The sequence below is a fragment of the Butyrivibrio sp. AE2015 genome, from assembly GCF_000420825.1.
Lineage (GTDB): Bacteria > Bacillota > Clostridia > Lachnospirales > Lachnospiraceae > Butyrivibrio.
Genome location: NZ_ATVR01000008.1, coordinates 57,672 through 115,342, shown reverse-complemented (window position 1 = coordinate 115,342; position 57,671 = coordinate 57,672). Strand labels below are relative to the sequence as shown.

At 39.0% G+C, this 57,671-nt stretch carries 47 protein-coding genes and 1 tRNA gene (1 of these 48 only partly in view); 4 read left to right on the top strand and 44 right to left on the bottom strand.

The genetic code is table 11. The features are described 5' to 3' along the window. Positions 1-46 precede the first annotated feature (46 nt). The 11 genes from G585_RS0106205 to G585_RS17375 all read right to left on the bottom strand — a co-directional run bounded on the left by G585_RS0106205 (position 47) and on the right by G585_RS17375 (position 10,769). Positions 47-1,081, bottom strand: a complete 1,035-nt coding sequence (locus G585_RS0106205; RefSeq protein WP_022773745.1) for an aldo/keto reductase — start codon at positions 1,079-1,081, stop codon at positions 47-49. Positions 1,082-1,170: 89 nt separating this feature from the next. Beyond that, positions 1,171-3,543 carry an alpha-galactosidase gene (locus tag G585_RS0106200; protein ID WP_022773744.1) on the bottom strand — a complete coding sequence of 791 codons (2,373 nt, stop codon included), beginning with the start codon at positions 3,541-3,543 and terminating at the stop codon, positions 1,171-1,173. After that, on the bottom strand, positions 3,540-4,118 hold the full coding sequence (locus G585_RS0106195) for a TetR/AcrR family transcriptional regulator (RefSeq protein ID WP_022773742.1): 579 nt from the start codon (positions 4,116-4,118) through the stop codon (positions 3,540-3,542). The genes G585_RS0106200 and G585_RS0106195 overlap by 4 nt, the downstream gene beginning before the upstream one ends. Before the next feature lie 25 nt (positions 4,119-4,143). Continuing rightward, the gene (locus G585_RS0106190) at positions 4,144-5,583 is read right to left on the bottom strand and encodes an aminoacyl-histidine dipeptidase (protein WP_026663819.1); all 1,440 of its coding nucleotides are present in this window, start codon (positions 5,581-5,583) and stop codon (positions 4,144-4,146) included. Between the two features lie 138 nt (positions 5,584-5,721). Continuing rightward, entirely contained in the window at positions 5,722-6,078 is a 357-nt protein-coding gene (rplT, locus tag G585_RS0106185) for a 50S ribosomal protein L20 (protein WP_022773739.1), read from the bottom strand. A 59-nt stretch (positions 6,079-6,137) separates the two neighbouring features. Further along, on the bottom strand, positions 6,138-6,338 hold the full coding sequence (gene rpmI, locus G585_RS0106180; RefSeq protein WP_013280183.1) for a 50S ribosomal protein L35: 201 nt from the start codon (positions 6,336-6,338) through the stop codon (positions 6,138-6,140). Between the two features lie 68 nt (positions 6,339-6,406). After that, on the bottom strand, positions 6,407-6,931 hold the full coding sequence (infC, locus tag G585_RS0106175) for a translation initiation factor IF-3 (protein ID WP_022773738.1): 525 nt from the start codon (positions 6,929-6,931) through the stop codon (positions 6,407-6,409). Positions 6,932-7,103: 172 nt separating this feature from the next. Continuing rightward, positions 7,104-7,649: a VanZ family protein gene (locus G585_RS0106165; protein ID WP_022773735.1), complete on the bottom strand. Its 546-nt coding sequence runs from the start codon at positions 7,647-7,649 to the stop codon at positions 7,104-7,106. Next, positions 7,646-8,239, bottom strand: coding sequence for a flavin reductase family protein (locus tag G585_RS0106160; protein ID WP_022773734.1), 594 nt, complete (start codon positions 8,237-8,239; stop codon positions 7,646-7,648). Before G585_RS0106160 ends, G585_RS0106165 begins: the two co-directional genes overlap by 4 nt. Before the next feature lie 46 nt (positions 8,240-8,285). Beyond that, entirely contained in the window at positions 8,286-10,082 is a 1,797-nt protein-coding gene (gene pepF, locus G585_RS0106155) for an oligoendopeptidase F (protein WP_022773733.1), read from the bottom strand. A gap of 21 nt (positions 10,083-10,103) precedes the next feature. Then, entirely contained in the window at positions 10,104-10,769 is a 666-nt protein-coding gene (locus tag G585_RS17375) for an HAD family hydrolase (RefSeq protein WP_022773731.1), read from the bottom strand. A 131-nt stretch (positions 10,770-10,900) separates the two neighbouring features. On the opposite strand from G585_RS17375, the gene G585_RS0106145 reads away from it, so the two are divergent. Beyond that, positions 10,901-10,972: transfer RNA gene (locus G585_RS0106145), tRNA-Trp, on the top strand. 140 nt (positions 10,973-11,112) lie between these two features. On the opposite strand, the gene G585_RS0106135 is transcribed toward G585_RS0106145, so the two are convergent. Beyond that, positions 11,113-12,372, bottom strand: coding sequence for an ATP-binding protein (locus G585_RS0106135; RefSeq protein WP_022773728.1), 1,260 nt, complete (start codon positions 12,370-12,372; stop codon positions 11,113-11,115). A gap of 187 nt (positions 12,373-12,559) precedes the next feature. Next, positions 12,560-14,161 (bottom strand): alpha-amylase family glycosyl hydrolase, encoded by a 1,602-nt coding sequence (locus G585_RS0106130; protein WP_022773727.1) that lies wholly within the window; start codon positions 14,159-14,161, stop codon positions 12,560-12,562. 99 nt (positions 14,162-14,260) lie between these two features. Between G585_RS0106130 and G585_RS0106125 the strand changes: the two genes are divergently transcribed. Next, on the top strand, positions 14,261-14,782 hold the full coding sequence (locus tag G585_RS0106125; protein WP_022773725.1) for a peptidylprolyl isomerase: 522 nt from the start codon (positions 14,261-14,263) through the stop codon (positions 14,780-14,782). Positions 14,783-14,845: 63 nt separating this feature from the next. Here the strand turns inward: G585_RS0106125 and G585_RS0106120 are convergent, their stop codons facing one another. The 14 genes from G585_RS0106120 to G585_RS0106055 all read right to left on the bottom strand — a co-directional run bounded on the left by G585_RS0106120 (position 14,846) and on the right by G585_RS0106055 (position 40,650). After that, positions 14,846-15,457: a GTP pyrophosphokinase gene (locus G585_RS0106120; RefSeq protein ID WP_034481470.1), complete on the bottom strand. Its 612-nt coding sequence runs from the start codon at positions 15,455-15,457 to the stop codon at positions 14,846-14,848. 285 nt (positions 15,458-15,742) lie between these two features. Further along, entirely contained in the window at positions 15,743-16,978 is a 1,236-nt protein-coding gene (locus tag G585_RS0106115) for a bacterial transcriptional activator domain-containing protein (RefSeq protein ID WP_022773723.1), read from the bottom strand. A 9-nt stretch (positions 16,979-16,987) separates the two neighbouring features. Then, positions 16,988-17,203, bottom strand: a complete 216-nt coding sequence (locus tag G585_RS0106110) for a hypothetical protein (RefSeq protein ID WP_022773721.1) — start codon at positions 17,201-17,203, stop codon at positions 16,988-16,990. Positions 17,204-17,382: 179 nt separating this feature from the next. Next, on the bottom strand, positions 17,383-18,420 hold the full coding sequence (locus tag G585_RS0106105) for an acyltransferase (RefSeq protein ID WP_022773720.1): 1,038 nt from the start codon (positions 18,418-18,420) through the stop codon (positions 17,383-17,385). Between the two features lie 119 nt (positions 18,421-18,539). Then, positions 18,540-29,972 carry an InlB B-repeat-containing protein gene (locus G585_RS0106100; RefSeq protein ID WP_022773719.1) on the bottom strand — a complete coding sequence of 3,811 codons (11,433 nt, stop codon included), beginning with the start codon at positions 29,970-29,972 and terminating at the stop codon, positions 18,540-18,542. A 61-nt stretch (positions 29,973-30,033) separates the two neighbouring features. Then, positions 30,034-30,267, bottom strand: coding sequence for a hypothetical protein (locus tag G585_RS17370; protein WP_022773717.1), 234 nt, complete (start codon positions 30,265-30,267; stop codon positions 30,034-30,036). Positions 30,268-30,599: 332 nt separating this feature from the next. Further along, the gene (locus G585_RS17365) at positions 30,600-30,791 is read right to left on the bottom strand and encodes a hypothetical protein (RefSeq protein WP_022773716.1); all 192 of its coding nucleotides are present in this window, start codon (positions 30,789-30,791) and stop codon (positions 30,600-30,602) included. 241 nt (positions 30,792-31,032) lie between these two features. After that, positions 31,033-33,024, bottom strand: coding sequence for a thiamine pyrophosphate-binding protein (locus G585_RS0106085; RefSeq protein ID WP_022773714.1), 1,992 nt, complete (start codon positions 33,022-33,024; stop codon positions 31,033-31,035). 6 nt (positions 33,025-33,030) lie between these two features. Continuing rightward, a complete protein-coding gene (rfbF, locus tag G585_RS0106080; protein ID WP_022773713.1) occupies positions 33,031-33,810 on the bottom strand; it encodes a glucose-1-phosphate cytidylyltransferase in 780 nt (259 codons plus the stop codon). Positions 33,811-33,890: 80 nt separating this feature from the next. After that, positions 33,891-34,691, bottom strand: a complete 801-nt coding sequence (locus G585_RS0106075; RefSeq protein WP_022773712.1) for a glycerophosphodiester phosphodiesterase family protein — start codon at positions 34,689-34,691, stop codon at positions 33,891-33,893. A gap of 37 nt (positions 34,692-34,728) precedes the next feature. After that, positions 34,729-37,008 (bottom strand): glycosyltransferase family 2 protein, encoded by a 2,280-nt coding sequence (locus tag G585_RS0106070; RefSeq protein WP_022773710.1) that lies wholly within the window; start codon positions 37,006-37,008, stop codon positions 34,729-34,731. Between the two features lie 19 nt (positions 37,009-37,027). Continuing rightward, entirely contained in the window at positions 37,028-38,113 is a 1,086-nt protein-coding gene (locus G585_RS0106065; protein ID WP_022773709.1) for a galactitol-1-phosphate 5-dehydrogenase, read from the bottom strand. After that, positions 38,110-38,820 carry an IspD/TarI family cytidylyltransferase gene (locus G585_RS0106060; RefSeq protein ID WP_022773707.1) on the bottom strand — a complete coding sequence of 237 codons (711 nt, stop codon included), beginning with the start codon at positions 38,818-38,820 and terminating at the stop codon, positions 38,110-38,112. The genes G585_RS0106065 and G585_RS0106060 overlap by 4 nt, the downstream gene beginning before the upstream one ends. 84 nt (positions 38,821-38,904) lie before the next feature. Further along, positions 38,905-40,650 carry an AAA family ATPase gene (locus G585_RS0106055; protein WP_022773706.1) on the bottom strand — a complete coding sequence of 582 codons (1,746 nt, stop codon included), beginning with the start codon at positions 40,648-40,650 and terminating at the stop codon, positions 38,905-38,907. A gap of 315 nt (positions 40,651-40,965) precedes the next feature. Here G585_RS0106055 and G585_RS0106050 point away from each other — a divergent pair, with 315 nt between their 5' ends. After that, complete coding sequence (locus G585_RS0106050; protein ID WP_330361374.1) at positions 40,966-41,778, top strand: Uma2 family endonuclease; 813 nt, start codon at positions 40,966-40,968, stop codon at positions 41,776-41,778. Between the two features lie 213 nt (positions 41,779-41,991). Here G585_RS0106050 and G585_RS0106040 read toward each other — a convergent pair whose 3' ends face one another. The 17 genes from G585_RS0106040 to G585_RS0105960 form a co-directional block, all read right to left on the bottom strand. Then, entirely contained in the window at positions 41,992-43,083 is a 1,092-nt protein-coding gene (locus G585_RS0106040; protein WP_022773702.1) for a DUF4422 domain-containing protein, read from the bottom strand. Between the two features lie 14 nt (positions 43,084-43,097). After that, positions 43,098-44,189 (bottom strand): FkbM family methyltransferase, encoded by a 1,092-nt coding sequence (locus tag G585_RS19865; RefSeq protein WP_022773701.1) that lies wholly within the window; start codon positions 44,187-44,189, stop codon positions 43,098-43,100. Between the two features lie 4 nt (positions 44,190-44,193). After that, complete coding sequence (locus G585_RS0106030; protein ID WP_022773699.1) at positions 44,194-44,883, bottom strand: glycosyltransferase domain-containing protein; 690 nt, start codon at positions 44,881-44,883, stop codon at positions 44,194-44,196. A 23-nt stretch (positions 44,884-44,906) separates the two neighbouring features. Next, positions 44,907-45,293: a hypothetical protein gene (locus G585_RS0106025; RefSeq protein ID WP_022773698.1), complete on the bottom strand. Its 387-nt coding sequence runs from the start codon at positions 45,291-45,293 to the stop codon at positions 44,907-44,909. Positions 45,294-45,296: 3 nt separating this feature from the next. Then, the gene (locus G585_RS0106020) at positions 45,297-45,683 is read right to left on the bottom strand and encodes a hypothetical protein (RefSeq protein ID WP_022773696.1); all 387 of its coding nucleotides are present in this window, start codon (positions 45,681-45,683) and stop codon (positions 45,297-45,299) included. A gap of 10 nt (positions 45,684-45,693) precedes the next feature. Beyond that, entirely contained in the window at positions 45,694-46,710 is a 1,017-nt protein-coding gene (locus G585_RS17355; RefSeq protein ID WP_022773695.1) for a deacetylase, read from the bottom strand. 4 nt (positions 46,711-46,714) lie between these two features. Continuing rightward, complete coding sequence (locus tag G585_RS0106010; protein WP_022773694.1) at positions 46,715-47,893, bottom strand: glycosyltransferase; 1,179 nt, start codon at positions 47,891-47,893, stop codon at positions 46,715-46,717. Positions 47,894-47,911: 18 nt separating this feature from the next. Next, on the bottom strand, positions 47,912-48,472 hold the full coding sequence (locus G585_RS0106005) for a class I SAM-dependent methyltransferase (protein WP_022773692.1): 561 nt from the start codon (positions 48,470-48,472) through the stop codon (positions 47,912-47,914). Between the two features lie 52 nt (positions 48,473-48,524). After that, positions 48,525-48,992, bottom strand: coding sequence for a hypothetical protein (locus G585_RS17350; RefSeq protein ID WP_022773691.1), 468 nt, complete (start codon positions 48,990-48,992; stop codon positions 48,525-48,527). Then, positions 48,989-49,783 carry a methyltransferase domain-containing protein gene (locus G585_RS0105995; RefSeq protein WP_022773689.1) on the bottom strand — a complete coding sequence of 265 codons (795 nt, stop codon included), beginning with the start codon at positions 49,781-49,783 and terminating at the stop codon, positions 48,989-48,991. Before G585_RS0105995 ends, G585_RS17350 begins: the two co-directional genes overlap by 4 nt. Further along, the gene (locus G585_RS0105990) at positions 49,770-50,882 is read right to left on the bottom strand and encodes a hypothetical protein (protein ID WP_022773688.1); all 1,113 of its coding nucleotides are present in this window, start codon (positions 50,880-50,882) and stop codon (positions 49,770-49,772) included. The genes G585_RS0105995 and G585_RS0105990 overlap by 14 nt, the downstream gene beginning before the upstream one ends. A gap of 34 nt (positions 50,883-50,916) precedes the next feature. Next, positions 50,917-51,930, bottom strand: a complete 1,014-nt coding sequence (locus G585_RS0105985; RefSeq protein WP_022773687.1) for a glycosyltransferase — start codon at positions 51,928-51,930, stop codon at positions 50,917-50,919. Between the two features lie 2 nt (positions 51,931-51,932). Next, the gene (locus G585_RS0105980) at positions 51,933-53,033 is read right to left on the bottom strand and encodes an FkbM family methyltransferase (protein WP_022773685.1); all 1,101 of its coding nucleotides are present in this window, start codon (positions 53,031-53,033) and stop codon (positions 51,933-51,935) included. Then, positions 53,030-54,178, bottom strand: a complete 1,149-nt coding sequence (locus G585_RS0105975; protein ID WP_034481449.1) for a DegT/DnrJ/EryC1/StrS family aminotransferase — start codon at positions 54,176-54,178, stop codon at positions 53,030-53,032. The genes G585_RS0105980 and G585_RS0105975 overlap by 4 nt, the downstream gene beginning before the upstream one ends. Positions 54,179-54,189: 11 nt before the next feature. Then, entirely contained in the window at positions 54,190-54,924 is a 735-nt protein-coding gene (locus tag G585_RS17345) for an NAD-dependent epimerase/dehydratase family protein (protein ID WP_330361375.1), read from the bottom strand. Between the two features lie 233 nt (positions 54,925-55,157). Then, the gene (locus tag G585_RS18840; protein WP_022773681.1) at positions 55,158-56,147 is read right to left on the bottom strand and encodes a hypothetical protein; all 990 of its coding nucleotides are present in this window, start codon (positions 56,145-56,147) and stop codon (positions 55,158-55,160) included. Between the two features lie 442 nt (positions 56,148-56,589). Then, positions 56,590-57,159, bottom strand: coding sequence for a hypothetical protein (locus tag G585_RS0105960; RefSeq protein WP_103868386.1), 570 nt, complete (start codon positions 57,157-57,159; stop codon positions 56,590-56,592). Positions 57,160-57,403: 244 nt separating this feature from the next. Between G585_RS0105960 and G585_RS0105955 the strand changes: the two genes are divergently transcribed. Continuing rightward, on the top strand, positions 57,404-57,671 hold the beginning of the coding sequence (locus tag G585_RS0105955) for a LicD family protein (protein WP_022773678.1). It continues 1,577 nt past the right edge of the window; 268 of the gene's 1,845 nt are visible here — the first part of the coding sequence; the start codon lies at positions 57,404-57,406; the stop codon falls past the right edge of the window.

Genomic DNA, 57,671 nt, shown 5'->3' with positions numbered 1-57,671 from the left:
ATTATGACCTCCTTATGATTTTTAAATTAAATTGTGTAAAATGATTTTACCGCACACTCACTTTACCTGCAAGTACATTTTTGTAATCTTCATAATTCTTTTTAAGAAGTTCAGGTGTATTAAGCTCATATGGGCATTTCTTTGTACAGGCTCTGCAGTTTATGCAGTCATCAATCTTAGCCATTTCCTTCTGCCAATGCTCGTCAAGCCAACTGTCTGATGGAGCTCTTCTGATCATAAGTGACATTCTGGCACAGTTATTTATCAAAATGCCCTTAGGGCAAGGCATACAATAACCGCATCCTCTGCAGAAATCACCGGACAATTCCTCTTTTTCCCGAGCAATAAACTCTTTGATGGAATCTGTTAATTCCGGCGATTCATCCATATATGAAAGCCATTCATCAAGCTCTTTTTCTCTCTGAATGCCCCAAATAGGCATAACATTATCAAACTGGCTCATGAAGGCAAATGCAGCGTCTGACTTATTTATAAGTCCGCCAGCAAGGCCTTTCATAGCTATGAAGCCCATATTGTGCTCTTTGCACTTATGGACAAGCTCTATTTCTTTTTCAGTAGAAAGATAGCTAAATGGATACTGTAAAGTCTCATAAAGCCCGCTTTCAATAATCTCTTCAGCAACCATGAGCTTGTGAGTTGTGATTCCAATATGCTTTATAAGTCCTTTTTCTTTGGCCTCCACCATGCACTCATACATACCCGTGCCATCTCCGGGTCTGTAGCACTGTGAGACCATATGGAACTGATAAATATCTACATGATCAGTCTGAAGAAGTTTAAGAGAAGTTTCCAAATCCTTCCAAAAATTCTCAGGATCTTTGGCAGCTGTCTTAGTTGCAATATAGATGTTATCCCTTACTCCATATTCCATAAGGCCCCTGCCAAGCTTTTCCTCAGAATCGCTATAAGCTCTGGCAGTGTCAAAAAACCTCATACCACCATCGTAAGCCTTCCTTAAAATATGGATTGTAGTTTCCATATCATCTCGCTGAATAGGAAGTGCTCCAAAACCATTTTGAGGTGCAGTAATGCCGGTACTGCCCAAAGTAATATTCTTCATATTAAATCCTCCTACCAGAAAGCAGCCTCTTCACATACCAATGCGCCACAGATCAACCACACATAAAACTATATGTCCGGTCGCCTGTTTTAAGCTTGTGTAAACACATAAAGCCTTGTGTCGCCGGTGCGCATTATACGTGTTCCATCATTGTTGCCAGTGCCGCAAAATGCAGAGTTGAGTGCTACGCCATGTCCATTAAATGCAGCTCCAAGAGCAGTAGCCTTCTGCTCCTCACCATTAATGTCCATAAACTTATCGATTATGCCATGCACAATTCCATCCTGCTTAACATGAACAGGTGTGAACATATTTATAAGACTTCCGAATTCCTTAATGCTGTGTGGCACAACCCTTCCGACCATGTTATAGATTTTGTCATCATCAAGGCCAATTGTCTTAAGGCACTTGTAGTCATTGTTTGGTCTTGCATCCTTCTGGACAACAAAAGCAACTGCCTTAGTCTTATCTTTACTTACTATAATATAACCGTCCTCAGGAAGTCTATAATAATCTCCAAACTGGAACAGTTCTCTGTTCTGCTTATAGAATTCTACCTGGTTTGTGATAGCTTTTTTGTCTGCATCAGACATGTCACAAAGATTGAGTTCGTATCCAAAACAGCCTGCCGCTGCAACTTCAAATCTTGTCTCAAGAGGCACAGTATTGAGCGTCTGATGGTTAGGGCATGCGGAAACATGAGCGCCAACGGTACTTGCAGGATATCCATAGCTGTATCCTCTCTGAATATCGATCCTGCACATAGCATCAGTATCGTCACTTCCCCAAATCTGTGGGAAATAGCTAAGGATTCCAAGATCAAATCTGTTGCCACCTGCAGAGCATCCCTCGAACAGTATTTCTGGGAAAGACTCAGTAAGCTCTTTCATGATCCTGTACAGTCCAAGATAATATCTATGCTGGAACTCGCCTTGCCTCTCAGTAGGAAGGCCCTTGGAATATCTGTCAGAAAATGTTCTGTTCATATCCCACTTTACATATGAAATCTTTCCGGATGAAAAGACCTTTCTCATAGATTCAATTATGTAGTCCTGAACGTCATTTCTTGTAAGATCCAGGTTCATCTGATTTCTGCATGTTGAATGGTGATGTCCCGGAACAGTTACAGCCCAGTCAGGATGTGCTCTGTAAAGATCACTGTTCTCATTGACCATCTCGGGTTCAACCCAGATACCAAACATCATTCCAAGAGCATCGAGCTTTTCAGAGAATTCCTTTAAGCCTCCCGGAAGTTTCTTTTTGTTTTCATACCAGTCACCAAGCGAGCAGTTGTCATCATTTCTTACGCCGAACCAGCCATCATCCATTACAAAGAGTTCTATTCCGCACTTCTTAGCCTCTTTTGCAAGAGAAAGAAGTGAACCTTGAGTAAAGTTAAAATATGCTGCCTCCCAGCTGTTGATAAGGATTGGGCGCTCTTTCTTTTTCCAGGTTCCTCTTACCACATGTTCTCTTACAAAATCGTGCATGTTAATGCTCATAGCATTCATGCCCTTTGAAGAGAATGTCATGACTGCTTCAGGAGTCTCAAAGCTCTCTCCTGGTGCCAAAAGCCATGTAAAGCCAGTTGGCTGAATACCGCTTACAAATCTGCTCATGCTGTAGCCATTTGAAGAAAGAGATTCATAGTGGTTACCACTGTAAATAAGGTTAAATCCATAGCAATCGCCATGGTCATCGTTGGCGTCTACGCTGCTTACGATCACGAAAGGGTTGGATCTTGATCCTGATTCTCCGGCTGCAAGCTCCTCACAGACTACCTTACCGCCATTGCAGACGCTCTCATACTTACCCATCTCATCTGCCCATCTTCCATGGAAAGATGTCATCTTATAGGATGGAGAGTTGAAGTCTACTGCAGTACTAAGGATTCTGTCCATCTTAATATCCTTGTCAGAATCGTTGTAAAGAACTGCACTTCTGGTGATGACGTCACACTCAGGAAATACTGAATAGATAAGATCAAGTCTTGAGCCATACCCTTTGTCCTTCAAGGTTACTATAAGCTGCTCAACCTTTCCATCAGGAGTTTCAACAGACTCCGCATAAGATGAAGGAAGAGACGTAAGCGGTGCCTTGCCTTCTTTTATCTCATATTTATCAAAAAGAAAGTCCACAGTATTGGATCCATCAGCATAAGTAAGTTCTACAAAAGGATCCCTGATATCGCCTTTTCCAAAGCTGCTCATTTCAAGGGAGAGCTGTTCTAGAAGAATCTTATTGTGTTCCTCTGAATATACAATCGTATTCCCGGCTCCATTGAAATGCTTTGGTGCAATAGTCTCTGCAATACTGTCAAGCATGCTTACCCCGGTCTCTTTGTTTGAGAAAACCCTGTCCCCATAATGCAGGTGCTCCAAATGGCCACTTGCAAGTTTTCTAAACATATATGATGTGTTTTTAGTCTGTAATAAAAATACCTTCTCGTTTGTTAAAATCATTTATCTTCTCCTTGTGGAAGCTTAAGTCCGTTCATTACAATATTGATCATCTCATTAAGAGACTCCTCATAACTGTATCCTGTGCTTGAGAGTTCTTTTGAACTTAAGAATTTCTCAATAGCACCTTCAATTATGAGTTTGATAAAAGAGATTGGCATTTTCCTGATAAGGCCTTCATCCATTGCCTGCTCAAGAAGCCTTTCTGTCTCCCCCCAGTCGCTCTCTACCCTTTCAGCAATCTTTTTATATACATCAGGGAACTTTTCTCTTAACTGGTAAACCCTTCTGAAATCAATATTTTTGTAATTATCAGGAAGACAAACAATGAGCTTTTCTATCTTTTCAAGAAGCTCCAAAGAATCATCTGCAATAATCTCTGCCTCTTTTTCCTTAATGGCAGAAAAGCCGTAGTCTACAGTCGCAAAGAACAGCTCATCTTTGTCGTTAAATTCCTTATATATTGTCTTTTTACTGATATGAAGTTCCTTGGAAATATCATCCATAGTAAACTTCATTCCCTTATTATTGAACTGACTGATAACAGCGTCCATGATTTTCTTTTTTATTTCGTTCAATTGTAATCCCCTCCTAGTTAAAATATCACTTCAAAACTGCCTTAAGGTATTCCCAAACATTTCCTGCTGACTTAATAGAAAGTCTCTCTTTTGTTGAATGAATATCCTGCATATCAGGGCCGATTGAAATGCAATCAAGGTCCTTTATCTTTTCACTTAAGATGCCACACTCAAGACCCGCATGAATAGCCATAAGTCTTGGGCTCTTTCCATACATTTCTTCATAGACCTTGACCATGTGATCACGAAGCTCTGAATGCTGTCTGTATTTCCAGCCCGGATACTGGCCTGATACCGAATATGTTCCGCCAAAAGTAGTAACGATTGTTGCAACCTTTTTGATAAGCATGTTCTTGGAAGACTCAACGCTGCTTCTAACTGAATGCTCAAGTGTTATAGATGAATCTTCTGTCTTAATGATTCCAAGATTTAATGAAGTCTCAACAAGTCCTTCAACTGCTGCGCTCATAGCCTGAACTCCGTCAGGTAAAGAAATGATTGCACTTACGATCATTCTTCCGTCTTCAAATTTAGCACATGTATAATTATCCTCAGCTCCAGCCTCAGTGCATGTGATATTTACATCAGGATCCTTAACTTCAAGCTCACCCTTAACTTCTTCAAGAGTCTGCTCTACGCTCTCCTTAAGGTCAACCACATTACCTGCAGGAACAACAACCTTAGCTACAGCTCCTGAAGGGATGGCGTTATCAGCTACTCCACCTTCTATAGATACAAGGGAGATTTCAGCCGCATCCATCGCATTGAAAAGAGTTCTTGCTAAAATGTGATTAGCATTTCCTCTTCCGCATTTGATCATTTCACCTGAATGTCCACCAAGCAGACCATCTACTTTTACTTCATATAAAACTCCGCTCTTATTTTCTTTTTCAAAAGAAAAATCTGAATAAATTCTGGCACCTCCTGCACAGCTTGTAATGAAAGCGCCTTCCTCTTCGTTATCGATATTTATCATCTTCTTGCCCTTTAAAGAAGAAAGATCTATTGCTGTAGCGCCAAACATTCCTGTCTCTTCATTGGTCGTGATAACAACCTCAAGTGGTGGATGAGGAATATCATCAGAGTCAAGAAGTGCCAGACAGTACGCAACTGCAATTCCGTCATCTCCGCCAAGGCTTGTTCCCTCAGCCCAAACATATTCTCCATCTGTCTTGCAGCGAAGTCCCTCTGTGAGCATATCAATGTCACAGGAATCTTCCTTAACCGCAACCATATCCATATGTCCCTGCAGGATCACAGGCTCTTTATCCTCGTATCCCTTGCTGCCGGGAGCTTTAATAATTACATTAAGTTCACTGTCCTGAATAACATCAAGGTTTCTATCCTTGGCAAAAGAAACAAGATAATCGCTTATTTTCTGCAAATTTCCGGAACCATGTGGAATATTGCAAAGTTCCTCAAAAAAATGAAATACTTCCTTTGGTTGTAAATTCTCGTATGCCATATCTATATCCTCCGCTATAAAAATATCAGTTTCCTTCAAATCTACATTTTTACTGCATAAAAAAAGGAATATCACAATGTGATACTCCTTAATTCTATATCAAAAAAACTATATTTTCAATGAAAGTTTCCGATTGAATTATGCAATCTTTGTTTTTGCAAGCTCAGCAAGTGTCTTGAATCCTTCTGGATCATTTACTGCAAGCTCAGCAAGCATCTTTCTGTTGATGTCAACACCTGCAAGCTTAAGACCATGCATAAGGTTGCTGTATGAAAGACCGTTGATTCTAGCAGCTGCGTTGATACGTGTGATCCAAAGAGATCTCATATCTCTCTTCTTCTGCTTACGACCAGCAAATGCAGATGTAAGTGCTCTCATAACTGACTGCTTTGCTACTCTATACTGTTTTGATCTTGCTCCTCTGTAACCTTTTGCAAGCTTTAATACTCTATTGTGCTTCTTCTTGGCATTCAATGCGCCTTTAACTCTTGCCATCTTAATATCCTCCTAATTTCTAATAACCAAACTTGTCAATTCTTCACTAAGCGTTAAATTTATGCGTAAGGAAGAATGCTCTTCATTGCCTTAACATTTGTAGCGTCAACAAGTCCAGCATGTCTAAGATTTCTCTTTCTCTTTGTAGACTTCTTTGTTAAGATGTGGCGCTTATACGCTTTGTTTCTCATGAGCTTTCCTGTGCCAGTAACTTTGAATCTCTTGGCAGCAGCTCTCTTTGTTTTCATCTTTTGCTGCATAACTTAAATCCTCCTGTGAATCTCAGTAATTTTGTGGAACTTTATTTTTAACCAATACTTGGCAAAAATCAATTTTTCTTTTCAGCAAGGAACATTGTCATACTACGTCCCTCAACCTTAGGCTGTTTCTCAACAACAGCTACATCGCTAAGTGCCTGAGCAAAATCTGTAAGAATATGTACGCTTGCTCCCATGTGAGCCATCTCACGACCACGGAAACGAAGAGTGATCTTAACTCTGTTTCCTTTCTCAAGGAACTTCTTAGCTGCATTCACCTTAGTATTAAGATCGTTTGTATCAATATTAGGTGAAAGTCTGATTTCTTTAATTTCGACAGTCTTCTGTTTCTTCTTAGCTTCTTTCTCTTTGCGAAGCTGTTCGTACTTAAATTTACCGTAATCAACAACTCTGCAAACAGGTGGTTTAGCTGTTGGCGCGATCATAACAAGATCAACACCCTCATCGTCAGCAATCTTTCTGGCATCTGCAATAGCCATAACCCCAAGCTGCTCACCATCAATACCAATTACACGAACTTCCTTAGCTCTGATCTGTTCATTAATAAATAACTCGCTAATGGTTTTATCCTCCATACTATGAAAAAAGGTGAATACACATTGTATCCACCTGTAATCTCAATTCATACAAACATTATAAGTTTGTTCTGAAAGATATTAACACCTGAAGCCCTTGCCGCAGGGTGAGAGTGGATACTCTGCTTTGTTTTCAAATACTCATATACGATATCACAGTCCAAATATGCTGTCAATACCCTTTTTGTTTTTTCTTGTTAGCAAGTGGTCTGAATATCGTCATTCGACCAGTCCAGCCAACAATCCTGGTAAGGATTATACCAGGCAAAATACCTATGCAGTCAATCAAAACATCTCTCTTTGAAGGGCTTCGCCCTGATACAAAGGACTGATGATACTCATCAAGGCAGGCAAATCCTGCGCAGAAAGCTCCGGCAAAAAGAACCAGAAGCGGCCCCCTGAGTCCATATACATATAGAGGAAACGCAACTGACACTGCCAGCAAAAAATACTCTGTGACATGCGCTGTCTTTCTGACATAAAACTGTGATGCCTCAGACAGATTCTCAATCTGTTCCATAGACCAGCCTTTATCAAGTTTTTCATTGGCATAACTAAAAACCTTTATACCGACCTGATAGCTGAGCTGGCTGCTCTCATCGCCTTCCTGTCCCGAAAACATGAATATCACACACATCATTATGATCGCGGGCACAAAAGAAAGTGGCTTAAGCACAAACCGCAATGTTTGTTTGATATACATTAAAAAATACTTCATTTTTTCTTCTTTGCCTTTTTAGCCGTAGCCTTCTTGGCCACGCTATAGCCAAACTTTCCAACTTTCTCACCAAGCATGAAATACTCGCCATGGGAATAAGCCACAAGTTTAGCCTTTCCAAGGTCAAGTTTGCCCTTGTCATCAAGTAATTTGTCATCTACTGTAACACACATGACCTCTGCGATAAAGATAGTATGGCTTCCCAGATCAATTGACTGTTTTACCTTACACTCGATATTAACAGGGCTTTCTGCTATTCCGGGAGCTGATATCTTCTGGGATTCAAGAGGTGTTAAGTTCATCTCTTTAAACTTATCGTATTCACGTCCGGAACGTACACCGCACCAGTCAGCTGCCCTAGTCAGTTTTTTACTTGTGAGATTGACAACAAATTCCCCCGTCTCCTTGAGAATATCATAGGAATATCTCTCTTTACGCACAGATATTGATAGCATGGCCGGGTCACTACAGATAGTCCCAGCCCATGCAACAGTTATTATGTTAGGCTTTTCACCCTCACGCATGCAGCTCACCATAACTGCAGGTGTGGGATAAAGCATATTACCTGGTCGCCATATTTCTTTTGCCATATAAGCACCGCCTTATATCCAGGCAGAAAAAACTTTCTGCCACAACTTACTTCATGATCTCTTCCATCTCATCGAGAGCTTCACCAAATACCTTAAGTGCCGCATCGATTGGAGCCTTTGTTGTAAGGTCAACTCCAGCTATCTTGAGGAGGCTTACAGGATCCTGTGTGCATCCGCTTGAAAGGAACTTCTTGTACTGCTCAACTGCAGGAGCACCCTCTTTAAGAATTCTGTCTGCAATCGCAACAGCTGCAGCAAAGCTTGTAGCATACTGATAAACATAGAAGTTGTAATAGAAGTGTGGAATTCTGCACCACTCCCAGCCAATAAGTTCATCAGAGATCATATCCTCGCCAAAGTATTCCTTATTGAGGTTATAGTATACTTTATAAAGAGACTCTGCTGTAAGAGGCTCACCATCTTCAGCCATCTTGCAGGTCTTTCTCTCAAATTCCTCAAACATAGTCTGACGGAACATTGTGCTCTTAAAGCTCTCAAGGAAGTGATTTACGATAAAGGCCTTTTCTTCCTTGCTCTTAGCATTATCCTTAAGATAATGGTACAAAAGAACTTCATTAGTAGTAGACGCTACTTCTGCAACGAAGATCTTGTAACCTGCATCAAGAATGTGCTGTGCCTTGCTTGAATACCATGAATGCATTGAATGTCCCATCTCATGAACAAGTGTAAAGACATCATTCAAAGTATCATTATAGTTAAGAAGCATATATGGATGTGTTCCGTATACATTTGAGGAATACGCACCACTTCTCTTTCCTTCATTCTCAACCACATCGATCCACCTGTTCTCATATGCCTCTTTTACAACTGCAAGATAATCTTCGCCAAGAGGAGCAAGGGCCTTAAGAGAGATCTCTTTTGCCTCATCATATGTCACATTCATGTCAAAATCAGGGATCATTGAAACATAGACATCATACATGTGAAGTTCGTCTACTCCAAGGAGCTTTTTCCTGAGTGACACGTATCTGTGCATCTTGTCCATGTTGCCATGAATGGACTCAAACAGTGAATCGCAAACTAAAGGCGATACGTTGTTACCATCAACTGCCGCCTCAAAGCATGAATCATATTTTCTTGCCTTTGACTCGAAGATTCTTGCCTTAACTTCGCCGTCATACATAGCAGTCCATGTATTTTTGAACTCTGCAAATCTTGTATAGAAAGCCTCAAAACTAGCCTTTCTTAAGTCTCTGTCATGAGACATCTGCGTTGGAACAAATCTTCCCTGTGAAAGCTGAACCTCTTCTCCCTTTGAATCTTTTACTGAAGGGAACTTAAGGTCAGCGTTTGCAAGCATTCCGAAAGCTTTCTGAGGAGCGCCCTCAAGCTCACTTGCTGATGCCAAAAGAGCTTCCATGTTACTGTCGAGCATGTGAGCCTTTAATCTTCTGATATTCTTTATTGCTCTCTTGAATCTGTCAAGCTCAGGAATCTGCTCATAGAGCTTTTCAAGGTTCTCATCAGAAATATCAACAATCTCAGAGTTCATGAAGGCTGTTTTCTCCTCGACTGCAGCATATGCAGACATAGCCCTTGCATTCATACCCTGGTATTTGGAATTGGATGTATCCTGATCAAATCTCTTATGAGAATAGCCAACAACCCTGTCAGCTAAAAGCTCAAGCTCCTCTGTAAACTTAAGAGCTTCAAGAAGGCACTTTCCATCAGAAAGCTTGCCCTGAAGAGCTGCAATCTTATCAGCTACTTCACTTATCTTTTTGAGTTCTTCTTCCCACTTATCCTCATTTTCGAAAATATCCTCAAGTCGCCAGGTAAGCTCCTTTGCGACCTCATCTCTTTTTGGTAATCTGTCCTGCATACCCATTCTCCTTTTCATATTTCATATTATTTTAGAGAAATCCCCATCCTGTACGAAGATGTAATCTACGCCATTTGCCTTGGCTACTCCACCATCGCTAAAAACCTCATTCCCTATCATAACGCATTCAGCTGGGTTTAATCCATGCTTTTTTAACAGTTTTTCCATGAATTCTTTTTGTGGTTTTTTTATCCCTTTATCTGACGATATGAAAATGTCATCAAAGTACTTTGCAATATCCACATCCTCAAGCTCTTTCCTGGTGAAAAAGAGCTGGGCATTAGACAAAAGAAATATCTTTTCCCCGGCAGTTTTAAGATCAGTCAAAAGTCTGTCAGTATAAGGGTATTTGCATAGCTTATCACGTGACGCCTCCCTGAAGAAGATGCAAAGTGGCTCTAAGCTGCCGGGATCCACTACATTTTCTTTTCCAATAAGTTTAGCCCATACATTCTCTATCTTTATCTCCGGATACTCCGCGTGAGTCTTCTCAATAAGGGCCTCTGTTTCCTCTTTACATGCCAAAAGATATTTCTCACGAAGGTCTGCTCCTGTGTAATCTGCGCCATATTCTTCTGACAGCTTCCTTGCCATTTTCTCCCAGAGCTCCTGCTGTTCCTCATCTGTGTGGATATCCACTAAAGTTCCATATAGATCAAAAATGTAATTCTTATATTTGTAAGCCATATTTCCTGCTTCGCTCCTTTTACGATTAGGAAGATTATAACATTTTTTGCCAGTGCAAATTAAAAAATCTTCTTTACAACATCTATTGTCTATGCTAGAATAACATTCGTTGGTGCAAAAGCCATAAATAAAGGGGAATCATACAATGGCTAGTATGCCGGTCTCCAAAACCGCTCATGCGGGTTCGAATCCTGCTTCCCCTGCTCATCAATGAAAGCTTGAAAACTACTTGTTTTCAGGCTTTTTTGTTGTTTTCTGGTCCGAAATTTTTCCCCAAAAAACAATTAAAAAGAAAGCTGTCAGAGTTTCCAGTGACAGCTTTCTGGACTTATCAGAAAAATTATTATTCTCCAATCCTAAATACAGGATAAAAATATGTGTTCTCATTGAGCGGACTTATCTTTTCACATGAATCAATTATAAGTCCAGGCCTGATATCCATTCCGTATTTTTTAAGAACACCAAAATTTTTTGCAGCCCTCTTCCCTATGGATATTCCCTTTTTTATCTCCATGGGATATATCATCCCTGGCTTTACATACAAAAGATCTACTTCCTTCTGGTCCTTGTCCCTGTAATAAAACAGATATTCCTTCGGATCCAGGTTGTAAGCATAAAAATTTTTTATCAGTTCGCTCACAACAAAAGTTTCATAAAAAGCTCCACCCATTGCTCCATTCTCAAGCATCTTTGCATCGGGCCATTTACACAAATACGCACATAGTCCGGTATCCATGAAATACATTTTGGGCGCCTTTATTATCCTGTTTGATATGTTTGGAAGATAGGGATGGATGAGATATATTATCCCTGCAGTCTCAAGTATGGATATCCATCTTTTGCAGGTCCTTACATCTATTCCCACATCATTTGCAAGGGTATCATAACGAAGCTCTGCAGATGTCCTTAGTGCGACCAGTGATATAAAATTCCTAAAGACTGTCTCACTGTCTTCAGATATTAATTTCTTTACATCCTTTTCAATATATGTATCAAGATATGACCTGAAATATATATCCCTTTTTGACTTTCCAAGGACAACATCAGGCATGCCTCCTACAAATATATCCTCAAATATCTGAGACCTTGTCCTGTATGTAAGCTTACCTTCTTTTTCTTTTTTTAGAAGGACCTGTATATCAGGATCAAACAGACTCCCTGGTGTATCATACTTTTCTACCTGGGAAAAAGATGCCATCTCGATCACTCCGCATCTTCCGGCAAGTGAATCAGATATCCCCTGCTGCATCTCAAATCTGTTTGAACCTGTCAGTATATACATAAGCTGCTGATCTTCATCATTCTCTGTCCATTCAAGTTTCTTATCATCTATGACTATCTTTATCTCGTCCAAAAGCTCTGGAGCTTTCTGTATCTCATCTATTATAAGTGGCCACCCATGAGTCTCCAAAAACAGTTTAGGATTCTGCTTTGCAAGAGCTCTGTCGTTACCATCATCAAGCGTTACTTTTTTTATCGTATCTCCAAATATATGATTTACCGTTGTTGATTTACCAACTTGCCTTGATCCATATATTACAACACATGGAAAAGAATCTGCCACTTCCCTTATAGAATTCTCTATTTTCCTTTTCCTGTACATGGTCGTACCTCCCTTTGGCTTGTATACTGACATTGTAACACTTTACGACCAAATCTACAATCCTATGTCGTTATAGTCGCAAATCCCCAAGAACCTCTATCCATGGCACTTTTGTGATCGACCATATTTTTCCATCCTTAATAACTATAAAAAAATACTAAAGACATCATAAAAACAGCCAGGAACTTTAGTTCCCGGCTGCTAATACTGCTATTCCATAGGCAGGTATTACCACTTTCCCACCATTATATTCACATTTTTCTTCAGAAGTACAAAGGCTATACACAATATTCCCATAATTTTTCGACATATCATCTGTGAAAATATCCACTTCCTTTGACTCATCTGAAGTATTTATCAATATAAGAAGTCTCTCCTCATCTGTCTCATAGCTGCTGCCTTCCCTTTTCTCCCTGATAAATGCAGAAATGTCGCTATCAGAAAGGGAGTCTACATTCACAGTTTTGCCTCTGGCGATTACAGGGAACATATTCCTAAGCTTTATGGCAGCCTTATAGTAATTCAAGATAGAATATTCATCTGCCGCCTGCTCATCAAGAGCCGGATACTTCATATCAAACTTGTCCATATCAGCAGGACCATTGCACATACCTGTCAAATCTGTAGAACTCCACTGCATTGGAGCCCTTTTATTCTCATCCTTGCCAGAACCTTTCATGCCCAGCTCTTCACCATAATAGATAAAGGCATTTCCTGTCATAAGAAGGTTGAGCGCTCCGGCAAGTTTTATCTTGTCCTGGCTGCCCTTCCCGGTATAATACCCGGCAGATCTGGCCATATCATGATTAGTGTAAAAAGGCGCATCGATGGCAGTGTCGCTAATTTCAGCAAGCTGACTCTCTATCTTTTCAAGAGCTTTTCCGTAATTTGCAGCAGAGCTTGTTCCTCTCGCAATGCCTGCGATAGTCCCTTCACTTCCCGCGAAATCGAAGTCAAAAAAGCTGTCTACACCGCTCTTATAGTACTTTAGATAAGTACTTGAATTAGTCCAGCACTCTCCAACTATATAAGCATCTTCTTTTTGCGATTTAACAGTGTCATTAAGCCATGTCAAAAACTCAATATTCTTGGAATCATCACCTGTATAATAGTAAGACACCGCGTCCAGCCTGAATCCATCAACTCCATGATCTATCCAGAACTGCGTAATATCTTTTATCTCATTCCTGACAGCCTCATTATCAAGATTAAGATCTGGCATTCCAGACCAGAATCTCGCCTCATAATACAGATCTGATCCGGCAAGCGCCTCGTAGCCATCCTGAGGTTCAGTAGAAAAATTGTAGTACTCATTGTAAGGAGCTTCTGATGAAGCCTTAAACCACGGATGTTCTACAGATGTATGATTGAGCACCAGGTCGAGAATGACATTGATACCTCTTTTATGACATTCATCCACAAGCTCATCGAAATCCTCAATTGTTCCGTACTGCGGATCAATATCCTTGTAATCAGTCACATCATATTTGTGATATGTCGGTGATGGTGAAACAGGCATCAGCCAGATCTCATTACAGCCAAGATCAGTATCTGTGGTATCATCCCCATCATTTATGTAGTCGAGCTTCTTGGTAACTCCCTTGAGATCCCCTATTCCATCTCCATCACTGTCGTAAAAAGAATAAACGAAAATCTCATAGGTAGTTCTATACTTATCATCAATAACATTCAGCCCTGATGCAGCTTTATCTGCTTTTCCGCACCCAGGCAAAAGAAGCGTCGCAGCAAGGAAGGCTGCAGTAGCTTTATACCAACAATTCTTTTTCATAGTAGTTCCTCCTGACAAAAATATAATATCACATTTATAACATCGATAAATCTGCTATAATAGGCTAAGATACTATCATATAGAAAAGAGGACGAACTTATGGCACAGAATCCTATTGTTACGATCACAATGGAAAACGGTGATGTTATCAAGGCTGAGCTCTATCCTGAGATTGCACCTAATACAGTCAATAACTTCATTTCACTTATCAACAAAAAATTCTACGACGGACTTATTTTCCACAGAGTTATCCGCGGTTTCATGCTTCAGGGTGGAGATCCTGAGGGAACAGGAATGGGTGGCCCAGGATATGGAATCAAGGGTGAGTTCTCATCCAACGGATTCAAGAACGATCTCAAACACACTGAGGGCGTTCTTTCAATGGCAAGATCAATGATGCCTAACTCTGCAGGCTCACAGTTCTTTATCATGCACAAAACTTCTCCACACCTCGACGGTGACTACGCTGCATTCGGCAAAGTTACAGAGGGAATGGAAGTTGTAAACAAGATTGCTGAAACAGATACTGACTGGAATGACAGACCTGTAAACGACCAGGTCATGAAGACAGTTACAGTTGAGACCTTTGGTGTATCTTATCCAGAACCTGAGAAAGCCTGAATCATAACTTTGTAAAAAGAAAAAACGAAGACCTGAAAGCACTTGGCTTCCAGGTCTTTTTTACTATTCCTCTTCGTCAATTTTTTCTCTTATCTGCTGCATTCTCAGATCCAGCTGATTGATAAGATCTGCACTAAACTTAAGATCGTCTGAAATAACATCCTGATTTTGAATATTCTTTTTATACTTCATCTTGTGCTCAAGGCTTGCCCAGAAATCCATTGCTATTGTTCTGAACTGAACCTCTACCTTCATGTACTCTTTTTCCGTAGTGAGGAAAATAGGCACCTCGATAATGAGGTGAAGGCTTCTGTAGCCGCTGGCCTTGGGATTCTCAATGTAATCCTTTTTCTGGATGACAGTGATATCATCCTGTTTAGCCAGGCAATCTGCAAGCATATAAATGTCGTCTATAAAAGAACATATAACCCTTATCCCGGCTATATCTGAAAGATTTTTGCTTATATTCTCAACGGTAAAATCCACACCCTTATTGCTCAGCTTGTTATAAATGCTGGTAGGTGTCTTTATTCTCATTTTGATCGATTCAAAAGGATTTCTATTATTTATTAATGAAAGCTCTTTATTAAGAACATCCAGTTTAGTCCTGACTTCCGATAATGCGCAATCATATTTCATCATCAGGATCTGAAAATCCTTAACCTGATCTTTCATCTTAAGCAAATTCTCAATATCTATCTGACTGCCCTCTTCAGTATGACTTTTTTCAGATCTTCCCGTAAGCTTAGCAAAATCTATCTTCGAATAGTCTAATCTCTTGACTGCCATAGACTTCACTTCCTTTCGCTTAATATCTCATGTACAGTATATCAGTATACCTTAAACGTTCTGTGAACTAAATATTAAATTTTCAATAAACCCAAAATTCCGCGAAAGTGATAAACACTCTCGCGGAATCCTCATAAAAAAACCACTAGACCCACTAATAATTTATAAAGATCATTTTGCCTCTGACAAAGATTGCGGAAGTTCAGCAAGTGAAACTACGCTGTATTCAATCTCAGCTCTTGGTCCGGCTAAGACTTTATATTTGTTCAATACTCTTCTATAAACTATTTTGCAACTCTCCTTGTTGGTTCCAGCAAGAAGGAGTAAGAACTGAGATGCTGAGTACTTGCAATATGTGTCACCCTGTCTCAAAGTCTGAGCAATGGCCTTCTGCAAGAGCTTAGCTTTTGTTTCAAGTTTGGTCTGATTAGTAATCTGTTTACCTTCATAGTCAACCAAAGTGAGAAGCATCATATATACTGACTGGCCACTTCTCTCCATGTTGCGACTTAAAATATGATAAGCGTCAATGAAGCTTGGATATGAGCAATCATAAGCTCTTCCCTCTTCACTCTTGGCACTGTCTCTTCTCTCGATGATGTCATCTCTTATCTTAAGTATCTTACCTGGTGTATTAGTGATCTGCCTGCTCATTTTCTCATAGCATTCCATAAGATCACTACTTGGTGTAATACCTAATTCATCAGTGTAATATCTGACAGTCTCATCGTAAATCGCATACGCTTCATCGTAGGACTCCATGCCTATAAGCGCATTGATCTCACCTACCTGCCACTCATCATCAGGATATAGCTGAGCCGCTTTTTTGTATACGCGGTACATTGCATTATAATCTTTTTTCTTTTCATAATAATTGCCAAGGGCTACTACGCACTCTGCATACATCTTCTGAAGCTGAACGCTCTTGATGATAACCCATTCCTGAGTTGCAAGTTCCGGAAGAAGCTCAGCTTTATAGAGTTCTACAGCCTGTTTGTAAAAAAGAATCCCCTCTGTCGTATCACCGCAAAGTCTTGCGTTACGTACCGCAGCCTCAAAACTTCCTGCATCAGTGACCACTTCAACATTCTCATCTGTATAGAAAATGCCATCCTTGTTCACTATGTACTCGAAATCAGGAAGAGTTGAACTCTTAAGCTGTTTATGCATCTGATAGATCAGATTATTAAAGCTGTTATTGAGATTAGACTGTTCTTCTCTTTCGTAAAGCGTGTTTATAAGCTGCTCTTTGGTGATGCCGTTTTCACCAGCAAGCCACACAAGTTCGAGGAGCTGAATGTACTTAGCTCCCTTGTTTTTTCCAACGGATACGTTTCTTCCCTCATAAGAAATCGCAAGTCCACCGAACATTTGAACATCTAATCTGATTCCTAAGCCCTTGTTCATAGCTTCACCTCAACTATTGATTGCTGTCTCCACATTTCCCTCATAATTGCAGACACTTAAATTCTCAACTTCGGTATTTGTCCCTTCAATCCTGAAATTAGACCACTTGCAGCACCAGCACTCCCTCAAAGGAACCAAAACCCCTGCATCTGGTTCCCAGTGCTCGCAGCAGTAAGCTTCTTGGACAACTCTTAACCCCTCATCATTGTAAATAGGATTACTCATATGCCATCTCCTACACAACTACACTTTTATTTCTCTGATCATAGATTATCATGAAACAAAATTACACTAACAAAGATTGTCGTAACTTGTATTTTTTTTGTCGTCTAATGTTCATATTATGATATAAAAAAGAGCTCCTGATTTTTTCCAAACCAAAAGCTCTTACAAATGCCGTATACTTATGGAACAATGCTCTTTACCACCGGGATCTTGCGCATACACGCTGCTACTACTATTATCATGGGGACGATAACAAATGGCGCCCCGAGCCGATATAATAACGACCTGGTATCAACGAATGGAAGAAGCGGAATTGTCTTAATGAAAATAAATTGCATAAGGTAAACAGGATAGGTGTATCCACCAAGAAAAGAAATAAATTCCCTGGCCTTACTCTCCATAACCTTTCTTCCAATGTCTTTTAACAGTACAAAAACTCCGGCAGAGTAAAGTACACTTGGAACGTTCTCATACCCTTTAAATGTCCCATCAATCATACCGATACGCATCGACAACGAATAGGTACCGATTATATGGAGCAAAAGACCTGCCATAGCAAGTCCATATATTGTAAACTTCTGAGTTTTACTAAACTCTGTATCATGAAGCAACCACCCGATCGGTACCCAGATAAGTACGCCCATCACACTTGTAACTGCATAAGGTGTATTCAAATCAAGCTGAAAAACGCCGGTAATAAATGGCGCCAGGATATTCAGGGCAAAGCCCGCTGCGACAAGGTAAGAAAAAACAAGTCTTCTCTTTTCTTTTTCCACTGCTGCATACAAGGGCATGCTGAGATACAAAACAAAAAGCGAAGAAAAGAACCAGTAATAATCAACAATAGTCGTTCCGGTAACACTCTGATAAATGAAGTGTGGATTCACCTGCTCCCTTGGTATCTTGTGACTTAAAACCTTGCCAAACATAATGATAAGACTCCAGGCAAGAAATGGCACGACTGCCTTATTCCATCTTTTTATAAAGAACTCTTTTAACGAATATCTCTCGTAGAAATCCATAAGAGTTATACCGCTTATCATAAAGAAAAGCGGCACTCCCGGATAAAAAATACACTCAATAATGTTAGCCGAAACCCAATATTTCTCGGTCGCACTAAACTCCCAAAAGCATTTGTTAGTATGAAGCACCAGTACGGAAAATGCAGCTATCACGCTAACAAATACTATGTAATCAATTTTCTTTTTCTCCTTCACAACACAACTTCCTCCCCGTTTGCTTTATAAAGAATATCATAAAACAGATTATTGGAGAATCCCAAAAAAGCTATCGGCCTTGCGACCGATAGCTCTTTTTTGGATTTCTTAGAGTTTAATTACTCTTCTTCTTTTTTCTTTCTTGTAACAAAAAGTGAAATTACTACTGCTGCGGCGATGACAATCGCAAATGCTCTTGATGTGTCATCTGTCTGGTCATCAGTTCCTGCGCGTCTTGCACCAAGAACTGCCGCGCCATTTGTATTTGCTGCATCTTCTCTTCTTGCTCCAAGTACTGCTGCGGCAGGAGCCGGTGCAGGTACTGCAGCTACAGGTGCAGGTGTTACAGCTACATCAGCTGCTGGTGTTGGATCATCTCCGCCTGCCGGTGTTGGATCAGGTGTAGGAGCTGGTGTAGGAGTAGGAGTAGGTGCAGGTGTAACAGCATTTACAATCAAAGTACCTGGTGTCTCCTTAATTGTATAGTTAGTATTAAACAGCTTGTCATTGCCTTTATACTTATCAGCGATAATATCATAAGCAATTGTGTTCTCTACTTTTCCGGCATTTGTGATGGTTCCTGTTGCACGTACATTTGTAACCTCCGTATCAAGGAATCCGTCACCTGACGTTGTAACTACAGGTCTTGTAAGAGCTGTTCCGTTGTAATCCTGAGTAGCTGACTCAGATGAAAGGTTAACTTCTCTTGGTGTGATTTCAAGGTAGCCAATTGTAAGCTTAGTTCCCTCTGCTTTTTCATAAGTGTAATCAAATGCAAAGCGATCAGTTACTGTAACATCTTCTCCGTCAACCTTCATTGTTACCTTTACATCTTTTGTCTCAAGATATACAGGATACTTATCAACATCTATACCGCTTCCATCTGTAAGTACCAGACCGGATATTGTATAATCTGTTCCGCCATAGCTTACATCCTTTGTAATGTTCTTAACTACATCATCAGCAAATGCTCTGATTGTCATTATTCCAAGGAGTCCGCTAACAGCCTTTCTCACACTCTGAAGAAGGTTCTTTTCCTCAGAAGTAACAGTAATGTCCACATCAGCACCTGCATACTGCCTCTCGCCAATGTAAATCTTCTTTGCATCGCCACCTTTTAGTTTCACATTAACTTTGATCTTATCCTGATATACTGCAGTATATGTGGCATTTTCTGTTACAAGCCTGTCTGAAAGAATCTCTCTTGTTACTTCTTCGTTATCCTTATCAACCCACTTTTCAAAGTATGAGTTTGAAGGAGCCTCAGGATTATCAAATATCTCAGGAACAGGTGTAGGATCTTCAAATTCTGCCTTAATTACTGTTTCCTTACTGTTGCCATCTGCATCCTTCCAGATGTACTTGATCTCATATTGTTTCTTGGTAAAAGAGCCAACGATGACAACTTTACCTGCCGGCATCTCAAACTGTAACTGAGTCTTACTTGCATCCTGTCCCAAAGCAACCTTAACGAAGGAAACAATCTTTTGTACTACGTTTTGCTGTGCCTGTGTTTCTACTACAGAAATTGTAGAATCCGGGCTCCATCCGCTAAAGTCATATCCTGTAACTTCCACGTTATCTGCAACAACTACCGTTGTACCAAACTTGTGCTTAACTGTCGCAGGAAGTAGACTAACTGCTTCATCCGGATATGTTCCTGTATATCTGTACTCTACTTCATACTCAATTCTCTTATAGAATACATTTACAAGGAGCTTTCCATCACCTCTTATAACAGGGTCAACTTTTTCTCCGGTATCAAGATGTACATACTCGATCTTATCAAGTTCAAAACCTTCTTCCGGATCGATTGGAACATCATCTTCTGTAAGGTCCGCATCAGTTGTTCCTGTCAGGTCTTCTCTTGTCTTTACAGGATTATCAAGGTCATATCCGCCTGTGGTCTTTTCTTCATAGTACTTAACAGTATACTTTGTATCACTTTTTGGCTGATAATAACCGGTAAGAACAACGTCGCTATCCTGCATATTAAATGTTGTTCCTACATAGGTTGCACCCTGCTCAAGTACCAGTCCTGCAGGCTTCCAGCCAAGGAAAGTATACCCGGCAGCTTCAGGGCCTTTTGCAACGGTGACAGTTTCACCATACTTAACACCTGTAAGTCCTTCAGGCTCTTCCAATGTGGTATTCTTAGGCTTAGAAGCAGGATCAAACTGGTATGTAACACTATGGGTATGGATTGTGAAGGTTCCCTTAAACTCTGTATTTCCCTTTACGGTAAATTCACCGGATACCTTACTCTCTCCAAAGTACCATCCATCAAAGTCATATCCTGTTTCGTTCATAGGATCTGCTACGGTAAATGTCTCGCCATATACATAGTAGGCTTTTTCTGCTGAAGGCTTATTTGCCACGATGCTCTGAGGAAGACTTGCTTCATCAGTAAGTACGTATGTTACTGTGTACTTATCCTGGTTGAATACAAAGGTGTATTCCTCATTCTTGGTGATCTTAGCAATTTCATACTTACTGCTGCCTTCAAGTGTAAATCCAAGGTGATCATCAGCATGTGCAGTTACATATTCAGAAATATCATAGCTAAATGATGATCCATACTGAAGCTTATCAGCAACAGTTACTTCTTTTACAAGCTTTGTTACAGGATCCTTTGATGTATCCGCATAAACAAACTTCTCATAAATCTTAACTGTCTTATAATTATCTGTTACTACAAGATCCCCAAATACTGGAGTTATTTTGTAGTTATTAGAAAGAGTTGTATTTCCACCAAAGCTAAAGGTGAAAGTATCTTCCTTAAGACCTGTACCACCCACTTCGGTTCTGCTACCTGTAAATGTAATGTCCGGTCTGTCCTTATCACTTACGAAGCCATCTCCTGAAACGGTAAGTCTTGCGTATTTTGCAGTCATATCCTTATCGTTTAAGTCAGTAAATGTAAGAGCTGTCTCATCGTAGGCCTTCACTGCACCCTTTGATGTAAGAGTTACTTCTCTTTCTTTAATCTTAAGAGTTCCCTTTACAACTTCTATATTTGGATAGTTCTCTGTAACATCCGTATCACCATTGTAGATACGTACATCAGGCTTTCCATCCTTTTCTACAACGCCAAGGTTCCTGTCAGCATTATCCGAAACATTTGTAACGCTCACATCTGCAAGATCATATCTTGCCTCATCGTCTCCAAGGAGTCCTGTCACACTTCCGGCTGTTATGGTAACTGTGCCATATGTTCCGGACGCCTTATCCTTAACATCACTTGTAGAAAGAGCTGTTCCATCATATTTCTTTTCAGCACTCGGAGCAGTAATTATAACCTTATCTGTACTTCCTACAGGATTAACTGTCAATGTGCCATAGTTCTTTATGAAGTTGTAGTTATCTGCCTGCTTCTTAGCTGTATCTGTATCTTTTACAGAAGAAACATCAAGCGCCTTTCCGCCATCCTCAAGGGATTTAACAGTATACTCATAGTTATTTGGGATTCCCTGTCCAACCAATGTTTCTGTAAAATCAGAAAATGAAAGGAGATCTGTAAGAGTATCTGTTCCTACTAAAGTATTATTTTCATATCCCTCGCCGGTCTTTAAAACTACGCTTTCATTGGAAAGAGCTGTTCCGTCATAGGTCTTTGAATCAGACTCGGAAATAATTGTAATGTCTTTTGCTGTAACTGACAAAGTTCCGTTAGTAACAGTTATCTTAGTAAAGTCAGACTGATCAAGTACACCGTCATCGCCAATGCTTATTGTTCCATCAGTGAGATCGTAGGTATACTCTTCATTATTTCCGGTGTTCTTGATAACAAGCTTTGTAATCTTATTTTCTGCACTGCCCACATTAATCTGCGAGCCGTCTACTGTAGCAGAAATCTCAAACTGGTTATCAATTGTTACTTTTCCGTTAACGGACTCTGTTCCATTAACTGTAAAGCCGCTTTCTGTAAGAGCTTCTCCATTATATGCCCGGCTATTACTCTTTGCTGCAATAACCAGCTGATTTCCAAAGGATGATCTGTTGTAATAAACCTTAAGAACCAGCGCCTTATCAGTATCATTTGAATTATCTTTTGTCAAAAGATCTGAAAGTACACTAGGAGCGGTCTCTACAAGCGTATAATTTACAAAGTTCCTTGTAACACTGCTTTCAGGTGTAACAGAAACAGGTTTCTTTCCTTTTTCTGTCTGGCCTTCATATGTAGTCTTGGTATTTACAGTAATTGGGCCAAATATCTCTGTTTCATCATCATCAATAACATAGTCGTTTCCGGCCTTGTTCTGGTAGTAATACTCTACTCTGTAATAAGCAGGGAAATCAGTCTGTTCCCAGTCAGCTACGAGAACAATGTCCTCTGTTACTGTTCCAGTAAAGAAGTTTTCTGAAACTAAAGTGCCATTATTTAGCCATCCGTTAAATGCAAATCCGGTGCGTTCAGGTTCAGTTTTTCCGTCTTTACTATATGCAGGAATAGTACTTCCATACTTAACTTCAGTCTCTTGCAGAACATCCTCTGTTCCACCTTCTGTTTTCTGCGTATAACCATCCTTGTAGGTTACTTTTTTAAGTACTCTCTTGTAGTAAAGCTTAATTACTGTTGAGCCGTCTGCAGCTATTGTTGTGGATGATGCAGGATCTGAGTGGTCATATTCAAAGCCAGTAAAGTCGTAGCTTCCTTCTTTCTTTTCTCCTGCAATACTGTAATTATCCTCAAAATCTTTTAGTACAGCTTCTGTTTCACCAAAGCGATCCGTTTCCTCATAAGAAGGATTTGTTTCGAAGGTGCCATCCAGATTCTCTTTATAGTGCTGAACAGTGTAATAAGTCTTCGTTCCAACAGTTGTCCAGTGAGCTGTATAGGTTCTCTTACCAAAATTACCGGTAGGAATCGTAACAGTTTTAGACTTACCGCTTATAACTTCTGCACCGCCATTTTCTACAACCTCAGTCCAACCATCAAATATATATCCCTGCTTTGTTGGATTAATAAGAGTTATAGGATCAGATGTAATATTGTAGGTTGTAGGATTAGGATTCTTTGGATCCTCAACTGTTGCATCATCAGCAAATACGCCGCCGTTAAGTACATATACAATTTCATACTCAACAGGTGTCCAGTGTGCTACCAGTGTCTTATCTTCTTTTATCAAAGTATCAAAGTCAAAGCTGGTAGTAGCACTTCCTTCAAACCATCCATCAAAGGAATATCCTTCTCTTGTCGGATCTGAAGGCTTAGTTACCTTTTCGCCCCAATTTACAGTAACAGGTGAAGTTGTTCCCTGAGCAAGTGTTCCGTCATTAGGGTCAAAGGTTACCTGATATGTATTTATCTGGTACTTAGCATAAAGTGTGATATCACTTTCAACAGGTGTGGTGAATACATATGCATTCTGAAGTGTATCCTTGTCGGTGTACCATCCAACAAATGAATATCCTTCCTGTGAAGGGTCATGTGGCTTTGTTGCTACGCCCCCATGTCTTACTGTCTGGCTTGCATCAGAAGGACTTGCCAATGTTCCATCCATTGGATCAAAGGTTACCGTGTGATTCTTTCTATCGTAATAGAGATTAATCACAAAGCCTTCTGCTGTCACAGATACTTCTACATTAAAATTAGTAGAATCAGTTGATACTGCACTTGTGTTGTAATGATCTAATGTGAAGTTATCCCCATAGGTTCCTGCATAAGTAGTATAAATATCATTTATTGATACTTTCTTGGTGCTTGATGCAGGAATATCATTTACTGCAGCTTTAGTATCTTCTGTGTACTCGTCATCAGTAATATTCTGTTTAAAGAACTTGATGCTGTATTTCCACTTACTGGTATCAGTAACAATCTGAGCAACAAATACAGTATCATTATTGGCAGGCATAGTATATGTGCTAAGAATAGCCGTTGTATTTTCTAATGCCCATCCCTTAAAGGTATATCCTGTTGGAACTGTTACTTTTGCTTCCGATGTATCAAACTCTGTTCCAAAGTCATGGTAAGCTGTCAAGCTGCTTCCCGTATTTTCACCTATTTTAACAATTGAATCTGTAGGTGCATCATCAGGTAATTTATATGTTACCTTGTAGCTGTTAACTGACCAGTTTGCTGTATATGTTCTGTTTCCGGTTGAACCCTTGGTAACTGTTACCGTCATATTTTCACTACCTGTAAGACCTGTTCCTGACCAGCCGGTAAAGGTGTAGCCTTCTTTTACAGGGTTATTAAGTGTAAAGGTAGCTGTTTCAATAGTGTAAGAATCAGGATTGGTCTTTCCTGTTTCCAGCGTTCCACCATCAAGATTATAGGTAATCGTATATTCTACAGGATTATACTTACCATAAAGATTTAAGTCAGCCTTAACTTCTGTTGTAAAGTCATACTTTTCGGTATTTTCTGTCCATGTGGAATCTTTATACCAGCCATCAAAAGTATATCCTGTCTTTGTTCCGGGACTATACTCCTTAGCTGTTTCGCCATCATCAACTATCTGAGTAGCTGATTCAACTAATGCTCCATCAACATAGAACTTAACTGTATGTTGCTTAATCCAGTTTGCTGTATATGTTCTGTTTCCGGTTGAACCCTGTTCTATAGTTACTTCTGTATTTTCATTACCTGTAAGGTCAGTTCCTGACCAGCCGATAAACTTATAGCCTTCCTTTACAGGATTATTAAGTGTAAAGGTTTCGGTCTCAATATTATAAGTTTCCGGATTAGTCTTTCCTGTTTCTAGTGCTCCATCATTCAATACGTAGGTGATTGTATACTCAACAGGATTCCACTTTCCGTAAAGGTTAAGGTCAGTATTTACTGCTGTATCGAAATCATACTTGGCAGTACTTTCTGTCCATGTGGAATTTGTATACCAGCCATCAAATTCGTATTCATCCTTTGTTCCCGGATTGTATTCAGTAGCCTTTTCTCCATCATCTACTATCTGAGTAGCTGTTTCAACTAAGCTTCCATCAACATAGAACTTAACTGTGTGCTTTTTTATCCAATGGGCTGTATACTCTCTGTCACCGGTTGAGCCCTGTTCTATTGTTACTGTAGTGTTTGCATTTCCGGTAAGATCAGTTCCTGACCAGCCGATAAATTTGTAACCTTCCTTTACCGGGTTATTAAGTGTAAAGGTCTCTGTATCTTCCGTATAAGTTTCAGGATTTGTTTTTCCGGTTTCTAACGCTCCGCCATCAAGATTATAGGTAATCGTGTATACAGGAAGTTCATCCCAAACTGCGAACAGTGCCTGGTAAGGCATTGCTTCATCGGCTGCAACATACATGACTTCTTTGCTAAAATCAGCATCCGAATAGTATTTCCCATTATTGTAATAAATGTCAGGTGAAACAGTCTGCGTCCAGTTTGAAGAAGTAGTCATGAAGGTATTTGCTGCTTCAGCAGTGTTGCCCATGTCTACAATCGCCCAGCCTTTAAATACATAACCGGTTCTGGTAGGTGCTGTTTTAATGGAAACCGCTTCATTGATCTGAATATTCTCATCCTTTGCATACGCAGTTTTCCCATCATTTTTAAACCATGGTATATAAGTCTGAGTAGCCTCATCGATAGCTATAAATTTAGGACGAAGCTGCACAGTGTATGTATTTATTTCATTGCCGTCGTCATCTGTTATGGTAGATACCTTAGCATTTTTAGCAAGAACAGTAAATGTCTCACCTGGATAAATTTTGGAACCTTCAATATCTACATACTTCGATGATTCTTCGTCATATTCCTGCATTATCCAGTAGCCAAATTTATAACCTTCCGGTGCTTTTATGGCAGGAACTGCCGCTGCAGATGCAGAATCCACATAAACATTGTTGTCTATAGGATTTCCTGATCCTGATTTATTAACATCGGTGTCAGTCTTGGAATACTTTACATTTATGCCTTCTGCGCCATCAAGATCAGCTCTCCATCTGGCATAGAGATTAAACTCTTTTGTGATCCAGTCACGATTAACATCCGAATTATAAGCCGCATTAAGATCCGTGATATTTCCATGATCATCCATTGGATCTGTGAAGTGCGTTTCTTTATTATATTCTTCCCAAACTGTATCTTCATTTAATACTGTCGCATCTGAGAAAACCTGAGTACAATCTTCATCAGTATACCACCCGATAAATGTATAATTTGCTCTGTCTCTTCCTGTAGGAACACTTACAGTTCCACCGTAAGCTACGCGGAAATTCATGCTCTGATTATCAGAACCCCAGTATACATTTTCATCTGCAGGTACGTTAGGATGAAGAAATACACGGTACTGTATCTGACGCCACTTAGCATATACAGTGATACCGCCTTCAGGCATCTTATCAAAGGTATATTCTTTAGTACACTCATCATCTACATACCATCCTTCAAATACATATCCTGCCGGAATTGTTTCAGGTTCATATGTCGCATAAGAAGATATATCTGCCTGATAATAAATACCGTTCTCGACATGAATCTGTCCGGTGCTTGATTCTGATTCTATCTTATTACCGATACCATCATAGTATGAGCCATCCATAAAATTGATGGTGTATAGGTTGCGGGTATAATAACAATTAACTTCCCAAACATCCCAGTTTTCCCATGGGTTATTTGGAGTAACTCCATACTTTGTAAACCCTGGTAATTCTATATAGTCTTCAGCTTCTGTGAATGCAAAATCACTATAAGCCGTTTGATGCGTATAATTTGTAAATTTTTTGCCCCTATAATTAATTGTTTCGCCATCATATTCCGGAAGTGCTTCAATATTATATTTTATTGTTCTAACATCTTCATCTTGTGTTGTTCCACCCATGTTGAGTTTATGAAAAACAACATCAGAATCAGGCATAATATCGATATACCCTACATATGCTTCGTAAGTTTCTTGCTCTGGTTCTTCCCACAAAGCAGGCTCATAAGTTACTCCATTTGTTCCAACTATAGGGAATTGCTTACCAATAGACTGTCCATAAAGAGCTGTTATTTCCTTTATAGTAGCCCAACTTGAGTTATACGTATATACTGTTCCATCATATTTATTCGAATATTCATAATGTCCGATAAACGCCACGCCTACCCAATTGCGATTTAGCCAAAAAGCACCATCATTCCAGTATACACGTTTAAAATCATCACCTATTTTTCCATACTTATTAGGATCATTATCATTATCGCCTTCTGAAATAACATATGCTCCATGCACCTGGAATGTCAGCGTATGCTGATTTCTATCATAGTAAACATTAACTACGGTAGTTCCCTCAGGCGTGATAGTCTTGCCAGCCTGATCATTACTAACGTAATGGAAACCAAAATAATCTTTGCGGTTTTCAAGAGTCTCATTATTGGCATTATAATCAACACCATTTATTCTGGCATATGCATTATTACCGGTTCCTTGAGGACTTACTGTAGTAATCGCTGTTCCAACAGTTCCCGAAAGATGAATAGATTCTTCAAAATCATATCCATCTCCATCAATGTTCTGTTTCCAAATAAGTACCGTGTAAGCGGCAGTTTTAGCCGATATCCAGCTTGCATAAATAGTTGTTTTATCACTAAGAGTATCCCCAAACCGGAACGCGCCGGTTGTTACATTAGAATCCTGTGCATGGGCTTCTGCATTTTCCTTTGTGTCATACCAGCCACCAAAAGTATAACCAAGGCGAACCATCTCTGTATCTTCACATGGTTTTTTGCTCACTTCACCTGATTTTATGAATATAGGAGCATTATATGTTGCTCCCTTTCCGTTTTCATCGAAAATAAGCCAATGACCTTCGGGCGCATTAACTGAAAAAACAACACTTCCGGTAATGGTTATTTTTGTCTTATTTTCAAATATATCTCCTTCTGTATAAGTGTATGCTTCGCCACCTTTTTTAATAATATTGCTGGAGCCTTCATTTACAAGCCATCCCTCAAAGTGATGAACTTCATCCTCCGGTGTATATGCCTGATCAACGACATAGTCCAGTTCAACATTCTCTTCATCTGCATTAAAAAGCACGCTATCTTTACCAAGAGTTATATTATTACGATCTATATAAGTTACTGTGAACTGCTTATAGAGCATCGCATAAAAAGTAATTGATGAACCGCCCTCAGTATCAGCATCTTGAACACTAGACCAGTCATAGTTTTTTAAGATAGTTTTTATTCCATCAATTGTAAGACCGCTGCCAGCATCTTCCACTGCATAGTCGGCATCTCTGCTCCATCCTTTAAATATAATATCTTTCTCGGTTGTCCCTGCTCCGGGATCATATATAACCTGAGATAATGCAGCATCGCTTTTTGTATCATTCTGTTTAACATAAAAAGAGGCTATTTCGTCGCTTCCGTTTTTGAATATAACTTTAAGACGAGCGTTTTCTGTTTCATCAATACCTGCCACAATAAATACAGAGAACTCATTACTCTTAAGCTCTACTTCTGTAGCAACCTTCGTCTCATCATCAGGGTCTGCATTTGCATCATGGGATTTTACAGTCGCATCGTCATCGTCAAGTTCTTTTACCTCGCCATCATGCTCATGGAGCACGGTAAAGTCAGTACCTTCGATTGTATCAACAAGTGATATTGATACGTGAACGTACTGTGCATCTGCAGGCTGGATTTCTGCTCCTTCATATATGAACTTAATGTCAACACCCTTAGCCTCTTTTACCTTATCTCCCAGAGTGTCCTGGGCTGTCTCCATAGCTTTATCATCAGAGATTGCTTCAATTGATACAGTAGTGCCTTCAGGGAAAAGACCTTCTTCAGCCTCTACAGATACATCCATTCCTCCAGTTATCTTGCTCTCGGATATTTCAGGCATCTCAGCAAGCTTCATGAACTTAGCTGTGAATGTTGTATCTTTTTCCACATCAGAAGGAACGAGCAAGGCATCATTGGTTACAAAATTGCCATCCTCGTCTACCCACTCTGTGAACTGATATTTATCATTCCAAGGAGTTGCCTCAGAACCTTCAAACTTAGCATCTTTATCATTGAGGTCAACGGTTTCTTCTTTTACAGAAACACGTCCACCCATAGATGCTTTGTACTTAACAGTTACAAGGTTCTGTTCTTTTTCTTCTATTTCAGTAGAAGCTGAGCTTGCAGCGGCTGCCGCCTCTTCAATAGAAGCAGATGTTGCAGCCGAAGCACTTTCTGTGCTTTCTGTGCTAGCAGAAACAGCTTCTGTTGTTGCTTCTGTTGTTGCTTCTGTTGCCGGATCTGTTGCAGGTTCTTCTGTAACATTTCCTCCATTAGTAATATCGGCGGTTGCCTCCTCGACAGCGCCTTCTGTAGCCTGATCTGAAGGTGTTTCAGCAGTTACTTCGTCATCCCCTGACTCTGCTTCCACCTCTTTCTCAGGATTTTCTCCATTTTCAGCAGGAGTTTCTTCTTTTTCGATATCCTCCCACTCCAGTTCTGAAGATTCTTCACTTGCTTCTTCAGAAGCTTCTTCGTTCTGTTCAAGCTCTTCTTCGCTTCCTACAGCAAAAGATCTTGTGCTTGCAAAATCGCTACTGAAAGTAGTTGTAACAAGCGCAATTGCCAACAGGAATGATAAAAATCTGTTCCACTTTCTTGACATAACACTATGCCTCCCTCTCATAAAAAAATCGATAAAACAATCGGCAGTTACCTAAGTCATCTCATGAAACGATATGGGCCGTTTCCATATCGATCATGCTATTACCGCTTTTAATGGCCTCATCCATTAGCCGTAACATTTCCAAAGTACTTCTAAATCTGACACTCTTTTTCTCATTGGCCCACACAAGTTCACCCTGCCAAGAGCCGTTCTGGCAATGATCAACTTTTATAATGAACGTGTCTCCCATTTTATAAGTGCCTTTACAATACTCATTCATAACTCTTTTACTCATTACTTTCCCCCTAATGAGTAATTATATGGACCGGGTAATCATAAAACCTATCATAATTAACCAGTTTTTTGAACTTAATTTCACAATCCTTACATAAAATTCTAAATAATATTTCAACCATGCGGAATAGGGAATTTATGAAGTTTTTATAAAATAAGTATTAAATAAAAATAAACCGCAATAGCTCGTATTCTGCGGATTTTCAGACACTAAATATAGACATAGATTTATCTAAATAAGTTTATAGTTTTTTTAACAAAATAAAATACGAAGCCGCCGCACATATAGTGCGACAGCCCCGCATTACATAAAGAATTTAATATTCTCTTTATTTATTCATTAACAGCTTCCTGATGGTGAATTCCTTCTGTTGCAGCTTCATCCATGAGTCTCAACATTTCCATCATACTTCTGAAATGTATAGTCCTGTTCGCTTCTGCCCAGACAATTCTTCCTTGCCAGGTACCATTCTGACAATCCGTGATCTTTACGATAAATGTCTGTTTGACATCAAGTGATTTCATGTTTACCCCCTTTTTCAGGTTACCTTGTACATTAAGTCCTAACCCAATTGCATATATTGTACGCAAACAGCCATCATAATTTTAATCATAATTGCTCTTATTTTTGTTGTTTTTTCGTGAAATAAGAAGTAATTACATAAAGTTTTTCTAAAATATTGATGGTAATTAAATTGAAAAGCCTACGTCTAAAACGATTAAGCGCGCTTCAGACATAGGCTTTATATTTTATTTAGAAACTTCTCTATATATACATATTTTCCGCAAGTTCTTCTCTTGGAAGAAATGGGGCAAGATCTTCTAAAGGAGCACTGGTAAGGCTTCCATCAGCTTCTTTTTTTACTGATGACTTAGGTGCCCAAGGCTGAACTGTGTCTGTAAACACTTCACAGAATACTGGTGTATCCGACTCCAAAGCTTTATCAATGCCAGGCTCAAGGTCATTCCCTTTTTTAATTGAAACGTAATTGTATCCAAATACCTCTGCAAGTTTTCCAAATTCAGGAAAAGCAAGGTCGCCGCTCTCAGGCCCTATTCCAAATTTGGAATAGTCACTAAAGTGATAGTTCTGAGTAAGTCTGATGGAATGGTAGCCATCATTATTTATGAGAAAGAGCTTTATAGGAAGCTTATTTGTAACAATAGTTTGAAGTTCCTGCAGATTCATCATTATGCTGCCATCTCCTTCAAGACAGATGGTCTCTTTTTTACCTGATGCAATGCAAAGACCGATTGCTGCCGGAAGTCCATATCCCATGCTGGCTACAGCGTTGTTGATAATAAATCTGCTGCCCTGCTTAATGTGCCAGGCTTGAGAACCAGCTACGCAGCAGGCACCGTTGCTGACAGCCGTGAGCGAACCTTCATGTGCCTTGTCAGAAAGAGCTCTGATAAAGCCATAGACATTTACAGGGGCATCGCCGGTATTGCGCTGCTTCTCAGACACAACAGGGTATTTTTCTTTCCATTTAATACACTGAGCGCGCCAGTCATCACATGGTGCAAAGTATGACTGGTCATCATTCTTTAAGTTTTTCCACTCTTTATTCTCATCAAGGGTCTCATTCATGGCTTCCATGAACAATCTGGCATCTGCACAGATCTTCTTATCCACATGTATCGTGTGCTTTTCCATCTCAGCAGGGTCGATATCCACCATTATGACCTTGGCTTCTCTCGCCCAAGAACTCCAGGTATAACCAGTCTGTCTGATGGATATTCTGGATCCGATAACAAGCAAAAGATCTGAATTCTGAACTGCAAAATTTCCTGCTCTGTCGCCCATATATCCACCGCGACCACAGTAGAGTGGATTCTCATCCTCTATAAGATCAATAGAATTCCAGTAAGTACAAACGGGAACTCCTAGTTTATCCACCATTTTTCTGAAAGTCTCAAAGCCCTTTGAAATGCGGATTCCGCCGCCCGCATAAATAACAGGTCTTTTAGCCTTTTTAATCTCATCAAGGATCATCTGGGACACTGTCAAAAGTTCATTGTGATTCATAGGCTCTGAGGCAGAAGCATTGTCTTTTTCCACATCAGGGCAAAGGCACGAATGTTCTTGTCTATACTCCTCATCAAAGCTGCGAAGCTCATCAGGATTTATTTCTTTTGCCTGGTAATTCACAGGAACGTCTACCCATACAGGTCCGGGACGGCCGGTACTCATAAGGTGCCAGGCCTTCTCCATAACATACCTGATGTCTTCCGGTGTCTCAAGCATGACTGCGTACTTACACATGTGCCTGGTCATCTGTGTGATATCGTATTCCTGGTCTCCTATGGAACGAGGAAGGCCTGAGTCGTTTATAAATTCATGGCTTGTAATTGGTCTTTCTGAATCAGAGTTTTCCTTAATATCTGCACTGCAGCCTCTTTTAGAGAGGCCGTACTCTGTGTTTCCTTCCATGTATCTGACCGTGGTGTCGTATCTGACCTGTCCACTTACAACGAACATAGGAAGTGAATCAAGCCATCCGCCGAGAACGCCTGTGATGGCATTGGTTCCGCCGGGGCCTGAAGTAACGCAAAGTGCTGCAACTTTTTCTCCGTATCTTGAGTAGCTCTCTGCGGCAATAGCTGCGCCCTGCTCGTGATGGAAATGGGTACAGTGCATGCCCTCTGTATGTCCAAATGAGTTATTAAGATGCATCGCGCCACCGCCCACAACTGTGAAGCAATCAGTGACACCTTTTTTGATCAAAAAATCTACTATATAATCTGATAATTTCATAAAACCTCACCACTTGATCCAAGGAGCTCTGCCTGTCTCAATGAGTTCAGAGAGTTCATCTCTTTCTCTTGCTGTATCCATGCACTTCCAGAAGCCGTCATACTTATAAGCTGCAAGCTCGCCGTCTCTTACGAGGTTATGCATTGGCTCTTTTTCAAAGAAGGTGCTATCGCCCTCGATGTAATCGAAAACTCCGGGCTCAAGTACCATATATCCGCCATTGATACGGGCTCCGTCGATGTTGGCTTTCTCTCGGAAGTCCTTAACAACTGATGAGTCATCAGAATCTATATCGAACACACCAAATCGCTGTCCTGCGAGAATGGCTGTAACGGTAGCAATCTTGCCATGGCTCTTATGGAACTCAAGAAGCTTGTTCATATCAAGGTCGCACACTCCATCACCATAGGTCATGAAGAATGTCTCATTACCCACATGCTCTTTTATCCTCTTGATACGTCCGCCGGTCATGGTGCTGTATCCCGTATCAACTATTGTAACTTTCCATGGCTCTGCCTTCTGTGAATGGAATGTCTTTTTATTCCTGTTAGCAAAATCAAAAGTTACGTCGCAGTTGTGGAGGTAATAGTTATTGAAATACTCCTTGATCACTTCCTGCTTGTATCCTGCGCAGATGATGAATTCGTTGAATCCATAGTGTGAATACTCTTTCATGATATGCCAAAGAATCGGCTTGCCGCCAATCTCGATCATTGGCTTTGGACGCAAGTGGCTCTCTTCACTGATACGTGTTCCGAATCCACCGGCTAAAATTACTACTTTCATTTAATTGCCTTTCATTATTACATACACTTTTTTAACTTATATAATATAAACCAAGTTGCCTGTTTTAACAAGAAATCCCATTACAGGTATTTCTCAGGTTCATTGAAGAATACGTCTGTGACGCCTTTGGCGGCATATTCATCAAGATTCATCCTTACGCCTGTTGGAGCTTCAGGATACAGATGTCCTGTGTACCATGCACGGACTGTCCTTCCCTGAATTTTCTCTACAGGGAGGTCCATATGCAGTCCCCAAGGGTGCAGGGCAATGCTTCCGCTTGGAACGTCTTCCCATAAGGATTCAAGGCCAATTGCCTTGTACAGACAGTTTGACAGAAGATCATCCAAAACACCGAGCTTTGCTGTAGGCTCAAACTCATGGATCTTGAAAAGAGATTCCGGATAAAAGCTTGAGTACACGATTGCCTCTTTTACTCCCATCTCAGCTACAAGTTTAACTATTTTCTCCTCAATTCCCGGATAGTTATAAACTGATGTCTTAAGCTCAATATTGATACGCATGCCGTCCTTTATCTCTTCTTCAGGTACGCCCGCTTTAACTGCATCGCAGTAGACTTTAAGTTTTGGCATCAAAAGCTCAATGACTTCACGCATTGTAGGAATCTTCTCTGAAGGAACACCCTTTCCTGCAAAAATGTGAAGAGCCTTCAGCTCCTCAAGAGTAAAATCTCTCACAAACCCAAATCCATCTGTTGTTCTATCCACACGTTCATCGTGGATAACCACAAGTTCTCCATCCTTAGTCAGCTGAATATCCAGCTCAACTCCGGCAAGGCCCTCAATTTCCATTGCCTTTCCAAAAGATGTAAGTGTATTTTCCGGATACATCTGACTGCATCCTCTGTGTGCCCAAAATTTCATATTATATTCGACCTTTCATTTAAAATATTAACCACCATTATCTCTTAAAAGCATTTACTATATCATTATAAATACTCTCGCCAACTCTCGCAGGATTATTATAATCAAATACCATTTCCTGTATGCATTTAATATCTATATTAAATGGATCCTCTTTGCTGATACTTAATATCTCCTTTACCCCTCGTGCTACTTTGTCCATTTTTCCATATGATTCTCCGTCAAAAGAATCCATGAGAGACTTGGTCTCATAAATAACCATTATCTCTGTATCTTTCGGCAGTTTCCCTGATGGATACAGACTTGCAATATCCGCAGCATAGGAAAAAATATTATGGATCATTTCTTCCAGACTGAGCTTTCCAGCAGCGTACTTCATTATTCTTATTTCATAGCTAAAATCACTAACTCGCTTATCCAGAATATATTTAAGTTTATCCTCATCTATGACATCATGCAGCGCAAATAACTGCAGTGCACGGTGATAAAACTCATTAAACATTCGGTGCTCGTAGCCATAATACTTGCCAACAGAAGCGTTCATGCCATCTACGTTCACATATTGATGGAACAGATAGGTAACTTTAGGATAATAGGCAGCCGAAGAAAATCTTGGTAATGACGCAAGATTGAATAAATAATCCCCTCCATAAACATCATTTCTAAACCTGATGTCTTTTACCAGTTCCTTCTTATAAACATTTGTCTGGTTGTTTAGCAGTCCCGATGCTAAAAGATTTATCCAGTTCTTTTTCATATCATCAAAAGTTCGCAGGACAAATTCATGGTCCACTGTTGATTCTATCCTTTTAATGTCATCCTGCAAGACATTCTGGTCCTTATCACAATAAACTGTCGCCACAGGATACAGGACCAGATCCACATTGTATTTTTTGATAAAATTTGCAGCTATCAATAAGGCATCACTGGTAAATTTATCATCTGAGTTCAGCACTGTGAAGTACTCTCCTTTTGATGCATTGACACCAATATTGATCTTTTCGTAAATCCATTCTCCGCTGGTAATTACTCTGATCCTTGTATCTCTGGCAGCAAGTTCTTTTGCCACCTGGGCTGTATTATCAGTTGATATTCCTTCCAGGATGATAAGCTCCCAATTAGGGTACTCCTGATCTATGACGCTTTGCACTGCAACAGGAAAATATTTCTCATTATTCCTTACAGGCATTATCACGCTTATTAATGGAAAAGAGTCTTCGTAAGATTCAGGCTCATCCATCACGATACCTTCACCACGGCTTGCGGCATCCTTATGATCAGCCATATAGATTTTCAGGCATTTATCCTGAACCCGCTTCCAGTCTGCAAAGCTCATATTATCAGATAGCAGATCAGTAAGCTCTTTAAAAACAGGTCTTTCGTCTAAATATCTGTTTTCCTTAAGGCCATCTGTCTCTGCTAAAAGATTATCCTTCAATTCTTCACACTGCGATGTATAAAGCCTTGTTCCGTAATTCAAGCTAGAAAAAAGAATCGTTTCATAAAAATATGAATTCAAAAAATGAAAATCGACTTCATCCTTAAAACGATAATATAATTCGCTTCTTGCTTTTATATCATGCATTAGTTCAAGCTGCACAAGCGGATGTTCCATAATGCGACTTCCCAATTCAGAAGTCATGGTCGACCCTTTTCGTTTGCGCCAGATGTAGTACTCGGCATCAACAATAGCCATTTTGTTTATGTAAAAAAATATAGGGTATACAAAAAGAGGTTCTTCGTACACCACTTTCTCTGCAAAATAGCTTTGAGTCTTTTTTAGCAGTGATGATCTGTAAAACTTGTTAGTGCATCCATAGTCTCCGGCCACTCCGGTAAGAAACAATTCCCTCACTCCGGCTTCATTCAGATTACAGATAACTTCTTCTTTTCTAGGCTTCTTTGGAGGGATAGAATCATCTGATAGGTCTCTGATAACAATCTCATGGCCGAACTGTACGATGTCAAGATCATTGGACACAGCATAGTCATAGAGCTCCTGGCATGTTTCCGGCCTGTAAAGATCATCCGCATCCAAAAAAAGCATATACTCGCCGGACATGTAACTCATTCCGACATTTCGTGCCCCGCCCTGGCGAACATTTTCATCAAGCTGGATGATCATTACACTTTCCGGAGCTTCCTTTTCTATGATTTGCAGGATTTCCCAGGTTTTTCCTTCATCATCAGAAGCATCATCCACAAAAATGCATTCTATTTCCGACAGATCCATAGTCTGGTTCTTAATTGATTTCCAGCTCTGATATACCCACTCTGAAACATTGTGACAAGGAATAATTACCGAAACTTTTTTCATAGTAAAGCTCCATTCTCATTTACTCTGCTTCTACAACACGCTCCACATCCACCATTATCTTTATGTACTCTTCTGATTTTTTTCTCATGATCTGAAGGCCTTCCTGCATGTGCTCGAGATCGAACCTATGAGTTATAAGTATTGACGGAGAAAACGCTATAGAACTGCTATGCCAAGCCACAAGTCGCTGCAGAGCAGAGCTCCAGTCATCAGGATACGATGAATTCCAGGTTCCCATCAAAGTCAGCTGATTTCTCAGTATCTTCCAATAAATATTCCTAGGAAGTTCCATATCAGATGCAGGATTGCCCACAAGCATTATCTTTCCATTCGGTGCTGCAAGATTAACCGCCTGTGCGTAACTTTCGGACCTTCCGATACATTCAAGATAGTAGTCCGCACCGCTCCCCTCCGTCTTTTCATTTATAAAAGTAGAAGGCTCACCATATCTCACATCGCAGAAATGGTCATCACTGTACCCAATCTTCTTTATCATCTCTTTTTGAACATTCTTATTTCCTATAAAAAAGACATTTCTATATCCTGCATTTTTTAGGAGCATAGCCGCCAGAAGGCCAATCGTGCCAAGACCGCAGACTGCGATATTTTTCTCAGTCGCCGCTTCAAGTCCCTCTCCGACAAGTCCTATCCTTCTCAGCGCATGTACAGCAACGCACATGGGCTCAAGCATAGCTGCCTCGTCATCCGTCACTTGGTCAGGAATAGGCAAAAGATTCCACAATGGAGCACAGACATACTCGCCAAATCCACCATCCGACCGGGATCCCAGGTAATTATAGTTTTCACACATCTCATAATGCCGCGTCTTGCACTGTCTGCATTTCATGCAGGGAATCAGCGGAAAAACTCCAACTCTTTTACCCACAATTTCAGGATCATCGTCACACTTTTCCACAATTCCCATAAATTCATGTCCCGGAACAATTGGCATATTGTGGGCGCCGGTCTTAAAAACGCGAGGTACGTCAGAACCACAGATACCGCACTTTTGCACCTTTACTAGCGCCTCGCCCGCCTTAGGCCTGGGGTCAGTGACTTCAGTGTATTTTAGATTGTCTATCCCATATAAAACCTGAGCTTTCATAGATAGCTTTCCCTCATAATCTCTTCTGCTCTCTCAAGATCCACCTGGGTTGTCACCTTAAAGTTTCTCTGATCTCCCGGAATCATGGCAACGTCCATCCCCGCCATTACCGCAGGTTCTGTGGAGCCCTTTATCATTCTGATCTTATCGGGCAAAAGAGCTTCATTCGCCTCTAAATACTTCTTATAATTAAAAGCTTCCGGCGCCTGCCCGGCAAAAATAGTATTACGGTTAAGCAGCTCGTCAACACGTGTTCCTGTCCTGCTGAAATACACAGTATCATTCATAGGAAGAACAGGCATCGCACCATCATGGCTATCAAGCGCCTTAAAGCACTCCTCTATCATCTCTTCAGTAACAAAAGGCCTTGCAGCGTCATGGATAATAATAATATCGGCCATTTCACCTAGTCCCATTTGCTCTATTTCTTTTAATGCATTATAAATAGAAAGCTGCCTGTTTTCTCCAGGGTCAGAAAAGCCCAGAATCTTCTCACTTATAAGCGGCTCATCCGCAACAGCATCTTCAATCCTGTCACGCCATTCATCCGCAGCCACGATCAGAATATTGTTGACATACACAGATCTGCCAAAGGGCGCCATGCTATGCATGATCATCATCTGTCCAGACAACTCCACAAACTGCTTTGGTACTTCCGATACAATCCTGCTGCCGATCCCGCCGGCAAGGATGATTGCTATATTCATAGGCACCTCGCTTTCTAATATACTTTTATATACTTACAATTCAATTATATACTTCTTAGTAATAAATTTACTTAATATTGTTAATCAATCAAAACTTTCTTTCAAATACTCTTCTACATTTTGATACTTTATTCCGTCAACTACTGCATTTTCACCACGGTACAAAACTGTTCTTGAGATAATTTCGCCATAGTTAAATTCTATCTCTTTACATTTTTCTTCATCTATCAAGTGTTTGTACTGTTCCTCAACTATCTTGTCACTGTGCTTGATCTCATACAATTCACAGGTTAGATTGTCCTCATCATAAATGACCATATCAATCTCTCCAATGCTGAATAACAGTTTAAATACTCGTTTTTTCCTGGATTGCCTCTTCCTGGTTTCTAAAAGCACTATATCTTCCAGCATCCTGCCTCTTACCTCTCTAAGTATTCCCTCACAGATTTCCTGCCTTTCCTTTATAGGGTACTTAGAGAAAATCTCGTCTTTCATGAGAACGTGCACAAGTGCCTCTGCCTGGCAGTATCTCATTCCCGGCTGAGTAAAGATGATCTGTTCTTTAGGCTCTTTTACCCCAATTTGCTCCGTAGGGCAATTCACAATGAGATCCAGTAAATGAAGATACGACTTTATCTCTTCTACATGCTCCCTAGTTATCTCAACCGTCATATCTTTTTTATTTCTAATATCGAGTATCTTCTGAAGTCTATTAGTTATTTCTTTACAATCAACTTTTTTAGTGAGGACCGAGATCAAAAATCTGTGATTCATATCCTCTATGATTCTGTTAATCGCACCAGTTAATTCACCTGCTTCATATAATTCCTCAAGATGCATGAAATGACCACCATATTGATAGTTTGCCAGACTATGCTGAATATTTCTGGCTATTGCAGTATCAATATAGCGCCTGGTTGATTCATCGTCGCGAAAAGAAATGCTTTCATCCAGTAACTCTTCAGCATCAAAATTCTTTTCCCCCATCATGAATGTACCGCCATAACGAATGTATTCGTCTACATCATTGATTCCAAGAAGCCTCGAATACTCCTTGAACGGAATAAATGTAGTATGAATTGTGTAGGCTCTATCATAAAGCTCATCACCAGTACTAAGCAGAAATCCAAGAGAATCTGTACCTGAGAGTACTATCTTCATGCCCATTGATGCATAAACATCAGAGAAAAGTGACGCTGAATCGATGAATTCACCAAGAAGTGTCACTTCATCAATAAACACATACTTAATACCGGCGTTAATCATTTTCCTAAGATCATCATTAAGCTGATCCATGGTATCTGATGTCATGATCTTGATATATGCTGTTTCATCTGCCGGAAGCTCAGACATAGCCTGAACAATAATAGTTGTTTTACCAGTTCGCCTAAGGCCGTAGATCAGACAGACTTTTCCAGGTAATCCATATTGGAGGTATTTTTTCAGAGGTGCAATGCAGTCCCTTTCTCCGTACTTTTGAGCTACAGCGCACATGTTCTTAAGCACACTACCAGTAACAACACGGGTTTTGTAGGTCTCCGTTGGCATCAGCTTTTTAGTCTCAAAGTGAGGTGTATCCTCTGCTACAAAGCTTCCATAGTTTTCATCTTCAACCAACTGCTTAAGTTCTTCCTGAAGGTGCTTTCTCCTTTTTATCTGTGCTAAGACTATTGGCTCATCTTTGGCTTTTACATACTTATTGATCTTCTTTCCACCTTCATACCATTGAAGGTACATCCTAGGCTTACCTCTTATAACTTTGTATGTTAAGTTGCCCTTGGGCAAAGATCCTATCTCAGCAATAATTGCTTCCAGCTTGCTATCTGACATAATATATCCTCCACGTATTAAGCATAGCAAAAAGCAACCCCAAAAGCAACCCTTTCGTTATTTTATGGGGTTGCTTTTAGGGTTTGCACGCTTCCCGCGCCGCGTATTTTTGATATTGTGTTTATTTATATTGTATAATTAAGTATATGTCATTATTTCAAAATACAAAACCATTGAACCCGTAAGGAGCAGCTATGGATATTTGTTGGATATTTATTGGATATTAATAAGTCACAATCAATCCATTTATGGTTGATTCTCCATCCAATTTATATTATCATTATGCCAAACAAATTTTCTAAGGAGGACATTCTAATGATGACAGTGGACGAAATGATACGTCAAAAGAACCAACTGAGATTAACTTACGCGCAGATTGCATCTCTTTCCGGCGTTCCGGTTGGTACTGTCCAAAAGGTCCTCGGAAAAATAACATCATCGCCAAGATATGGCACATTACTCGCTCTTGAAAAGGTTTTGAAGCCCGAATACGATACTAATATTCTCAGAGAAGATGAACCTGCTTTTGGCAAACAGACACATAGAAATCATGCGCTATCTCAAATATCAAAAAAGCCCGGGGAATACACTCTTGATGATTACTACGCTCTTCCTGACGATCAGAGAGTAGAGCTGATTGATGGTGTTTTCTATGACATGAGTGCCCCATCTACGATTCATCAGATAATATCACTGAACATGTCCATTCAGATAAAAAAATTCATCGATAAAAATAATGGCAACTGCATGGTTTTTATAGCTCCATGTGATGTGCAATTAGATATGGATGATAAAACCATGGTCCAGCCAGACGTCATGATCATCTGCCAAAAAGATAAGATAGTTAAGAAAAATATATTTGGATGCCCTGACTTTATTGTAGAGGTTTTATCTTCTACAACCAGAAGAAAAGACATGTCTCTCAAACTCGTAAAATATGAAAATGCTGGTGTGAAAGAATATTGGATGGTAGATCCGGACAAACTTAAGATCATAGTTTATGACTTCGCCCACGACTTTGATGTATCCATTTATGGTTTCGAGGACAAAGTGCCAGTAGGATTATATGACGGAAAACTCCAGATTGATTTCAAGCCTATTTTGGATGAGATAGAGTTTTTGTTGTGAAAAATACTGGCGAAAAAAAATTTGCTTCATATCAAGCCCGGAGGGTTTCCTATCATTTCTCTTTTGGCATTTTCCACTTTTTCCCGGACTTCTGCCTTACTTTTGCCATAAACAGCTCTGTACACTGCTTTACCGCTTTCATCCCGGCTTTCTATATAACGAGCTTCATAACGTCCGTCTTTCCTTTTCGGTTCTAGCCATAAAACATGATCCTTATACATATAGCTTACATTCTGTGTGAACTACATTCAGTCTTTCTGCATTTTTAATGAAGTAGAGGGTTTCCAACGTCTCCCCCATATACCCGATATAACGATCCGACCTGTCGCTTCCCTTTGGAACCGACAACTCTTCAGTTCTTTCAAGAATCGGGAAAAGCCACTCACAATACTCTCTAAGAACTGGCTTCTTAGCCAAAATAACATTGTAGTTATAGAGATACTGTTGCTCTAATACCAGCGGAAAGTATTCTGCATACTCCGGTTGCATTTCCCTTAGCGCTGTCAGCAATGCATTCCAATCAACCTCTTTTAGATACCGCTCATGATGCGCATGGATATTCGGCTCATACGGCATCGGATATGGCAACACAACATCCACGTCATTGTCTGGTAATCTCAAAAGATCATCATATGAAAACACAAGCATCCGCCTGTACTGAGCCAATCCATAATACTGCCCTTCTTCACCCTCTGGAATTCCAGTCTTGCAAAGCTTATTCTTCCATATCCAATATAACGCTGATAACTCAGAATAATTAACATTCTTCTCTGAAATGTTCTCACCTTTATTATCCGTAATATCTGCGATTCTTATGTCGGTCAAAGCTGCACCTGCCTGTATTGGATATACATATTCAGGCAGTATTAGAGGATTCGTAAGCGGTCTATCTACATGAGACTTAGCCATATATATCCGTGTAAATGGCATATTATAGCCTACCGGTAATGCCGATAAAGGTAGAAAACGCCCCAACTTTATATGAAACATCTTCATCAGCTCGCCCCATCGTTCAGAATCAAGGCGACTATAGTGCTTAAAACCGTAGTTCTCCAACGTTTCTTCTATGTCCGGCTGTACATTCTCAGGAGTAGCAATAATCACCTCAAGCGAATCCTTCTGAGCCTGCGATAATTCTGAAGAGACATCAGCAATCTCTCGAACAGGAATATTTCCAAGCATAGAAGCATTGTTTCCCATTGCACTTACCATAAAGTACGGGATCACTCGCTTCGAATATAATGTTTTTACTGCTTCATAAGCTCCAAGGGCATAGCCCTGAGCCCCAAATATCGCAAGATTCAACTTAATGCGCCTCCTCAGATAGCATACAATACTGTTTCAGTGCCCCCGAAAGAGTAATGACGCAGAAACAGTCTATAATCATTTCGCAAACTTAAAATATACATTGGTATTGTCCAAATATCTTCCGGTTTATGGTAGACGCATATTGCTAATTTAGGTCTTTGTTTTCGAATAATGGATTCTGCGCCGCGAAGTGCCTCTAATTCAGCTCCTTCGATATCCATCTTAACAAAAGTCACCTTTTTATCTTTCAACTCATCATCTAATGCAACAACCTGCACCCTGTGTATGTCAGCTGAATCATCCATTTCTGATACAAAATGTGAATCTGCCGAGCCACTTTCATTAAACAATAATTCGGTGCTTTCGCTCCATACACCCTTTTCTATAAGAGAAAAATCCTTGTCTGCATTAATGCCTTTCTGCTGCATATTGCGTTTTAATACATCTATATTCTTTCTATCCGGCTCAAAACAGTAGCAATATCCATTGCCACCACACCATCTCAAGAATTCCACAGAAGACATTCCATCACACGCACCAAGATCAGCAAACCTCTCGCCACTACTATCTGGTTTTAACATGCTCAAATCAAAGTATTGTCTACCCTCTGTAATTCTCCAAATCAGGCTACCATCAATAATATGTTCATCCTTTATGCCCACTGCGCGGAGATTCTCCGTCATTTCCTCTCGGTAACGCATTGAGGGAACTACGAAATAATCAGAATCTATATCTGCATAATCCCTAATGGATTCTATCGGAATAACAGGGACACCATTCACTTCCAATTCCGAAACATCTCTGTCCATAACATAATCCCATCGAACTTGAGGTGTATATTTGATGGTCATTTTTCCATAACCTTTTGCTCCGTATATAATCATCTTTCCAGAAGATTCTTTTTCTTTTAACCTCGCTATATAGTTTTTCCAGTCAGCATTTGACAAAAACTCCTCTTTAAATCTTTCTCCCAGGCAATGAACGTAATACTCATCCTGCGTCAAACTGTACATAACCCTCTGAGAAAAAATATACTTTGATTCATCATCACTGATGTATCTGTTTATTTCTCCTATTGCAGATTCAAATCTGTTGTTACCCATTTTCTCATCCTCGATAATGTGCACTCCGATTCCAATTGATATCTGGATTGGTAAGAATAGTGTATTTACCACCAAGGTCACCTATCATATCGACGGTCAGACCGTTTTTCCACAATACATAGATTAGTGCCTGTTGGTCTCTTTTGGCTCCAGCCATATACTCTTCATACCACTCCCGGTAAAGAAGTATTGCTTTCGGATTTTTCAAATCCGTGACAATCATCCCACACTCAAACATCCCGAAGTGCCTTGGTAGCCCTGCTTCCATATACCGGCGTATATCATTAATAAGTACATCTTTATCAACCGCCCCAAGCCAAGTCAAAAATATGCCCTCTGAATAAATACAATCCCGTTCCCTATGTTTATGGATTGCAAGACCCAATTCTCCTATATTAGAAATGTAATGCGATATCGGTCTTACAATCTGGATGGAGCCATCCACATATATAGAGTAATCATATTCAGGGAAAATCTCATCCGGATGCATCTTAGCGTATCTGTTCTTATCCTTTGGACTCATGGACGAATTCGGCATAAACTCATCCACATTAAGAAAACAAAAGCATTTCAAATCTGTCATAGGAGTGTCGGATAGGATAAAATAATCACAACATTCCTCTTTCACCAGCGGCTCTCTGATATTATCGTAATTTCCTGTAACACAGGTATAAACGGCAATCCTTTTATTCAACTTCAGTATCCTCTCATTAACAATCAGAGCCTCTTATACATCTCAAATAATTCATCACCATAAAAAACATGAATAACTTGGTCCATCAGCGCCAGTTCCCTCAATGTGTAAGTAAACAGACTTTTGTTTGTACTTAAATCATTCTGTATCTCAATATCATATGGGTCGTCCGTCAGGATAAATACAATGATTGGCTCCTTTATCATTTTTAATTCATTTCTATAAATAGGATCAGCATCTTCAAATCCAGCTTCTTTAACCTTAATGTCATTGCTATCACAATAAAAATCCGGTTTTAATCCAAACAATTCTGGTATTATATGTCTAAGTCTTTTCCCTAAGTATCCAAGACCATATGTGCAAATCTTCCAATTTTCCTCTCTTGCTTTTTTTAGATAATCTTCTTTCAAAAGTCATGCCTCCCAAACAATATCTGCGAGAGATACAATCGGACAAGTTACTCTCTTTTCAAGCGTATTCTTCACGCTATCGTAGTATTGAATCACCGCCACGATAACAACATCTACTTCATCAGGGACATCATCCGGTCTCTTTACATCAACTTTTGCAAATATGCTATCTGCATTTCTATCAATACAATATGGAATCTCCACACCGCCACTCTTCAACTCATCAAGTAAAGCGTAGCCAATCTCACTCATTCCATAAATTGCCACTCGTCTGTACCCGTTATTGTTACAATAATCAGCAACTGTTTTTCCGTTCTGTAAAAGCCATAACCATCGTGTCTGCATTACAGACAGATCTGAAAGCCAATCAGCTTTCTTGCTAATCACCATACAATGCTTTTCATATTGCTTCCCAATAATAGCCACGCCCAAAATCGCACCTACTATCACCGCCAAAAACACTATAATCAAATAAATCAGGATTTTCACAGCTTCTCTCCTCATATAAATGATTTATCACGTAATCCGTGATTCCGGTTCCCTTGTAACCACATTTCTTCAACTCACAAAATAGAGCATCCATATCAAAGTATAGTTTCTCTATTTGCCCTTTTTGTATGAATGTTGGACTTCCCCCGGGCATCAGTTCAGAGGAATGAATCATAAATTCTATATATGGGCAATCCATCTTGCGCAATATATCCAGCATTGCCAAAAGTTGCTGTCCATTTTTACCATTAGGTCGAAACCATGCCCTTACACCGTCATTTCTCTTTGAGATAGATGTAACTGGTAACTCAACTAATCTCTTACAATCACCACTATGTTTTTTACTATTCTTTAGTTCATACGGTCTGCTTCCATAACAAGACCAGTCCGTTCCTCCACTTCCCATGGTCCATCCAGATTGTCTTGACCAATCATGTCCCGGCGTGCAAGAACAGTCAACAACATAATCCAGTTTTACCAGTGATTCTGCAATACGTGAGTCCAAGTACCATCTCCCTCCGCGATGAGATTTAATCGGACATCCAAAGGTATCCTCGAGATATTTGGTCAAATACTCCATCTTTCGATAAATTACTTTCCCTGGATATTCTCCCAAATATGGTTTTCCTCTTTTGACAGGTGCTTTTATTAGTGGAAAATACGGTGGGGAATTCCACGCATGCATATGCGCCCCAATCTCTAAAGAGCCTCTCTTTACCCCTTCTCTGCCAAGCTCCACCATCGGTCTACTTTCAGCCATTTCATAATTTGTCAGATATGTAGGAATAAAGCCGTATTTTTCACATAATTTTTGGAATCTATAAATATATTCCGCATTTCTGGTTTCTACCGGAGCTTTGATATCAGTCACATGCCATATATCATCACCCTCCGTATCAACTGTGATAATAAAAAATTTTTCCATCATCCTATCAGTCTTTCAATCCGCATACTTTTTCCCATTTGCACATAATGTTTTCTACTGAATAATCATTTGCTCTTTTCAAAGACATATCAGCATATTTTCTATAAAGATCATTGTCCTGAATAATCTTACTCATTGCTTCGCCAAGGATTTTTTCTTCCCTGCTTATTTCTTCTTCAATTGTAGCATTCCCCTTTATATATGGAGTCAGTATTCCATATTTGCAAAACTGAAGCTCATCAGATGATGTTTCCTTTCCTACAATTTCACCACACCCCCCTGGTGAATCCGTAGTGATAATTGGCACACCGTAAGCCATCGCTTCTGCAATCACATTTGGAAAGCCTTCAACCCTAGACGCAAGAACAAATCCTCTTGCATTCTTTAAATAGAACCCTATATCAGATTCTGTCCCCGGCAGTTTTACGTAATCATCCAACCCAAGGTTATGTTTGACTTTCCTTAAAAACCCCATCTGCTTACCATCCCCCACAATTATGAGTCTTGCATCTTTATTCATTTTTATAATCTCAGAAAATGCTCTTATAATTCGTTCCTGTTGTTTAACAACATCCATCCTTCCAATAGTAACAATCGCCTTATCGCCATCTATCCATTCCCTGTAATTATTAATAAGCGGATATGTTCTCGAAACATTTGGTATAGCAGTGGTTATCTTTCTCTTTATTCCGTATTTCCTTATAAGATCTTCCTTTACATATTCACTCACAGCAACAACAGAATCCGCCCGGTTATATAATCGTTTTATCCATACGGGATCATATAACAGCCCAGAATACTCAGTTCTTTCTGATATTACAGTGCGCACGCTCAAAATCAACTTATCCTTACATTTTGAACATACATTAAGAAAATTCCACGCCTCCATAAAGGATATTGATATATCAATTTGATATTTTCTTTTTAGTTGATACAAAGAATACGCAGAAAAAAACAACTCTCTAATATTATCTTTCTGACTTAAATCACTCGAAAAAGGGAAAAAAATATATGTTTTAACAATCTTTCCCTCAACCTTAAAAAAAGGTTTTCGATTATCAGTAAATAGAAAATAAAAAACACTATGCCCCTGCCTGCATAAGTACTCTCCAAGCGTAATTGCTGCTCGTTCTGCTCCGCCGGCAACCAATGAATTAATCATTATAGCAATATTTTTTTTCACCATTATAATTCTCGATTCCTTTTAATTTATACCACGTAGAAAGTGTAGCACTTTTCGCCTACTTCCCCCCTCAGCCATATAGCCCTGAGATTTATATTCCATCCCATACCCATACTTTTCCATAATGGACATAAAATCATAGTGATATTGATACGGTGGAGATTGAACCTCATCCACTATAACCCTTCTAATCTCATTGTTTTCCATAAGACAATTCAATGAATTATACATTTTATCAGGAGGTATAAAATGAAAAACATTTAAAATAATCAGCACAGCAATATTCCTATCAATTATGTCTCCAAATGAACCACATATAAATTTCGTAAAGGGATGAAGAATTTTGGCTCCTTGTATACATTTTGTATCAATATCAACTCCTAACTTATACGGAGTCTTAATAGACGATATAATATCCCCTAACCCACAACCTATTTCTACAATCTCACCATCACCAATCTCATCATTGATTATTAATTGATTTATTCTATAAACTGTGTCTATGGCATAACTGCGTTTCGTATCAACATGCCATAGATCATAACCAATTATTTTTTGTAATAACGCTCTAGTTTTATCCATCTTCAAATCCCATATGTAGTATTAAGTACACCAGATATCAAAAGGGAAGATGTTATAACTCCCAAATAACATCTTCAAGCGAAACGATATTTGCACTTGTTTTTTTCTTTAAAGAGCATTCTATTTCACAAAAATTATGTATCGCAGTAACTACTATTACATCAACATCACCAAAGTAAGTATCCGGTTTATAAACATCTACATCCAAATGTATGCTATCTGCGTCTCTATCAATGCAATATTTCACATTTATCTTCTCCCTTTCACACTGCTCCAAAAATGATATGCCAAGTTCCTTCATTCCATAAATAGCTACACTTTTGAAATCGTTTTTTTCAAAATATGATTTTATATGCTTTCCATCTCTATAATTTCTAACCCATTGCAGTAATAATTGATAAAACTCTGTAAATTTCAAATACTCATCTCTTTGCTTTAAGAAACGTTTTCTGTATTTATTTATAAGCAATGCTTCTGCAGTAACAATTGCAAACAATACAGCTACTATTGATTTCTTCATTTACTGGTCTCCTTCCTTAAATCTTTACGTATTTTTTCGGAATATGACCTAAATAATCTTTTTTGAATATCAATTAAATACGACCATTCATGCGATGGTTTTATAATTTGGTTCAAAAAATGAATCGGATGAATAATATCGACAATAGGTTCATTGACGTAATTATTTAATAAAGGATATTTGCTTATACTATTTTCATTGACAAATACAAAAGATTCCTCAGCATAAAAATATGCAACTCTTTTGTTATTCCAAACCTTAGGTCTAACATAATCAACCATTATGTACCCCCTATCGTTAAACTTTCTTACCCAATAGCTCTGCCATCTTTCATTAACATGATGAACTCCCCCGCTTCTAGGTGTTGCTCCAGAAAAATATACAACATCACTTGCTTTAACAAGCGTGTCTATCAAAAAGTCACTTCTCTCTAATGATATATGTTCTGCCGTTTCAAGCGAAAGCGCTAAGTCATAATGTATATCATCGCCCCATACACTCATTGGACAACATGTTGTATCCTCAAAGTCATATAATTCAATCTCCGATGAACTAATTTGCAATTTCTGATTTAAAATCCACTTTCCATCTATCCCTTGAATTCTAATACTATTTTCACATTCTCTAAATTCGTTAAGCCAAGTCCCTGTAGCGCATCCAACATCCAAAACACTTTGAGGTTTTACCGCCTCTATTAACAAAGGAACTATAACCTTGGCAGATGATAAATTATTGGGAATCCCTCCCCTTATTTGTCGTTTGAAATCAATCTCCGAATTATGACTCATCATCATCACCCTCTTTTGATATAATCATAATAAAACTTTCCAAACTCATCTCTCTTTCATCTACAATTTCGTTAATATTTATACTGTTTCGAATACTCTTATAAAGTTTTTCTTTACCACCGTCACAGATATTCATTGTTATTTCCTGAATATTTCGTTTTAACTTATCAAAAATGTAGATTCTTCCATCTGTTCGAGATTGAAAAAAGATTTTATCCTCAGTTTTTTCTGCAAAAGTGAATTTTGACATCTCACCATCTGGATATACACCCGAACTCGCATAGTCCAACTTTATCATGTCTTTATTAGTATTATTAGCAATGACAATCATTGCAAATGCTTCTGGTATTAAAAACTTTGTTTCACCATAATAATCTATTAGTAATGGCTCTCTTCGTCTTCCAACTGAGAAACAAGAAATCTCCTTTTCATATTGTCTTCCATCTTCGTCAATTCCATATTCTTTTCCATCAATCGAGTATAGTTTTATTATCGGGAAATCAACTTCAATCACAGGGCAGTCTTTCCCAGCAATAATTGGCATCTCAATAACACTAGATTTCTGAAGTCTTAAATCAAAACAAATAATATGAGTAGACAAGAATACCGGCAAATAGATCTTTTCTTCATCAACACACATTGCCTTATGAAAAATAATTCGTCTATCATTTATATATTCTAAAAAATCGGTAATCCGATGATATCGTTCAGATATACAGTCGTACACAATAATGCCTGGTATACTCCAACCAAACATATATATCTTATTATCAAATGCAACAGCAGAATAGAACTTTGATTTTAATTGTTTTTCCCTCAAATCAAGTCCTATATCCACTTTTTTCCATTCACTAGAACAGAGAGAAAACGCCCACATTTCAGTGGAATTGAAAGGTATAAGAAATATATGCTCAGCGCACTTTATCATTCTATAGAACAACTCTTTTTGGCTTCTTTCCGGAACAAAATAATAATCACATATTTCTCCACTGCTAATCGATACTTTCATTAATGCCTTCGTTCCCTCTGAAAAAAGCCACAAGAATCCATCGTCCACAATACAACAATTACTAATGGCTATTTTTGCATCTACAGACATCATTCGCTTATTACTCCTCAACAAAAGTCCTCTTGCGTCACCTTGTTATGTTTCTGTACACATAATTGGCCTGTGCATAACAGTTATATTTCTCCATTACAAGCCTATATCCTCGTTCTGAGATCGCTTTTAATTCATCCTTATGTTTTAAAAAATAATGCACTTTATCCTCAAAATTACTCTCACTTATTTTGATACAATTCCATCCATCTATTAGCCCGATTACATCTTCATCCAGGCATTCAGTTGTAAAGAGACATGCTTTTGATGCCATTATTTCAACATATTTCGAAGTGAAATTTTTATATACTTCATGACCTGATGTCACAAAAATCCTACATTCATTGATAGCTTTAGAAAAATTCTTTCCAATCAGTGGATCCCCTTCTTTATGAAAACCACCGCCTGGATGTTTGGAATACAAATAGGTGATATCATTCATTTCAAGAAGTTTTTTATGCATCTTATGGCGCTCCGGATAAAAAGAATCCGCAGAAAAAATTCCCGAGTTTAGATTGCCTACATCATATTTCTTTTCCATTCCCCAATCATTAAAAATACCTGGATTAAAACTAGGTGGCAACCATATCATTCGATCTATGATATCCGGATATAATCTCCAAATATGTAGCGGATATCGGAACAAAGTAAAAATAATATCAATCTGATTCTTTAGAATAAAATCAAAATACTCTTCCCTTTTACATTCAGCTTCGGACCAAAAATCGTATAATAATACCGCCTTTTTACACTTTAGCTTTTCAAGATCCCTATAATAAAATCCTTCCTCAGCCTTTTCAACATTATAAGAGGCGCCTATACCATCCTTGAATCCATAATTATTTGCTCCCATAATTATTAACAAGTCTATCTCTTCATCACCAAAGGTTCTCCTTCGAATTTCCAGAAACGAGTCCACCTCAGGATCATAATTCTCGTATCCTTTGCCCCAAACTTTAGCTCCGTACATAGTTCTGAGCCCATTCTTAAAAGATTCATGTTCCTTTGAGTAATAATTCTCAAGATTAATACCTTCTATCAGAATATTCATTTTCAATTATCTCCCCAATCTGCGTATACCATACCTTTTCTAAAATCAAGGCTCCAATCTATGTCTTTATCAGCATAAAACATTGTTCCATTTGATATATGCGTTTTATATCCCAGAGCTTCTAGAATAAATCTAATATTTCTCTCGTCATTTTTTCTATGATAAGAGCAAACCGACATCGTAGGATGAGCATTTTTTATTACATCCAATCCTCCCAACAACGCTCTGCACTCAGCTCCTTCAATGTCCATTTTTATAAAATCCGGTTTAAGTTCATTTTGAAATATAGTATCCAGATCTATGCTCTCATCTCCAGAATGATCACTTAGACCTCTCCATATAAACCGACACTTCTCTTTCCATGGTGTAAAAGTTAATTCTAATGGCTTTCTCCATTTCGTATCAGGTTCTATTAGGTAAACTGTTTTCACTTTTTCTATATACTTAATTGAAAAGTTGCCTTCACAAGCTCCAGCATCTACTATACAGTCACCCTCATGGATATCGTGTCCCTCGTATGTATACAAATGAGGACTTCCTGGATACTGATTATCTTCCTCAAAATTCACTATATGCCTTTCATTTTCAGGTTTCTCAATCCAGTATTCACGAGGATAATAAACCTTTTTATCCTCAAAAACTATGTAAGGATATCCATTCATTTTATCAAGGTGCATTTCATATATGATCTTCTTTTGATTTTGAAACTGGTTTCGCGTACTCAATCCGTTTCTGGAAATCCACTCAAGCGTCTCTTCCATGCCATCTACACCCTTATATTTTTTTATAATCCTCTGCCGTCTAAGTTCCCCTTCATAATCCTTATACCAATGTATACTGTTTATGCCCTCTGTTATGTCCTCTATGAACTTTTTTATACGCAGAAACGTATCATATGATCCTACTGTAACTACCACATCATCAAATTCTGTTTCTTTAAAGGATATCAAATCAATATAGTCCCGTTTGCTAACCATATCTTCATGCGTGCGATAACTATCCGTTATACCAACAATAGATATTTCATTTTCATAAAACTGTTTAATTTTCTTTGAAAAGTAATCACAAACTCGACCAGCTCCCCACAAAAGAATCTTCCTCATACAATTGCTCCTCGTATAATTTCGCATATATACTCAACGTCATCTCGATTAAGATCTAAATGCATTGGCAACGAAACTAGATGTTCACTATAATAATGTGCTACAGGACATGTTCCTTTTGCATAACTATACATTTTATACTCCGTATTATCCACATAATGAACTCCAGGATATATACCATTTTCATTTAATTCATCAACCAATTCATCTCTTTTATCTACAACTATCTGAAATAAATGGCGACTCGATATACATTCATTTGGGATATGAATTAACCGTATCCCTCCTTCCTTGACAAGCCGCACCAACTGTTCTTCATACCACGAAGCAAGTTTCCTTCTGTATTCATTATCATCATCTAAATGTTTGAGTTGGGCGATAGCTAAAGATGCCATGATGGAATTACCGTGATATTTATCTCCTACATACTCGACATCATATTTCCATTTGTAGTTACCACCATCCGACGAGCGAAGATATGTGTCTTTATTAATTCCTAGCCACGCTTTCTTCCTCGCTATCTTGTCATACTCATCATTCTGAAAGCACAACATTCCACTATCGCCAGTAGGAAGATTTTTCACGGCCTGAAAAGAATTTATGATTACATCCGCTTCCCTTCCAACTATTTTTTGATTCCACCTTGTTCCCGACATATGTGCGGCATCTAGGATCAACTTGAGATTATGATCCCTGCAAATATTTATTATTTTATCAATATGTCCTGCATTCCCTCCCATACCGACATACATAACCGCTTTTGTCGCTGGTGTTATTTTCTTAACAACTTCATCTGGATTCAAACACAGGGTATCATCGACATCAGCAAAAACAGGGCATAACCCCGCTTTAAGAATTGCGTGATTCGTGGAGACAAAAGTTATAGGCGTAGTAATAACCTCGCAATGTTCATCCCAACCGTTTTCTTCTTTTAAGATATCTAATGAAAGATAAAGACCAGCTGTTGCGGAATTTGTAAAAAAGGCATTTGAATAACCCGTATACTCTTTCCACTTGTTTTCGAATTCTACAGTTTTAAATCCTATTCCTGTCCATCCAATTTCAAGACACTCTCTAATTTCTTTTAAGCAAGCTTCAATATCATATTTCGCCTTAAACAATTGAATATTTCTCTGTTTTTCCATGATATGCCCCTTCATTTGATTGTTGAATACCACTCAATAGCCTCTTCAACCCCGCGCTCAAAACTCCATTCTGGATCGTAACCTATCTTCTCTCTCGCCTTCGATATATCAGCATTACTATGCTTAATATCTCCTGCCCTGTCCGATCCAAATATTGGTTCAATCGAGACTTCCAGTGCTTTACAGATATAATTATAAACGTCTATCAGATACTCCTGACCACCGTAAACAATATTGTAGCTCTTTCCAACCACTGTTTCTCCAGCTACACAAGACTTCAGATTTGCCTCTATAACATTTTCTATGTATGTAAAGTCCCTGCTCTGCTTTCCATCTCCGTTAATAGTCGGACGTTCTCCACGTATCAATTGGCTAATAAATTTTGGTATTACCGCAGCATATGCACCATTTGGATCCTGCCTTTTACCAAATACATTGAAATATCGAAGCCCAACAGTTTCCAAACCATAATGTCTTGTATATTGCTTCGCCCACTCCTCATCACATTGTTTTGTCAAAGCATATGGAGAAAGCAAATTCCCTTCCCGTCCTTCTGTCTTGGGTAGATTAGGTTCATCTCCATAAACACTCGAGGATGATGCATAGACAAACCGTTTAACCTTATTCTGACGTACCGCTTCCAGCATATTAAGAGAGCCGGTAATATTATTTGCACTGTAAAAAAGTGGCATCTCGATGCTTCTGGGCACACTCCCCCAAGCTGCCTCGTGGAGAATAAAATCAATCCCTTCACATGCCTAAAAACAAGTATTGTAATCTTTTACGTCTCCCTGTATAAATTCAAATTCCTCATTGATGATCTGGTCACAAAAATCTTTTCTGAGTCCATATTTTTTCCTTCATATGCACTTCTTGGCGGTTTTATTTAATAGGATTTGCGAAGCAATTTCCTACTCTATTAAATAAAAAAACTCCCAACATAAGATTTCACACCTTACATTGGGAGTCATTATCATTATTATTCTGTTTTACTGAGCACTTTATTTATATACTCATTTGCTTTTTCTTCTGAGATTTCAAATCTCTTACACAGTTTGCTTTTTATTATATCAGTAGAAATACCATCTTCTAACTTATCTTCGATAAAGGCTTCTATACCTTGTTCTATACCTTCTTCTAATCCTTGATCATATGCTCTGAAGCATGGTAGATCTAATACTTTTCCACCCATAACGTCACCCACTTTCTTCTGAACATTGTCCTGTTTCATCGTTAGTTTGTACGCAACTCTATATGTTAACCTTATGATAGCATCATAGGAAAGTGCTGACAAGTTGCCAACTTCTTGCTCTTGCTTCAATCTCAGAAAAATCTTTTCATAAATTCCAAGTAAGTCGTCAATTTGAGCTTCGTTGCAATTAATTACCGGAAGTTTTCTCTCAAAGTTAAAAATATAAAAAGGAATCAACATATATAGCTTCTTACTAAAAATCTCATCAATGCTATAATCCGACACTTTTAGTAATGGTATGTCATATGATACTTCCTTATCATTGGGCAACGCTATTTCAATTGTAGCCTTATCAGCAACTTCATTTCCTGCTCGCAAAAGTAACACGCCTGATTCAGGAAAAGTAAATCTTGCTTTATATAAACTCTTTTCTCCGTTATCGATAGCAATCTGAGTTCCATATTCAAATACTCTTACAAGTATTATCCCATCATATTTTTTGCTTTCGCATTCCAGATGATATCTTTTGGTGATATTATTGCAAGTTATATCAAAAAAAGAATCTGTTACTCTTTTCTCTTCTGAGCCATCCTCATGTTCAATATAATGTTCGTTTCGTAGTCTTTTTACCACTGCCGATTTATCATATTCTTCATCAAACATATAGTTTACAAATGGTATTAATAAATCATTACAGCGTCCCTCCATGGTTCTGAATGCATCATCGTATGCAGTTTCAGAATAGGCTGGATTATTCTTTTTGTCATTTTCTTTCAATTCTTTTCTCCTTTATGTATGTAATTACAATATCCAACACACATAGGTAAGATATAAGAAGACTTCCAAGACACAAAAAGACCGTAAAAAGAGATCATCGTTAGTTCAAAAGTCAATCATGGGAATAGTCTGGCGAATTGCCACGAACACTATGTATGTAAGATTGCTTTGATACAATAGCATATCCCCACCCAAATGTAAAGTATGAACTTGTCAAGGTTCACCAATACTTCGCACTTCTTTTATCTAAATTCTGTATATATATATTTTATTTTATCGCTCTTTATGCACTCAATCAATCATTTAGATTCGTTTGGGCGTTAAAAAAGCCGATACACATTTAAATGTGCATCGGCTACAAGCTCTAGTAAAACTTTATACCTATCAGGTGTACATACTTCTCAAAACATTCACATTTCTTTTTATATCTGCCTTATATCAATTATTCAGTAAGATTAAGCTTCATTATATAATCAATTGACAATCCCGTGTTTTGTGCTACATACTCCGGGCTACTGCCACTCCTAAGAAGATTTTTTGCAATACCATCTGTTACACTTGCCGTTACACTTGTTGTTACCTTTTTAGTGTTTTCAGCAATAGCATCCTGTTTCTCTTTTTCTATTATCTGCTCTACCTTAGTCAACATCAGCATCCTCCTTATCTTATCAGCATCTTCCATAAGAATCACCTTATCACAAAATACAAGCAAACCTTTTAATGCAAATATTCTCTGATTCTCATTTCTTATCTCATCTACAAGTTCAATTGCTCTTTGGATCGCGATCTGCTTTTCTTCTCTTTCTATAAAAGTGAGCGGATATATTATAAGCTGCATCAGATCCTTGTCTTCAAGTTTTTCAAATCTTCTGACATTTTCTGATATTCTCACCCAAAGTTCTTCTGCATCTATTTCAGATAAAAATGCCTCTTCAATATGCATTGTAAAATCACCAAGGCTTAAATCAGGCTTTGTCTGAGTTCTTTTCACATCAGCAGTATAAATAATCAATACTCGCATTCTAGGGTAATATTTGAGTTCATTATACAAAGTTTTAGCTAGTCTAGCAACGTAACCCAGATACTTGTGTTTCTTGGGAATCTTGGCAGATACGCCTGAATCCATGAAGCAGAATTCTAACAACTTTTGCAATGATATCATAACCGTTTCTTTATGTAAAGTTATTCTTAGACCACAAAGTATTAACTTAATTACGATAACAATGTTACAATAATTTCATAGGAGATTACCAACTATGAATCATTCCATCGACTTTTTCAGAGATGAAGTAAGAAACGGATTCTACATTCCCACGGCTATCAAGCAGGCGTGGGCCTGTTCTCTTGATGTTCTTGCGGAGATTGACCGCATCTGCACTTCCCACAATATAACCTACTATGCTGATTGGGGAACACTTCTTGGTGCAGTGCGTCATGGCGGATTTATTCCATGGGATGATGATCTTGATATATGCATGAAAAGAGATGACTACATCAGATTCCGAGAAGTGGCTGACGCTGAGC

Bases quoted from the DNA above. Each gene is read 5' to 3' on its own strand.
- G585_RS0106190 (WP_026663819.1), bottom strand. From the start codon at position 5,583: ATGGCATACGAGAATTTACAACCAAAGGAAGTATTTCATTTTTTTGAG.
- G585_RS0106050 (WP_330361374.1), top strand. From the start codon at position 40,966: ATGATGACAGTGGACGAAATGATACGTCAAAAGAACCAACTGAGATTA.
- G585_RS0106110 (WP_022773721.1), bottom strand. From the start codon at position 17,203: ATGAGTAATCCTATTTACAATGATGAGGGGTTAAGAGTTGTCCAAGAA.
- pepF (WP_022773733.1), bottom strand. From the start codon at position 10,082: ATGCAGGACAGATTACCAAAAAGAGATGAGGTCGCAAAGGAGCTTACC.
- G585_RS19865 (WP_022773701.1), bottom strand. From the start codon at position 44,189: ATGGGTAACAACAGATTTGAATCTGCAATAGGAGAAATAAACAGATAC.
- G585_RS17365 (WP_022773716.1), bottom strand. From the start codon at position 30,791: ATGAAATCACTTGATGTCAAACAGACATTTATCGTAAAGATCACGGAT.
- G585_RS0106120 (WP_034481470.1), bottom strand. From the start codon at position 15,457: ATGAAAGATCAGGTTAAGGATTTTCAGATCCTGATGATGAAATATGAT.
- G585_RS17355 (WP_022773695.1), bottom strand. From the start codon at position 46,710: ATGATGGAAAAATTTTTTATTATCACAGTTGATACGGAGGGTGATGAT.
- G585_RS0106060 (WP_022773707.1), bottom strand. From the start codon at position 38,820: ATGAATATAGCAATCATCCTTGCCGGCGGGATCGGCAGCAGGATTGTA.
- G585_RS17370 (WP_022773717.1), bottom strand. From the start codon at position 30,267: ATGAGTAAAAGAGTTATGAATGAGTATTGTAAAGGCACTTATAAAATG.
- G585_RS0106125 (WP_022773725.1), top strand. From the start codon at position 14,261: ATGGCACAGAATCCTATTGTTACGATCACAATGGAAAACGGTGATGTT.
- G585_RS0105975 (WP_034481449.1), bottom strand. From the start codon at position 54,178: ATGGAAAAACAGAGAAATATTCAATTGTTTAAGGCGAAATATGATATT.
- infC (WP_022773738.1), bottom strand. From the start codon at position 6,931: ATGGAGGATAAAACCATTAGCGAGTTATTTATTAATGAACAGATCAGA.
- G585_RS0105985 (WP_022773687.1), bottom strand. From the start codon at position 51,930: ATGAATATTCTGATAGAAGGTATTAATCTTGAGAATTATTACTCAAAG.
- G585_RS0106115 (WP_022773723.1), bottom strand. From the start codon at position 16,978: ATGAACAAGGGCTTAGGAATCAGATTAGATGTTCAAATGTTCGGTGGA.
- G585_RS0106165 (WP_022773735.1), bottom strand. From the start codon at position 7,649: ATGAAGTATTTTTTAATGTATATCAAACAAACATTGCGGTTTGTGCTT.
- G585_RS0106020 (WP_022773696.1), bottom strand. From the start codon at position 45,683: ATGGTGATTAGCAAGAAAGCTGATTGGCTTTCAGATCTGTCTGTAATG.
- G585_RS0106160 (WP_022773734.1), bottom strand. From the start codon at position 8,239: ATGGCAAAAGAAATATGGCGACCAGGTAATATGCTTTATCCCACACCT.
- G585_RS0106065 (WP_022773709.1), bottom strand. From the start codon at position 38,113: ATGAAAGCTCAGGTTTTATATGGGATAGACAATCTAAAATACACTGAA.
- rfbF (WP_022773713.1), bottom strand. From the start codon at position 33,810: ATGAAAGTAGTAATTTTAGCCGGTGGATTCGGAACACGTATCAGTGAA.
- G585_RS0106075 (WP_022773712.1), bottom strand. From the start codon at position 34,691: ATGAAATTTTGGGCACACAGAGGATGCAGTCAGATGTATCCGGAAAAT.
- G585_RS17350 (WP_022773691.1), bottom strand. From the start codon at position 48,992: ATGAAGAAATCAATAGTAGCTGTATTGTTTGCAATTGTTACTGCAGAA.
- rplT (WP_022773739.1), bottom strand. From the start codon at position 6,078: ATGGCAAGAGTTAAAGGCGCATTGAATGCCAAGAAGAAGCACAATAGA.
- G585_RS0106005 (WP_022773692.1), bottom strand. From the start codon at position 48,472: ATGGATAAAACTAGAGCGTTATTACAAAAAATAATTGGTTATGATCTA.
- rpmI (WP_013280183.1), bottom strand. From the start codon at position 6,338: ATGCAGCAAAAGATGAAAACAAAGAGAGCTGCTGCCAAGAGATTCAAA.
- G585_RS0106200 (WP_022773744.1), bottom strand. From the start codon at position 3,543: ATGATTTTAACAAACGAGAAGGTATTTTTATTACAGACTAAAAACACA.
- G585_RS0106010 (WP_022773694.1), bottom strand. From the start codon at position 47,893: ATGGTGAAAAAAAATATTGCTATAATGATTAATTCATTGGTTGCCGGC.
- G585_RS0106100 (WP_022773719.1), bottom strand. From the start codon at position 29,972: ATGTCAAGAAAGTGGAACAGATTTTTATCATTCCTGTTGGCAATTGCG.
- G585_RS0106135 (WP_022773728.1), bottom strand. From the start codon at position 12,372: ATGTACAGGAAAAGGAAAATAGAGAATTCTATAAGGGAAGTGGCAGAT.
- G585_RS0105980 (WP_022773685.1), bottom strand. From the start codon at position 53,033: ATGAGGAAGATTCTTTTGTGGGGAGCTGGTCGAGTTTGTGATTACTTT.
- G585_RS0105995 (WP_022773689.1), bottom strand. From the start codon at position 49,783: ATGATGAGTCATAATTCGGAGATTGATTTCAAACGACAAATAAGGGGA.
- G585_RS0106205 (WP_022773745.1), bottom strand. From the start codon at position 1,081: ATGAAGAATATTACTTTGGGCAGTACCGGCATTACTGCACCTCAAAAT.
- G585_RS17375 (WP_022773731.1), bottom strand. From the start codon at position 10,769: ATGGCTTACAAATATAAGAATTACATTTTTGATCTATATGGAACTTTA.
- G585_RS0105990 (WP_022773688.1), bottom strand. From the start codon at position 50,882: ATGATGTCTGTAGATGCAAAAATAGCCATTAGTAATTGTTGTATTGTG.
- G585_RS0106070 (WP_022773710.1), bottom strand. From the start codon at position 37,008: ATGAAAAAAGTTTCGGTAATTATTCCTTGTCACAATGTTTCAGAGTGG.
- G585_RS0106055 (WP_022773706.1), bottom strand. From the start codon at position 40,650: ATGTCAGATAGCAAGCTGGAAGCAATTATTGCTGAGATAGGATCTTTG.
- G585_RS0106130 (WP_022773727.1), bottom strand. From the start codon at position 14,161: ATGAAAAAGAATTGTTGGTATAAAGCTACTGCAGCCTTCCTTGCTGCG.
- G585_RS0106085 (WP_022773714.1), bottom strand. From the start codon at position 33,024: ATGAAATTATCAGATTATATAGTAGATTTTTTGATCAAAAAAGGTGTC.